Origin of the sequence: Streptomyces sp. BBFR51 (assembly GCF_044591655.1) — a bacterium.
Taxonomy (GTDB): Bacteria; Actinomycetota; Actinomycetes; order Streptomycetales; family Streptomycetaceae; genus Streptomyces.
Map to the genome: position 1 here is coordinate 1,974,225 of NZ_CP172448.1, position 56,834 is coordinate 2,031,058.

General features: G+C 70.8%; 51 protein-coding genes and 3 rRNA genes (2 of these 54 cut by a window edge). 20 read left to right on the forward strand and 34 right to left on the reverse strand.

The window, feature by feature from the left end:
- Positions 1-832: the 3' end of a glycoside hydrolase family 15 protein gene (locus tag ACGH7X_RS08905; RefSeq protein ID WP_399896867.1), read on the forward strand. The gene continues 971 nt to the left of window position 1, outside the view; the window shows 832 of its 1,803 coding nt (coding positions 972-1,803); its start codon lies beyond the left edge, outside the window; the stop codon is at positions 830-832.
- Between the two features lie 84 nt (positions 833-916).
- Here the strand turns inward: ACGH7X_RS08905 and ACGH7X_RS08910 are convergent, their stop codons facing one another.
- Positions 917-1,870, reverse strand: coding sequence for an LLM class F420-dependent oxidoreductase (locus tag ACGH7X_RS08910; RefSeq protein ID WP_399896870.1), 954 nt, complete (start codon positions 1,868-1,870; stop codon positions 917-919).
- Positions 1,871-1,963: 93 nt separating this feature from the next.
- On the opposite strand from ACGH7X_RS08910, the gene ACGH7X_RS08915 reads away from it, so the two are divergent.
- Entirely contained in the window at positions 1,964-3,610 is a 1,647-nt protein-coding gene (locus tag ACGH7X_RS08915; RefSeq protein ID WP_399883340.1) for a PucR family transcriptional regulator, read from the forward strand.
- Between the two features lie 24 nt (positions 3,611-3,634).
- Here the strand turns inward: ACGH7X_RS08915 and ACGH7X_RS08920 are convergent, their stop codons facing one another.
- From ACGH7X_RS08920 to ACGH7X_RS08940, 5 genes are all read right to left on the reverse strand, one after another.
- On the reverse strand, positions 3,635-4,783 hold the full coding sequence (locus ACGH7X_RS08920) for a glycosyltransferase family 4 protein (RefSeq protein ID WP_399883342.1): 1,149 nt from the start codon (positions 4,781-4,783) through the stop codon (positions 3,635-3,637).
- A gap of 259 nt (positions 4,784-5,042) precedes the next feature.
- On the reverse strand, positions 5,043-6,785 hold the full coding sequence (gene recN, locus ACGH7X_RS08925; RefSeq protein ID WP_399883344.1) for a DNA repair protein RecN: 1,743 nt from the start codon (positions 6,783-6,785) through the stop codon (positions 5,043-5,045).
- Between the two features lie 171 nt (positions 6,786-6,956).
- On the reverse strand, positions 6,957-7,862 hold the full coding sequence (locus tag ACGH7X_RS08930) for an NAD kinase (protein WP_399883346.1): 906 nt from the start codon (positions 7,860-7,862) through the stop codon (positions 6,957-6,959).
- On the reverse strand, positions 7,859-8,674 hold the full coding sequence (locus ACGH7X_RS08935) for a hemolysin (RefSeq protein ID WP_399883348.1): 816 nt from the start codon (positions 8,672-8,674) through the stop codon (positions 7,859-7,861). The genes ACGH7X_RS08930 and ACGH7X_RS08935 overlap by 4 nt, the downstream gene beginning before the upstream one ends.
- Positions 8,675-8,681: 7 nt before the next feature.
- Positions 8,682-9,011: a hypothetical protein gene (locus ACGH7X_RS08940; protein ID WP_399883350.1), complete on the reverse strand. Its 330-nt coding sequence runs from the start codon at positions 9,009-9,011 to the stop codon at positions 8,682-8,684.
- 42 nt (positions 9,012-9,053) lie between these two features.
- On the opposite strand from ACGH7X_RS08940, the gene ACGH7X_RS08945 reads away from it, so the two are divergent.
- Positions 9,054-9,401, forward strand: a complete 348-nt coding sequence (locus ACGH7X_RS08945; RefSeq protein ID WP_399883352.1) for an SCP2 sterol-binding domain-containing protein — start codon at positions 9,054-9,056, stop codon at positions 9,399-9,401.
- Here the strand turns inward: ACGH7X_RS08945 and ACGH7X_RS08950 are convergent.
- The 4 genes from ACGH7X_RS08950 to ACGH7X_RS08965 form a co-directional block, all read right to left on the reverse strand.
- Positions 9,385-10,233, reverse strand: coding sequence for an ABC transporter ATP-binding protein (locus ACGH7X_RS08950; protein WP_399883354.1), 849 nt, complete (start codon positions 10,231-10,233; stop codon positions 9,385-9,387). The two genes, ACGH7X_RS08945 and ACGH7X_RS08950, sit on opposite strands and share 17 nt — an antisense overlap.
- Before the next feature lie 47 nt (positions 10,234-10,280).
- Complete coding sequence (locus ACGH7X_RS08955) at positions 10,281-11,345, reverse strand: FecCD family ABC transporter permease (protein ID WP_399883356.1); 1,065 nt, start codon at positions 11,343-11,345, stop codon at positions 10,281-10,283.
- The gene (locus tag ACGH7X_RS08960) at positions 11,342-12,388 is read right to left on the reverse strand and encodes a FecCD family ABC transporter permease (RefSeq protein ID WP_399883358.1); all 1,047 of its coding nucleotides are present in this window, start codon (positions 12,386-12,388) and stop codon (positions 11,342-11,344) included. The genes ACGH7X_RS08955 and ACGH7X_RS08960 overlap by 4 nt, the downstream gene beginning before the upstream one ends.
- Before the next feature lie 124 nt (positions 12,389-12,512).
- A complete protein-coding gene (locus tag ACGH7X_RS08965; RefSeq protein WP_399883360.1) occupies positions 12,513-13,544 on the reverse strand; it encodes an HAD hydrolase-like protein in 1,032 nt (343 codons plus the stop codon).
- Positions 13,545-13,616: 72 nt separating this feature from the next.
- On the opposite strand from ACGH7X_RS08965, the gene ACGH7X_RS08970 reads away from it, so the two are divergent.
- Positions 13,617-14,909: a DUF1015 domain-containing protein gene (locus ACGH7X_RS08970; RefSeq protein WP_399883362.1), complete on the forward strand. Its 1,293-nt coding sequence runs from the start codon at positions 13,617-13,619 to the stop codon at positions 14,907-14,909.
- Between the two features lie 109 nt (positions 14,910-15,018).
- Here ACGH7X_RS08970 and ACGH7X_RS08975 read toward each other — a convergent pair whose 3' ends face one another.
- The 6 genes from ACGH7X_RS08975 to ACGH7X_RS09000 all read right to left on the reverse strand — a co-directional run bounded on the left by ACGH7X_RS08975 (position 15,019) and on the right by ACGH7X_RS09000 (position 23,405).
- Positions 15,019-15,762, reverse strand: a complete 744-nt coding sequence (locus ACGH7X_RS08975) for a hypothetical protein (protein WP_399896872.1) — start codon at positions 15,760-15,762, stop codon at positions 15,019-15,021.
- Positions 15,654-16,910, reverse strand: a complete 1,257-nt coding sequence (locus ACGH7X_RS08980) for a hypothetical protein (protein ID WP_399896875.1) — start codon at positions 16,908-16,910, stop codon at positions 15,654-15,656. The genes ACGH7X_RS08975 and ACGH7X_RS08980 overlap by 109 nt, the downstream gene beginning before the upstream one ends.
- 161 nt (positions 16,911-17,071) lie before the next feature.
- Positions 17,072-17,188, reverse strand: a 5S ribosomal RNA gene (gene rrf / locus ACGH7X_RS08985).
- Between the two features lie 108 nt (positions 17,189-17,296).
- A 23S ribosomal RNA gene (locus ACGH7X_RS08990) occupies positions 17,297-20,419 on the reverse strand.
- A gap of 305 nt (positions 20,420-20,724) precedes the next feature.
- Positions 20,725-22,251, reverse strand: a 16S ribosomal RNA gene (locus tag ACGH7X_RS08995).
- The 16S, 23S and 5S rRNA genes sit together here, the layout of an rRNA operon.
- A gap of 512 nt (positions 22,252-22,763) precedes the next feature.
- Entirely contained in the window at positions 22,764-23,405 is a 642-nt protein-coding gene (locus ACGH7X_RS09000) for a DNA-3-methyladenine glycosylase (protein ID WP_399883364.1), read from the reverse strand.
- A 147-nt stretch (positions 23,406-23,552) separates the two neighbouring features.
- Between ACGH7X_RS09000 and ACGH7X_RS09005 the strand changes: the two genes are divergently transcribed.
- The 3 genes from ACGH7X_RS09005 to ACGH7X_RS09015 all read left to right on the forward strand — a co-directional run bounded on the left by ACGH7X_RS09005 (position 23,553) and on the right by ACGH7X_RS09015 (position 25,588).
- The gene (locus ACGH7X_RS09005) at positions 23,553-24,335 is read left to right on the forward strand and encodes a sporulation protein (protein WP_399883366.1); all 783 of its coding nucleotides are present in this window, start codon (positions 23,553-23,555) and stop codon (positions 24,333-24,335) included.
- Between the two features lie 50 nt (positions 24,336-24,385).
- On the forward strand, positions 24,386-24,925 hold the full coding sequence (locus ACGH7X_RS09010) for a YbhB/YbcL family Raf kinase inhibitor-like protein (RefSeq protein WP_399883368.1): 540 nt from the start codon (positions 24,386-24,388) through the stop codon (positions 24,923-24,925).
- Between the two features lie 156 nt (positions 24,926-25,081).
- Positions 25,082-25,588 (forward strand): HNH endonuclease, encoded by a 507-nt coding sequence (locus ACGH7X_RS09015; protein WP_356487720.1) that lies wholly within the window; start codon positions 25,082-25,084, stop codon positions 25,586-25,588.
- 139 nt (positions 25,589-25,727) lie between these two features.
- On the opposite strand, the gene ACGH7X_RS09020 is transcribed toward ACGH7X_RS09015, so the two are convergent.
- The 3 genes from ACGH7X_RS09020 to ACGH7X_RS09030 form a co-directional block, all read right to left on the reverse strand.
- The gene (locus tag ACGH7X_RS09020; RefSeq protein ID WP_399883371.1) at positions 25,728-26,687 is read right to left on the reverse strand and encodes an SPFH domain-containing protein; all 960 of its coding nucleotides are present in this window, start codon (positions 26,685-26,687) and stop codon (positions 25,728-25,730) included.
- 178 nt (positions 26,688-26,865) lie between these two features.
- The gene (locus ACGH7X_RS09025; protein WP_399883373.1) at positions 26,866-27,297 is read right to left on the reverse strand and encodes an NfeD family protein; all 432 of its coding nucleotides are present in this window, start codon (positions 27,295-27,297) and stop codon (positions 26,866-26,868) included.
- 54 nt (positions 27,298-27,351) lie between these two features.
- A complete protein-coding gene (locus ACGH7X_RS09030; RefSeq protein WP_399883375.1) occupies positions 27,352-28,149 on the reverse strand; it encodes an ABC transporter ATP-binding protein in 798 nt (265 codons plus the stop codon).
- A gap of 152 nt (positions 28,150-28,301) precedes the next feature.
- Here ACGH7X_RS09030 and ACGH7X_RS09035 point away from each other — a divergent pair, with 152 nt between their 5' ends.
- Complete coding sequence (locus ACGH7X_RS09035; RefSeq protein WP_399883377.1) at positions 28,302-29,081, forward strand: hypothetical protein; 780 nt, start codon at positions 28,302-28,304, stop codon at positions 29,079-29,081.
- Between the two features lie 194 nt (positions 29,082-29,275).
- Here the strand turns inward: ACGH7X_RS09035 and chpE are convergent, their stop codons facing one another.
- The 3 genes from chpE to ACGH7X_RS09050 form a co-directional block, all read right to left on the reverse strand.
- Positions 29,276-29,524, reverse strand: coding sequence for a chaplin ChpE (chpE, locus tag ACGH7X_RS09040; RefSeq protein WP_007388332.1), 249 nt, complete (start codon positions 29,522-29,524; stop codon positions 29,276-29,278).
- 174 nt (positions 29,525-29,698) lie between these two features.
- Positions 29,699-30,340, reverse strand: a complete 642-nt coding sequence (locus ACGH7X_RS09045; protein WP_399883379.1) for a response regulator — start codon at positions 30,338-30,340, stop codon at positions 29,699-29,701.
- Positions 30,333-31,502 carry a GAF domain-containing sensor histidine kinase gene (locus tag ACGH7X_RS09050; protein WP_399883381.1) on the reverse strand — a complete coding sequence of 390 codons (1,170 nt, stop codon included), beginning with the start codon at positions 31,500-31,502 and terminating at the stop codon, positions 30,333-30,335. Before ACGH7X_RS09050 ends, ACGH7X_RS09045 begins: the two co-directional genes overlap by 8 nt.
- Positions 31,503-31,733: 231 nt before the next feature.
- On the opposite strand from ACGH7X_RS09050, the gene ACGH7X_RS09055 reads away from it, so the two are divergent.
- The 3 genes from ACGH7X_RS09055 (at position 31,734) to ACGH7X_RS09065 (ending at position 34,584) form a co-directional block, all read left to right on the forward strand.
- Positions 31,734-32,429, forward strand: coding sequence for an SDR family NAD(P)-dependent oxidoreductase (locus ACGH7X_RS09055; RefSeq protein WP_399883383.1), 696 nt, complete (start codon positions 31,734-31,736; stop codon positions 32,427-32,429).
- Positions 32,429-33,520, forward strand: coding sequence for an S-adenosylmethionine:tRNA ribosyltransferase-isomerase (locus ACGH7X_RS09060; RefSeq protein ID WP_399883385.1), 1,092 nt, complete (start codon positions 32,429-32,431; stop codon positions 33,518-33,520). Before ACGH7X_RS09055 ends, ACGH7X_RS09060 begins: the two co-directional genes overlap by 1 nt.
- 353 nt (positions 33,521-33,873) lie before the next feature.
- Positions 33,874-34,584 (forward strand): transglycosylase SLT domain-containing protein, encoded by a 711-nt coding sequence (locus tag ACGH7X_RS09065; protein ID WP_399883387.1) that lies wholly within the window; start codon positions 33,874-33,876, stop codon positions 34,582-34,584.
- Positions 34,585-34,710: 126 nt separating this feature from the next.
- Here ACGH7X_RS09065 and ACGH7X_RS09070 read toward each other — a convergent pair whose 3' ends face one another.
- A complete protein-coding gene (locus ACGH7X_RS09070) occupies positions 34,711-37,287 on the reverse strand; it encodes an FHA domain-containing protein (protein WP_399883389.1) in 2,577 nt (858 codons plus the stop codon).
- A gap of 240 nt (positions 37,288-37,527) precedes the next feature.
- Here ACGH7X_RS09070 and ACGH7X_RS09075 point away from each other — a divergent pair, with 240 nt between their 5' ends.
- Both ACGH7X_RS09075 and serB read left to right on the forward strand, forming a co-directional pair.
- A complete protein-coding gene (locus ACGH7X_RS09075) occupies positions 37,528-39,570 on the forward strand; it encodes a streptophobe family protein (protein WP_399883391.1) in 2,043 nt (680 codons plus the stop codon).
- Between the two features lie 734 nt (positions 39,571-40,304).
- Entirely contained in the window at positions 40,305-41,549 is a 1,245-nt protein-coding gene (gene serB, locus ACGH7X_RS09080; protein WP_399883393.1) for a phosphoserine phosphatase SerB, read from the forward strand.
- 105 nt (positions 41,550-41,654) lie between these two features.
- On the opposite strand, the gene ACGH7X_RS09085 is transcribed toward serB, so the two are convergent.
- The 4 genes from ACGH7X_RS09085 to ACGH7X_RS09100 all read right to left on the reverse strand — a co-directional run bounded on the left by ACGH7X_RS09085 (position 41,655) and on the right by ACGH7X_RS09100 (position 44,148).
- Entirely contained in the window at positions 41,655-42,173 is a 519-nt protein-coding gene (locus ACGH7X_RS09085; RefSeq protein ID WP_399883395.1) for a SixA phosphatase family protein, read from the reverse strand.
- 91 nt (positions 42,174-42,264) lie between these two features.
- Positions 42,265-42,471: a hypothetical protein gene (locus ACGH7X_RS09090; RefSeq protein WP_399883397.1), complete on the reverse strand. Its 207-nt coding sequence runs from the start codon at positions 42,469-42,471 to the stop codon at positions 42,265-42,267.
- A gap of 183 nt (positions 42,472-42,654) precedes the next feature.
- Positions 42,655-42,771, reverse strand: a complete 117-nt coding sequence (locus ACGH7X_RS09095) for an SGM_5486 family transporter-associated protein (protein WP_384962596.1) — start codon at positions 42,769-42,771, stop codon at positions 42,655-42,657.
- Between the two features lie 57 nt (positions 42,772-42,828).
- A complete protein-coding gene (locus ACGH7X_RS09100; protein WP_399883399.1) occupies positions 42,829-44,148 on the reverse strand; it encodes a CynX/NimT family MFS transporter in 1,320 nt (439 codons plus the stop codon).
- Positions 44,149-44,206: 58 nt separating this feature from the next.
- On the opposite strand from ACGH7X_RS09100, the gene ACGH7X_RS09105 reads away from it, so the two are divergent.
- Entirely contained in the window at positions 44,207-44,899 is a 693-nt protein-coding gene (locus tag ACGH7X_RS09105; RefSeq protein WP_399883401.1) for a FadR/GntR family transcriptional regulator, read from the forward strand.
- Here ACGH7X_RS09105 and ACGH7X_RS09110 read toward each other — a convergent pair.
- From ACGH7X_RS09110 to fabG, 3 genes are all read right to left on the reverse strand, one after another.
- Complete coding sequence (locus ACGH7X_RS09110) at positions 44,877-45,227, reverse strand: hypothetical protein (RefSeq protein WP_399883403.1); 351 nt, start codon at positions 45,225-45,227, stop codon at positions 44,877-44,879. The genes ACGH7X_RS09105 and ACGH7X_RS09110 overlap by 23 nt on opposite strands.
- Positions 45,228-45,392: 165 nt before the next feature.
- On the reverse strand, positions 45,393-46,160 hold the full coding sequence (fabI, locus tag ACGH7X_RS09115; protein WP_399883405.1) for an enoyl-ACP reductase FabI: 768 nt from the start codon (positions 46,158-46,160) through the stop codon (positions 45,393-45,395).
- A gap of 5 nt (positions 46,161-46,165) precedes the next feature.
- Entirely contained in the window at positions 46,166-46,870 is a 705-nt protein-coding gene (gene fabG, locus ACGH7X_RS09120; RefSeq protein WP_399883407.1) for a 3-oxoacyl-[acyl-carrier-protein] reductase, read from the reverse strand.
- 290 nt (positions 46,871-47,160) lie between these two features.
- Between fabG and ACGH7X_RS09125 the strand changes: the two genes are divergently transcribed.
- From ACGH7X_RS09125 to tyrS, 3 genes are all read left to right on the forward strand, one after another.
- The gene (locus ACGH7X_RS09125) at positions 47,161-48,684 is read left to right on the forward strand and encodes a TldD/PmbA family protein (protein ID WP_399883409.1); all 1,524 of its coding nucleotides are present in this window, start codon (positions 47,161-47,163) and stop codon (positions 48,682-48,684) included.
- Positions 48,681-50,084: a metallopeptidase TldD-related protein gene (locus ACGH7X_RS09130; protein WP_399883411.1), complete on the forward strand. Its 1,404-nt coding sequence runs from the start codon at positions 48,681-48,683 to the stop codon at positions 50,082-50,084. The genes ACGH7X_RS09125 and ACGH7X_RS09130 overlap by 4 nt, the downstream gene beginning before the upstream one ends.
- A gap of 69 nt (positions 50,085-50,153) precedes the next feature.
- Positions 50,154-51,422 (forward strand): tyrosine--tRNA ligase, encoded by a 1,269-nt coding sequence (gene tyrS, locus ACGH7X_RS09135; protein WP_399896878.1) that lies wholly within the window; start codon positions 50,154-50,156, stop codon positions 51,420-51,422.
- A gap of 84 nt (positions 51,423-51,506) precedes the next feature.
- On the opposite strand, the gene ACGH7X_RS09140 is transcribed toward tyrS, so the two are convergent.
- A complete protein-coding gene (locus ACGH7X_RS09140; protein WP_399883413.1) occupies positions 51,507-51,788 on the reverse strand; it encodes a GlsB/YeaQ/YmgE family stress response membrane protein in 282 nt (93 codons plus the stop codon).
- A gap of 262 nt (positions 51,789-52,050) precedes the next feature.
- Between ACGH7X_RS09140 and ACGH7X_RS09145 the strand changes: the two genes are divergently transcribed.
- Together ACGH7X_RS09145 and ACGH7X_RS09150 are read left to right on the forward strand one after the other, a co-directional pair.
- Positions 52,051-52,449 carry a DUF3099 domain-containing protein gene (locus ACGH7X_RS09145; RefSeq protein WP_399883415.1) on the forward strand — a complete coding sequence of 133 codons (399 nt, stop codon included), beginning with the start codon at positions 52,051-52,053 and terminating at the stop codon, positions 52,447-52,449.
- Positions 52,450-52,662: 213 nt separating this feature from the next.
- On the forward strand, positions 52,663-52,890 hold the full coding sequence (locus tag ACGH7X_RS09150) for a hypothetical protein (protein ID WP_399883417.1): 228 nt from the start codon (positions 52,663-52,665) through the stop codon (positions 52,888-52,890).
- 9 nt (positions 52,891-52,899) lie between these two features.
- On the opposite strand, the gene moaA is transcribed toward ACGH7X_RS09150, so the two are convergent.
- The 3 genes from moaA to ACGH7X_RS09165 form a co-directional block, all read right to left on the reverse strand.
- Positions 52,900-53,889, reverse strand: coding sequence for a GTP 3',8-cyclase MoaA (moaA, locus tag ACGH7X_RS09155; protein ID WP_399883419.1), 990 nt, complete (start codon positions 53,887-53,889; stop codon positions 52,900-52,902).
- A 157-nt stretch (positions 53,890-54,046) separates the two neighbouring features.
- Positions 54,047-55,681 carry a cation acetate symporter gene (locus ACGH7X_RS09160; protein ID WP_399883421.1) on the reverse strand — a complete coding sequence of 545 codons (1,635 nt, stop codon included), beginning with the start codon at positions 55,679-55,681 and terminating at the stop codon, positions 54,047-54,049.
- Complete coding sequence (locus tag ACGH7X_RS09165; RefSeq protein WP_399883423.1) at positions 55,678-56,034, reverse strand: DUF485 domain-containing protein; 357 nt, start codon at positions 56,032-56,034, stop codon at positions 55,678-55,680. Before ACGH7X_RS09165 ends, ACGH7X_RS09160 begins: the two co-directional genes overlap by 4 nt.
- Before the next feature lie 265 nt (positions 56,035-56,299).
- On the opposite strand from ACGH7X_RS09165, the gene ACGH7X_RS09170 reads away from it, so the two are divergent.
- Positions 56,300-56,834: the start of a S8 family peptidase gene (locus ACGH7X_RS09170; protein WP_399883425.1), read on the forward strand. Its footprint extends 1,013 nt past the window's final position; only the first 535 of its 1,548 coding nucleotides appear in the window; the start codon lies at positions 56,300-56,302; its stop codon lies off the right edge, out of view.

Sequence of the window (56,834 nt, forward strand, 5' to 3'; positions counted from 1 at the left end):
GCTGCCGGGCTACGAGAACTCCACCCCGGTCCGGGTCGGCAACGGCGCGGCCCACCAGCTCCAGCTGGACGTCTACGGCGAGGTGACCGAGGCCCTGCACCTGGGCCACATGACGGGCCTGGCCCGCAACGACTACGCCTCGGTGCTCCAGCTCAAGCTGATCCGCTACCTGGAGTCCCACTGGCACGAGCCGGACGAGGGCATCTGGGAGGTCCGCGGCCCGCGCCGGCACTTCGTGCACTCCAAGGTGATGGCCTGGGTCGCCGTCGACCGCACGATCAAGCTGATCGAGTCCGGCGACGCCGACGGCCCGCTGGAGCGCTGGAAGCAGCTGCGCGAGGACATCCACCGGGACGTGTGCGAGAAGGGCTACGACAAGGAACGCAACACCTTCACACAGTCCTACGGCTCCCGAGAGCTGGACGCCTCCCTGCTGCTGATCCCGCAGATGGGCTTCCTGCCGCCGGACGACAAGCGGGTCATCGGCACCATCGAGGCCATCCAGCGTGAGCTGTCCACGTCGGACGGCTTCATCCTGCGCTATCCGACGGACGGCAAGGACGAGGGCGTGGACGGCCTGCCGGGCGACGAGGGCGCCTTCCTGGCCTGCTCGTTCTGGATGGCCGACGACCTCGCGATGATCGGCCGGGTGGACGAGGCCCGCAAGCTCTTCGAGAAGCTGCTCTCCCTGCGCAACGACCTCGGCCTCCTGGCCGAGGAATGGGACCCGCACCTCCAGCGCCAGGTCGGCAACTTCCCCCAGGCCTTCAGCCACGTCCCCCTCATCGACACGGCACTGCGCCTGACGGCGAGCGGGGCGTACGGGGGCTGAACCCACGCGGGGACGGGCGCCGACCTCGCGCAGGGCCGACGCCTCGGCCCGCGCAGGTCCTCAGGACGGCACCCGCGCGGCCGGTCAGCTCGCCAGTGCCGTCAGGGTCCGTTCTCCGCCGGGGTCCCCGGCGGTGGCGGGCACCAGGGCGATCTCGTCCAGGCCGGCCTCGGCATAGGCGTCCATCCGGGCCCGTACGGTGTCGAGGTCGCCGATCAGACCGACCGTGGCCGCGGCCTCCGGGGGCAGCGCCCGCAGCAGCGTGTCCGGGTCGGCGCCGCCACGGGCCAGCCCGACCGCCTCGCCGAATCCGGCGGCCTCGAACATCTCGCGGTAGCCGGGCACCGTGAGGTAGCCCACGACGCTGCGCATGACCTGGGTGAGCGAGGCGGGGTCGGGGTCCACTGCGGCGGGCACCCACGCGGCCAGCGTCGGCGGGGTCCGCCCGGCCTCGTGGGCCGCCGCGAGGAGCTTGCCGCGCAGGGCGCGGACCTGCTCGGGCGAGACCACGTCCAGCAGCATGCGGTCGGCGTACCGGGCCGCGACGGAGATCGCACGGTCGCCGAAGGCCGCCACGGTGAGCGGACCTCCCGGTGGCCGCTGCCGTCGCAGGAAGCCGCTGCCGGGCACGACGGGCTCCCCCGGCTGCCCGTGCAGCAGTTCCCGCAGTGCCGCGGCCGTCTCCGCCAGGGCCGCCGCGGGCCGCTCGCGGGGCCGGCCGTGCACACCCTCGACCACCCGCTTGCTCGAGGTGCCCAGCGCCACCCCGACCGGGCGCCCGGTGACCGCGGCGACCGAGGCGGCGCCCCGGGCGATGCCGTGCGGGTCGCGCACCGACACCGCGACCGGCCCGGCGGTGAGCGCGATCCGCGCGGTGCCCGCCCCGACGGCCGCGGCCAGCACGAACGCGTCCCAGGTCGGTCCCTCGCCCAGCCACACCTCGGGGTAACCCAGCCGGTCGGCCCGCACCGCCACCCGCAGGGGCTCGTCGAGCGAGCTGTCGTCCTCACGTGCGGCGGCCACCACGGTGATGTTCATGGTCATGGGCCGTCGACTACCCCGTCGGCACGGCGCCAACCGGCGTCCCGTCCGGGATGTCCCGGCCGGGGGCGCACGGGTAGCGTCCGGCTCATGGACAGCGGCAGGAACAGCGGATTCGACACCCAGGGCGCCGGAATCACCGTGCAGCGGGCGCTGGAGCTGCCCGGGCTGCGCAGTGGCCTGCCGGAGATCCTGGCCGGCGCCGACCGCCTGCAGCGGACCGTGCGCTGGGTGCACGCCGGTGAGGTGCCCAACATCGCCTCGCTCCTCAAGGGCGGCGAACTGCTGCTGACCACGGGGTACGGCCTGGGCACCCGCCCCGCCGAGCAGCGGGCGTTCGTCCGCACGCTGGCCGAGCGCGGCATCGCTGCCCTCGTCGTGGAGCTGGGTCCGCGCTTCGCCCGGCTGCCCGCGGCCCTGGTCGACACGGCCCGCGCGGCCGGGCTGCCGCTGGTGCAGCTGCACCGCGAGGTGCCGTTCGTGACGGTCACCGAGGAGATCCACACCGAGATCGTCAACGGCCACTACGCGCTGCTCCAGCGGGCCGAGGAGGTGCACCGCCGCTGCACCGAGGCGCTGCTGGGCGGCGGTGGAGTGCCCCAGGTCCTTGCCATCCTGGCCGACTTCGCCGGCAACCCCGTCTTCCTGGAGACGACCGACGGCCGCCTGCTGTACGCCGCCGGCTCCGGCCCCGAGGGCGCCGACCCCCTCCAGGTCTGGGAAGGGCTGCGCGGCCCGCACAAGGAGGCACCGCCGCCGGCGGGCTCGGTCCTGGTGGACGTGCCCGGCGGCGGACCCGGCGCCGGGTCGGTCCGGGCTCGGATGGTCCTGCTGCCGGTACGGTCCCCGCTGGCGCCGGTGCACCGGATGGCGGCGGAGCGGGCGGCCGGCATCCTCGCCGTGGTGCTGATGCAGGCACGGCAGGAGGAGGAGCTGGCGGCGCGCGGGCGGGGCGACTTCCTCACCGACCTCGCCGAGGGCCGGATCGCGGCGGAGGACGCCCCGGCCCAGGCGCGCGTCCTGGGCTTCAAGCCGGGCGCCGGCCCGCTGCTGCCGGTGGTGATGCGGCTCGGTGACGCCCTGTCGCCCGAGGGCGGCGGCTGGGCGGTGCTGGCGCGCGCGGTCGCCGAGGAGCTGGCGTCGGTGGGGGTGCCGGTGCTGCTGGGCGTACGGCCGGTGGAGGGCCGGGTGCCGCTGCTGCTGGGGCTGCGCTCGGAGTCGGAGCGCGCGGCGGTCGCGGACCGGGTCGCGGCGGCGCTGCGGGCGGGCGTGGAGCGGGCCGGGATGCAGCGGCCGGGGGCGCAGCCGCCCGTCGTGGTCGCCGGGGCGGCCGGCGGCTGGGCGGCGGCGTCGGCGGGCCTGCGGCACGCGGTGGAGACGGCGACCGCGGCGCAGGGCCTCACCGACCGGCCCTGGTACGACGCCCGGCGCCTCGACATCGACCTGCTGCTGTGGCGGCTGCGCGACCATCCCGACCTCGCGGCGTTCGTGGACCGGGCGATCGGCCCGCTGCGCGAGCACGACGACCGCTCGAAGCCGCCCCTGCTGCCCACCCTCCAGACGTACCTGGCGCACGCCGGCCGCAAGGCGGAGACGGCGCGCGAACTCCACCTCAACCGGCAGACGCTCTACAACCGGCTGGCGAGGATCGGGGAGTTGCTGGGCACCGACCTCGACGACCCGCAGACCGTCCTGGCGTTGAGCCTGGCCCTGCGCGCCCGCCGGCACGTGTCCTGAGGGCCGGCCCGCGAGGCGAGCGGCCTAGAGCAACGGTGTGGGCTGGGTCAACTCGTCGTAGACGCTGAGGACCTGGGCGACGGTCTCGTCCTCGGTCGGCCAGGTGGCCGCCTGCCGTACCCCCCGCTCCCGCAGCTCGCCCCGCCGCCCGGGGTTCTCCAGGAGGCGGACGACGGCGTCGGCGAGCGCTTCCGCGTCGCCGGGCGGGACGAGTTCGGCGGCGTCGCCGACCAGTTCGGGGATGCCGCCCACGTCGCCCGCGACGAGCGGCACGCGCGCGTGGAGCGCCTCCTGGGCGAGAACGGAACGCCCCGTCTCCCGGCGGCTCGGCAGCAGCGCGACGTCGGCCGCCGCCAGCAGCTCGGGGACGTCGTCGCGGCTGCCGACGAGCACCACCGGCAGTCCCTCGCCCTCGATCCGCCGCTGCAACTCCCCGCGCAGCGGCCCCTCCCCGGCGACGACGACCAGCGGCGCCGGGTCGAGGCGGCGCCACACGCGCGCGGCGTCGAGCAGGACGTCGTAGCCCCGGTGCCGCTCCAGGGAGCCGACCGCGACCAGCAACGGGCGGCCGATGGCACCGAGTTCGGCCCTGACCTTGGGGCGCAGCCGGTCGGGGTCCTCGGGCCCGGCGGGCCGGACCGGCCGGGCGGGGAGCGCCACGGGGCCGAGGCGGGCGTCGCGCGCGCCCGTCCGCCGCGCCCCGTCGACCAGCTCCGAGGTGGCGCCGAGGACCACGGTGGCGGCTTTCATCACCCGCCGTTCCAGCACGCGCAGCAGCTGGGCGCGCGCGCCCTCGGCGTGCACCCGGTCGTGCCAGGTGACGACGAGCGGGGTGCGCACGCGCCGTCCGCCGAGGGCCAGGACGGCCCGGAAGGAGGCGTGCAGCCCGTGCGCGTGCACCAGGTCGGCGTCCGCGCACACCGTACGCAGCGCGGCGACCGAGACGGGGTCGCTGCTGCGCGGGACGTGCACGTGGTCGGCTCCGGCGCCCGTGAAGTCGTAGGTGCACTCCGCATCGGAGGGGGCGCACACCGTCACCTTCACGCCCCGCGCGACGAGCCCCGCGGCCAGCGAGCGCACGTGCGCGCTGCTGCCGGCGTTGCCGCCGCCCAGCACCTGCACGGTGCGCAGTGGCTGCTGGCCGTGCGGTGAGGGGCTGCTCACGGGGGTCACCTGGCCGGGGCTCCTGGTTCGGCGGGGGACGGTCACGAAGAACGTACAGAAGGATGGTGGGGACGGGGCACGCCGCGCGGTTTCCTGTGCGCCGCTCCGTCAAGGATGCCAGGCCGCACGGGTGTTCCGGGAACGACGACCACCGCGACGGGACGACCCGCAACCCACCGACTGACCACCGGCAAACCACCGACCCGGAACCACCTCACTCGTACGAGTGAACGTGTCGCGGCCTGCCCGTCCCTCTCCCCCGCCTGCGCTACGCGTCCGCCCGGGCCGCCGCGAGCAGCTCCTCCGCGTGGGCGCGGGCCGTCTCGGAGTCCTCCTGGCCGGCGAGCATGCGGGAGAGTTCCCGGACGCGGTCCTCGCCCTCGAGGACCTTGACGCCGGAGCGGGTCACCGAACCGTCGTTCGTCTTCTCCACCAGCAGCTGCCGGTCGGCGAACGCGGCCACCTGCGGAAGATGCGTGACGACCACGACCTGCGCGCTCCTCGCCAGCCGCGCGAGGCGCCGGCCGATCTCCACCGCCGCCTTGCCGCCGACCCCGGCGTCGACCTCGTCGAAGAGGTACGTCGGCACCGGATCGGTCCCGGCGAAGACGACCTCCACGGCCAGCATCACGCGGGACAGCTCACCGCCCGAGGCACCCTTGGCGATCGGCCGCGGCGGCGCACCCGGGTGCGGGGCGAGCAGCAGCTCCACCTCGTCGGCGCCCGACGGCCCGTACGCGACCGGCCGGCCGCCGACCTCCACGCCCTCCGGGTCCTCGGTCTGCCGGATCGCGAAGGACACGCGCGCGTGGGGCATGGCGAGCGAGGCCAGTTCGGCGGTCACCGCGGCGGCGAACCGCTCGGCGGCCTCGGTACGCGCGTCGGTCAGTGCCTGGGCCAGCCCGCCCAGTTCCGCCCGCAGCGCGTCCCGCTCGGCGGTCAGCTCACCGATGCGCTCGTCGTCGCCGTCCAGCTCGGTCAGCCGCGTGGCACTCTGCTCGGCCCAGGTCAGCACGGCGGTGACGTCCTCGCCGTACTTCCGCGTCAGCGCGGTCAGCGCGGCCCGGCGCTCCTCGACCGCCGCCAGCCGCAGCGGGTCGGCGTCCAGGTCGTCGGCGTATCCGGCGAGTTCCCCGGCCACGTCGCGCAGCAGGATGCCGACCTCGCCGATCCGCTCGGCGAGCCCGGCCAGCGCCGGGTCGTGGGACCGTACGGCGTCCAGGGCCCGCTGCGCGCCCGCGACGAGCGTCGCCGCGTCCACGCCCTCTGGGTCCTCCGGGTTGCCCGCCAGGGCGGCGTGGGCGGCCGTGGCGGCCGACGCGAGCGCCTCGGCGTGGCCCAGCCGCTCCGCCTCCTGGGCCAGCTCCACGTCCTCGCCCGCGCGCGGCTCGACGGCCGACACCTCGTCTAGGCCGTAGCGCAGCAGGTCGGCCTCCTGGGCGCGCTCACGCGCGCGCGTGGTGATCTCGTCCAGCTCGGTGGCGACGGCCCGCAGCCGCCGGTAGGCCTCGGCGTACTTGGCGAGCGGTCCGGCGACCGCGTCGCCCGCGTACCGGTCCAGGGCCTGCCGCTGCCGGGACAGTTTGAGCAGCCCCTGCTGGTCGGTCTGCCCGTGCACGGCCACCAGCTCGTCGGCCAGCTCGGCCAGCACCCCCACCGGCACCGACCGCCCGCCCAGATGCGCGCGCGAGCGCCCCTCGGCGGAAACCGTACGGCTGATCAGCAGCGCACCGTCGTCCAGCTCGGCCCCGGCCTCCTCGGCCCGGACGGCGACCGCGGCGCCACCGGGCACGGCGATCCGTCCCTCGACGACCGCGTTCTTCGCCCCGATCCGCACGAGCGCCGCGTCCGCGCGTCCGCCCAGCAGCAACCCCAGGCTGGTGACCACCATGGTCTTGCCGGCACCCGTCTCACCGGTGACAGCGGTGAACCCGGGCGACAGCTCGACCACGGCGTCGTCGATGACTCCGAGCGACCGTATCCGCATCTCCTCAAGCACGGACACGACCATACGAGGTCGGGGGCGGAAAGCGCACACAGGCCGCCCTTGTCACGCCGGGAAGGCGCATGCCGCCAGGGGCGCGGGACCGTGCTGACAGCGGCTGCGCGGCGGGGCGCGACCAGCCACAACGCACCCGCGGCCCGCGGCCCGCGACGCACCGGAACCACCCCTTCGAGAGCGCTAGTGCGGCGCCCCGCGCCACCCGGACACCGGCAGCGCGAACTTCGCGACCAACCGGTCCGTGAACGACGCATGGTGCAGCCGGGCCAACCGCACCGGCACCGCCCCCCGCCGCACCTCCACCCGCGCCCCCGGCGGCAGCTCCACCGTCCGCCGCCCGTCGCACCACAGCACCCCCGGCGGGACGTGCGGCAGCACCTCCACCGCCAGCACCGAGTCCGGCGAGGTCACCAGCGGCTTCGCGAACAGCGCGTGCGCGCTGATCGGCACCATCAGCAGCGCCTCCACCTCGGGCCACACCACAGGACCGCCGGCCGAGAAGGCGTACGCCGTCGACCCGGTCGGCGTGGACAGCACGATCCCGTCGCAGCCGAAGCCCGTCACCGGCCGGCCGTCGATCTCCAGCACGACCTCGAGCAGCTTCTCGGCGCCGGCCTTCTGCACGGCCGCCTCGTTCAGCGCCCAGTCGGTGTGCACGATGTCGCCGTTGCGGTGCACGACGACGTCGACGGTCATCCGCTCCTCGACCTCGTAGGCCCGGTTCACCACCCGGTCGACGACCTTGTCGAGGTCGTCGCGCTCGGCCTCCGCGAGGAAGCCGACCCGACCGAGGTTGACGCCGAGCATCGGCACCCCGGAGGCGCGGGCGAACTCGGCGCCCCGCAGCAGCGTCCCGTCACCGCCCAGCACGATCAGCAGCTCGCACCCGTCCAGGCACTGCGGGGTGGCCTCACCGACCAGCTCCACCTCACTCGGCAGCGGCAGGTCACGCGCCTCGGCCTCCAGGACCCGTACGCCGATCCCGGCCCGCAGCAGCCCCTTGACCACCAGCTCCGCGCTGCGGATGGCAGCGGGGCGCCCGGTGTGGGCGAGCAGGAAAACAGTACGCGCTCGGTTCTGTGTCAACGCGGCCCCTCCGCCACTGCACGGTCAACGTCGGCCGGGTCCAGTTCACCGGCCCCGGCCCGCAGCCACAGAAAATACTCGACGTTGCCGGAGGGACCCGGCAGCGGGCTGGCGGTGACCCCCTTCACTCCGAGTCCCAGCTCCCAGGCCTTCCGCGCGACTCCCCGCACGGCCTCGGCCCGCAGCTGCGCGCTGCGTACCACTCCCCCGCTGCCGAGCCGCTCCTTCCCCACCTCGAACTGCGGCTTCACCATCATCACCAGGTCGGCGTCCGGCCGTGTGCACCGCACCAGTGCGGGCAGTACCAGTCCGAGCGGGATGAAGGACAGATCCCCCACGACAAGGTCCACGGGCTCCCCATCGATCGCTTCCAACGTCAACTCGCGTACGTTCGTACGGTCCTTGACGGTGACGCGTTCATCCTGCCGAAGGCTCCAGGCGAGTTGTCCGTATCCGACGTCCACGGCGACGACGTGCGCGGCGCCCGCCCGCAGCAGTACGTCGGTGAAGCCGCCGGTGGAGGCGCCGGCGTCCAGGGCCCGCCGCCCCTCGACGACGAGGCCCTGCGGCAGGAACGCCGACAGCGCCCCGGCGAGCTTGTGGCCGCCGCGCGAGACGTAGTCGGGGTCGCCGTCGTCGGCGGTCACCACGATCGCGGCGGCGGTCTCCACCTGCGTGGCGGGCTTGGTCGCGACGGTCTTGCCGACGGTGACCCGCCCGGCGGCGATCAGCTGGCTCGCGTGCTCGCGCGAACGCGCGAGTCTGCGGCGGACCAGCTCCGCGTCGAGACGGCGGCGTGCGACTCCTGCCACGTTCGGTTCAGCTCCTGTTTTCGTACGGCGATGGCGGGACCGGAGGCCCCGGGCGGGCGTCGAGCGCGGTCAGCGCGTCGCGCAGCCCCCGGTGTACATCCTCGTACACCTCGACGTGCCCGTCCGTGGCCAGGTGGTCGGCGTCGGCCAGCCGCGCCAGCCGCGCGTCCACCTCGGCGTTGCCGGTGGGATCCCGGGGGACGTCCAGCGGGGCGGGGGCGGCGGGCTCGTACCCGGGGTCCTCGTGCGCCTCGCGCTCGGTCTCCTGGGGCTCCGGCCCGGCCCCGGTCTCCTGGGCCGCCGAAGGGGCCACCGGCTCCGGTACTGCGTCGCTCATGCCCCGACGCTACCGCGTGCGGCTGGGGTACGGTCGGTCCCGATGGCGACGACTGAGGAGTGCCGTGCCGCACTCGACAAGCTCTCGGACCACATGCGGGGCGCCGAAGGGGACGTGCGGTCGGCCACGGAGCTGGACCGCTCGGTGAGCTGCCACATCACCGACCTGGACGTCACCTTCGCCGGACGCATGGCGGACGGCCGCATCGACGTGCGGGAGACCCTGGAAGGGCCACCGCGGGAGAAGGCCGAGATCAGGCTGGCGATGACCGGCGACGACCTGGTGGCCCTGGTGGCCGGCGAACTGAACTTCGCCAAGGCCTGGGGCTCGGGCCGGGTGAAGCTGGAGGCGGGGCTGCGCGATCTGTTCCGCCTCAGGAAGCTTCTGTAGCCGCCACCTTCTCTGCTTCCTTGCCGAGGTCCGCACCGGCCGCGCCCCGCGCCTTGCGCGCGGCCGGCACCACCAGCGGCGTGCCCGTCTCCGGGTCGTCGATGACCTGGCAGCGCAGCCCGAAGACCCGCTCGACCAGGTCGGCGGTGACGATGTCCTTCGGCGCGCCCTGGGCGATGATCTCCCCTTCACGCAGGGCGATGAGGTGGGTGGCGTAGCGGGCGGCGTGGTTGAGGTCGTGCAGGACGGCCACGAGCGTGCGGCCCTGCTCCTCGTGGAGTTCGGCGCACAGGTCGAGGACGTCGATCTGGTGCTGGATGTCCAGGTACGTCGTCGGCTCGTCGAGCAGCAGCAGCGGGGTCTGCTGGGCGAGCGCCATGGCGATCCACACGCGCTGGCGCTGTCCGCCGGAGAGTTCGTCGACGTATCGGTCGGCCAGCTCGGAGATGCCCGTCTGCGCCATCGCCTCCTGCACGACCCGCTCGTCCTCGGTCGACCACTGGCGCAGGATGCCCTGGTGCGGGTAACGGCCCCGCCCGACGAGGTCGCCGACGGTGATGCCGTCGGGCGCGATGGACGACTGCGGCAGCAGGCCGAGGGTCCGCGCGACCTGCTTGGCGGGCATCGACTGGATGACCGACCCGTCGAGCAGCACCCGGCCCGCGCTGGGCTTGAGCATCCGCGACAGGGCCCGCAGCAGGGTGGACTTGCCGCACGCGTTCGGACCGACGATCACGGTGAAGGAGTTGTCGGGTATCTCCACCGACAGCTGCTCCGCGATGACCCGCTGGTCGTAGGCGAGGGTGACGTTCTCGGCGGTCAGGCGGTTCACGTTGCTCCTTTGGTTCTTGGCCCCGCTGCGGATGTCGGCGCGGGCGCTCAAATCCGGCCCGCCTTGCGCTCGGTGACCAGCAGCCACAGCAGGTAGACACCGCCCAGTACGCCGGTGACGACGCCCACGGGCAACTGGTCGGCGCCGAAGGCCCGCTGCGAGATCCAGTCGGCGCTGACCAGCAGGGCGGCGCCCATGCACAGGGAGGGCAGCAGGTTGGGACCCGGCGAGCAGGTCAGGCGCCGGGCGAGCTGCGGCGCCGTGAGCGCGACGAAGCTGACCGGCCCCGCGGCGGCGGTGGCCGCGGCGGTGAGCAGTACGGCGGCCACCATCAGCAGCGCCCGCACCCGCTCGACGCGCACACCGAGCGCGTACGAGATGTCGTCGCCCATCTCCATCATCCGCAGCGCACGCCCGTTGGTGAGCACGAGCGGGACGAGCACGGCGCACAGCGCGAGCAGGGGCCAGACCTGGTCCCAGTCACGGCCGTTGAGGGAGCCGGTCATCCAGACGACGGCCCGGGAGGCGTCGACGATGTCGGCCCGGGTGAGCAGGTAGCCGTTGACCGCCGTGACCATCGCGGACACGCCGATGCCGACCAGGACCAGCCGGTAGCCGTGCACGCCCCGCTTCCAGGCGAGCAGGTAGATGGCGAGTCCGGTCACCAGGCCGCCGACGAGCGCGCCCACGGTGACCTGGGCCGAGCTGCCGGAGAACAGGACGATCATGATCAGCGCGCCGGCGGTCGCGCCCTGGCCGAGGCCGAGGACGTCCGGACTGCCGAGCGGGTTGCGCGAGATGGCCTGGAACAGCGCACCGCCCACCCCGAGCGCGCCGCCGACCAGCAGCCCGACCAGGACCCGCGGCAGCCGCAGCTCGTTGACGATGAACTCCTGGCCGGCGTTGCCCTGTCCGACCAGGGTCCTGAGCACGTCGGCGGCCGGTATCGGGAAGTCGCCGGTGCCGATCAGCAGCACGCTCGCGGCGAGCGCGACGAGCAGCAGCAGGACGACGACGCCCACGGCCCGGACGTCGAGGCGGAACGAGAGCCCGCCCCGGATGCGCACGGCCCGGTTGCTCTTCGCGGTCTTCACCGTCTTCGCGGTCTTCACAGCTGGGCCGTCCTCCGCCGTCGTACGAGAAAGATGAAGACCGGCCCGCCGAGGACGGCGGTGACGATGCCGACCTGAAGTTCCGCGGGCCGTGCGACGATCCGGCCGAGCACGTCCGCACCGAGCAGCAGCACGGGCGACAGGATCGCCGCGTACGGGAGGATCCAGCGCATGTCGGGCCCGGTGAAGGAGCGGACGATGTGCGGGACCATCAGCCCGACGAACACGATCGGCCCGCAGGCGGCCGTCGCGGCCCCGCACAGCACGGTCGCGGCGAGCATGGACAGCGCCCGGGTGCGGTTCAGGTTGGCGCCGAGCGCCCTGGCGGTGTCGTCGCCCATCTCCATGGCGTTCAGCGGCCGGGACAGCGCGAGGGCGAGGACCGTGCCCACCACGAAGAACGGCAGCACCTCCCGGATGGTCCCGGTCGTCGCCGAGGCGAGCGAACCGACCGTCCAGAAGCGCATCCTGCCCAACGCCGCGTCATCCATGATCATCACGGCCTGGAGGTAGCCGAAGAGCGCGGCACTGATCGCGGTGCCGGCCAGTACGAGTCGCACCGGCGTGGCCCCCCGGCTGCCGCCCAGGAACCAGACCAGCGCGCCGACCCCCGCCGCACCGGCGAAGGCGAACCAGACGTACCCGGTCAGCGAGGTGACGCCGAAGAAGGTGATGGCCGTGACGACGGCGGCGGAGGCGCCCGCGTTGATGCCGAGCAGCCCGGGGTCTGCCAGCGGATTGCGGGTCAGCGCCTGCAGTACGGCTCCCGCGAGGCCGAGCGCGGCACCGGCCAGCAGACCGAGCACGGTCCGCGACACGCGCTCGCCCACCACGACGTCGCCGTACGTGCCCGAGTCGTGGAAGAGGCCGTGCCAGACCTGCGCCAGAGACAGGTCCTTCGCGCCGATCGCGATGCTCGCCAACGCGATGAACACCAGGACCGCCGCGGCGACGGGCAGCCCTGCTGCACGCAGGACACGGCGCTTGGCGGGCGGCGCGGGAGCGGTCTCCGCGCGCTGTTCGGGGGGACTGTCGACCAACACGTGGTTAGGCTAGCCTACCCTGCCAAGCGATCACGATCCCGTGGCCGCTCCCGGGCCCCTCCCGCGGACCGGCGTACCGGCTCCTCCCGCGACCGGCGTACCGGCTCCTTCCCCTTGCGCCGGCTCACCACCCCAGCCGCGCCAACGCCTTCCCCGAGTCCAGCCCGCACCCTTCCTCCCCGCCGGCCGTCCAGGCCGCCGCGCACAGCGCCCGCAGCCCGTCCGGCGCCGCGCCGTCGCCCTCCAGCTCCAGCCGCTCCGCTGCGGCCCTCGCCGTCCAGCCGCCGCAGCGGAAGCCGCCGTCCGCGTCCCCGGTGACTTCGGGCTGCCCGGTGAGCAGCCCCCGCAGATCGGCGTCGACGTAGGTCGGCCGGTGCCGCGGCGGCGCCGCCAGCAACTGCGCCCCGTCGGTCACGCCGGTCAGGACGAGCAGCGAGTCCACCTCGCCGTTGAACGCCCCCTCGATGTCCGTGTCGAGCCGGTCGCCCACCACCAACGGGCGCTGCGCGCCGGTCCGCAGGATCGTCTCGCGGTGCATGGGAGGCAACGGCTTCCCCGCGACCTGCGGCTCCGCGCCGGTGGCGATGCGTACGACCTCCACCGCCGCGCCGTTGCCCGGGGCGATCCCGCGGGCGCCCGGGATCGTCAGGTCGGTGTTGGAGGCGTACCAGGGCACGCCGCGCGCGATGGCGTAGCAGGCCTCCGCGAAGCGCCCCCACGGCAGGTCCGGGCCGCCGAACCCCTGCACCACGGCCGCCGGATCGTCCTCGGCCGACTCCACGGGCTCGAGGCCGCGCTCGCGCAGCGCCACGCGCAGCCCCTCACCGCCGATCACCAGCACCCGCGCCCCCGAGGGCACCTGCTCGGCGATCAGCCGGGCCACCGCCTGTGCCGAGGTGATCACGTCGGCGGCACCCGTCGCTATACCCAGCTCGGTCAGGTGCAGGGCCACCGCGTCGGGAGTCCGCAGCGCGTTGTTGGTGACGTACGCCAGGCGCATGCCGCCGTCGCGGGCCTTGGCAAGGGACTCGACGGCGTGAGCGATCGCGTTCCCCCCGGCGTACACCACGCCGTCCAGGTCGAGCAGCGCCGTGTCGTAGGCCTCGCTCAGGTCCCGCCCACTGCCCTCGGGCCTCGTCCTGACGCTCCGGCTCATTGCGCATCGCTCCTCGTTCGTCGCGTTTCCCCCGATCATCCCCCATGCCACTGACACACGTACGATGCCGGGATGAACTCTGCAGGTCACCCGGAAGCAACGGCGCCCCGGGGCCTGGAACTCACCCCGTTCCGAGGCCTTCGCTACGACCCCGACCGGGTCGGCAGCCTGGCCGCCGTGACGTCCCCGCCCTACGACGTCGTGGTCCGCCCCGACGGCCTGCTCCACCTTGAGTCCGCCGACCCGCACAACATCGTCCGGCTGATCCTGCCCCAGGCCGCCACCCCCGAGACGCGCAACGAGCAGGCCGCGCGCACCCTGCGGCGCTGGACGGCGGAGGGCGTCCTGACCACCGACCCCGAACCGGGCCTGTACGTCTACGAACAACGCGACGGCGAAGGCATGCTGCAGCGCGGCATCATCGGCGCCCTGCGCGTGTCGGACCCCTCCGAGCAGGTGGTCCTGCCGCACGAGGACGTCATGCCCCACGTCGTCGCCGACCGTGCGGGTCTCATGCGAGCCACCTGGGCGAACCTCGAGCCCCTGCTCCTGACCTACCGCGGCGACGACGACACTCCGGTCACCACGGCGCTGGTGGAACGCACCGCCGAACGGCCGCCGCTGCTCTCCACGACCACGGAGGACGGCTTCTGTCACCGCCTGTGGTCGGTCACCGACCCCGACACCGTGTCCCGCGTCCAGTCAGAGCTGGCACGGCACCAGGCCCTCATCGCCGACGGCCACCACCGCTGGGCGACCTACCGCACACTCCGCGCGGAACACCCCTCCCCCAGCCCCTGGGACCACGGGCTCGTCCTCCTGGTCGACACGGCCCGCTATCCGCTCCGCGTCCGCGCGATCCACCGCCTGCTGCACGGCATCCCGGTGCACGAGGCCGTGGCCGCCCTGGACGGCCACTTCCGCGTCCGCCGCCTGGACACCCCCCTGGCCGAGTCTCTCGACACCCTGGCGAAGGCGGCGGTCGCGGGCAACGCCTTCCTGCTCGCCGGCGACGGCGCCTTCCACCTCGTCGACCTGCCGGACCCCGGCCTGCTGGCCCGCACGGTCCCCACCGACCGCCCCGAGGCCTGGCGCACCCTGGACGCCACCGTCCTGCACGCCACGCTCCTCGCCCACGTCTGGCACGTCCCCGACGACTCGGCCGCCCACATCTCCTACATCCACGACACGGCGGCCACCGTCGAGAAGGCGGAACGCGACGGCGGTACGGCGGTGCTGATGCACCCGGTCCGCGAGGAGGTCGTCCGCGACCTGGCCCGACAGGGCGTCACGATGCCCCGCAAGTCGACGTCCTTCGGCCCGAAGCCGGCCTCGGGCCTGGTACTGCGCGCTCTCGACCGCTGACCCGGGCGACGGCGAAGGACGGAGGGGGCGAGACCGTGTACCGGCCCCGCCCCCTCCGTCCTTCGTCGTCATGCCCTTCCACGCCACGGCCCAGGCCACGGCATGGACGTCAGTCCTTGTCCCCGTCCTCGGCGCCAGGGCTCTCCACGTCGCCCTCGGGCTCACCCTCGCGCTCGTCGAGAGCGTCCACGAACTCCACACCGTCCAACTCGGCGAGCCGGTCGGAGGCGTCCGTGCTGCCGTCCCGGTCCGACTCCACGGCCTTCGCGAACCACTCCCGCGCCTCCCGGTCCCGGCCGGCGGCCAGCAGCGCGTCGGCATAGGCGTACCGCAGCCGCGCGGTCCACGGCTGTACGGAGTTGGAGGCCAGCTCGGGGCTCTGCAGCGTCACGATGGCCGCGTCCAGCTGCCCCATGTCACGCCGGGCACCGGCCGCCACGAGGCGCATCTCGACCTGACCGGCCTTGTCCAGCTTGTGCACCTCGGGGGCGCCGGCCATGTCCAGCGCCTTCTCCGGCCGGCCGAGCCCGCGCTCGCAGTCGGCCATGACCGGCCACAGCTCCACGGACCCGGTCATCCGCCGCGCGGCCCGGAACTCCGCCAGCGCCTCGCTGTACTTCTGGCTGGCGTACGCCGCGAACCCGGCCGCCTCCCGCACGGCGGCGACACGGGACGCCAGACGCAGGGCCACCCTGGAGTAGCCGTACGCCGCCTCCGGGTCCTCGTCCAGCAGCCGGGCGACCATCACCAGGTTCCTGGCGACGTCCTCCGCGAGCGTCTTGGGCAGGCTCTGCAGCTCCTGCCGTACGTCCTTGTCGATCTCGTCGCCCGTGACCTCCTCGGGGATCGGCAGACGCTTGATCGGCTCGCGGTCACGGTCCCGCTCCTCACGGAAACGGCCCCCGCCGCCGCCCTGCCGGTCGTCACGCCGGAACCCACCGGGCCGCCCGCCACGGTCGTCGCGCCGGGGCCCACGTCCCCCGCGGTCGTCCCGCCCACGGAACCCACCGCGGTCGCCGCCGCGGTCACCACCCCGACCGTCGTCACGACGGCCGAAGCCGCCACGCTCGCCACGGTTGTCGTCCCGACGGAAGCCGCCCCGATCTCCGCGATCGTCACGACGGAACGGGGGCCGGTCGCCACCCCGGTCGTCCCGGCGGTCGTCACGACGGTACGAGGGCCGGTCGCCACCCCGGTCATCGCGACGGTCGTCACGACGGAACGGAGGCCGGTCCCCGCCACGGTCGTCCCGGCGGTCGTCACGACGGTACGGGGGCCGGTCGCCACCCCGGTCATCGCGACGGTCGTCACGACGGAACGAGGGACGGTCCCCACCCCGGTCGTCCCGGCGGTCGTCACGACGGAACGGGGGCCGGTCGCCACCCCGGTCGTCCCGGCGGTCGTCACGACGGAACGAGGGACGGTCCCCACCCCGGTCATCGCGACGGTCGTCACGACGGAACGAGGGACGGTCCCCACCCCGGTCATCGCGACGGAAGTTGGGACGGTCGCCGCCACGATCGCGGTCGTCACGACGCGGCCCACGGTCACGGTCGTCACGACGCGCGTAACCGCCACCGCGGTTGTCGTCGCGCCGATCGTCACGGCGCTCATCGCGGCGGTCGTCACGACGGAAGCCACCACGCTGCCCACCACGGTCGTCACGACGACTGTCGTCGCGCCGGCCGAAGCCGCCTCGATCTCCGCCTCCGCGGTCGTCGCGACGGAACGGCGGACGGTCGCCACCCCGGTCATCACGGCGATCGTCACGACGGAACGAGGGACGGTCCCCACCCCGGTCATCGCGACGGAAGTTGGGACGGTCGCCGCCACGATCGCGGTCGTCACGACGCGGCCCACGGTCACGGTCGTCACGGCGGAAGCCTCCGCGCTGCCCGCCGCGGTCATCACCCCGACGGTCGTCACGGCGGAAACCGCCGCGGTCCCCACGCTGACCGCTACGGTCACCGCGGTCACCACTGTCCCGTCGGCGCTGGTCACGCTCCGGTCGGTCGTCGGGAGAGTTGGTGGACATCGGTGACTCCTGTCTTCGGTACCGCAAGTCATTCTCGCGCAGCCGGGTACCCGGTGCGCCCTGGAAAAACGAAAGGACCCCTGGTCCCCAGCTGAACGCTGGGGACCAGGGGTCCTTTCCAAAGATTGTTCGGCGGCGTCCTACTCTCCCACAGGGTCCCCCCTGCAGTACCATCGGCGCTGTAAGGCTTAGCTTCCGGGTTCGAAATGTAACCGGGCGTTTCCCCTACGCTATGGCCACCGAAACCCTAATGGTTTCGAGCGAACAAGCACACTCTTCAATTGTTCTGTTCAAGCTCGAAAGCCGACAACTGTTCGTTGTCTCAGAACTAACACAGTGGACGCGAGCAACTGAGGACAAGCCCTCGGCCTATTAGTACCGGTCACCTCCACACCTCACGGTGCTTCCAGATCCGGCCTATCAACCCAGTCGTCTACTGGGAGCCTTAACCCCTCAAAGGGGGTGGGAGTCCTCATCTCGAAGCAGGCTTCCCGCTTAGATGCTTTCAGCGGTTATCCCTCCCGAACGTAGCCAACCAGCCATGCCCTTGGCAGGACAACTGGCACACCAGAGGTTCGTCCGTCCCGGTCCTCTCGTACTAGGGACAGCCCTTCTCAAGACTCCTACGCGCACAGCGGATAGGGACCGAACTGTCTCACGACGTTCTAAACCCAGCTCGCGTACCGCTTTAATGGGCGAACAGCCCAACCCTTGGGACCGACTCCAGCCCCAGGATGCGACGAGCCGACATCGAGGTGCCAAACCATCCCGTCGATATGGACTCTTGGGGAAGATCAGCCTGTTATCCCCGGGGTACCTTTTATCCGTTGAGCGACGGCGCTTCCACAAGCCACCGCCGGATCACTAGTCCCGACTTTCGTCCCTGCTCGACCCGTCGGTCTCACAGTCAAGCTCCCTTGTGCACTTACACTCAACACCTGATTGCCAACCAGGCTGAGGGAACCTTTGGGCGCCTCCGTTACTCTTTAGGAGGCAACCGCCCCAGTTAAACTACCCATCAGACACTGTCCCTGATCCGGATCACGGACCCAGGTTAGACATCCAGCACGACCAGACTGGTATTTCAACGACGACTCCACCCACACTGGCGTGCGAGCTTCAAAGTCTCCCAGCTATCCTACACAAGCCGAACCGAACACCAATATCAAACTGTAGTAAAGGTCCCGGGGTCTTTCCGTCCTGCTGCGCGAAACGAGCATCTTTACTCGTAGTGCAATTTCACCGGGCCTATGGTTGAGACAGTCGAGAAGTCGTTACGCCATTCGTGCAGGTCGGAACTTACCCGACAAGGAATTTCGCTACCTTAGGATGGTTATAGTTACCACCGCCGTTTACTGGCGCTTAAGTTCTCAGCTTCGCCACACCGAAATGTGACTAACCGGTCCCCTTAACGTTCCAGCACCGGGCAGGCGTCAGTCCGTATACATCGCCTTACGGCTTCGCACGGACCTGTGTTTTTAGTAAACAGTCGCTTCTCGCTGGTCTCTGCGGCCACCCCCAGCTCAGAGTGTAAAACTCGTCACCGAGTGTGGCCCCCCTTCTCCCGAAGTTACGGGGGCATTTTGCCGAGTTCCTTAACCATAGTTCACCCGAACGCCTCGGTATTCTCTACCTGACCACCTGAGTCGGTTTAGGGTACGGGCCGCCATGAAACTCGCTAGAGGCTTTTCTCGACAGCATAGGATCATCCACTTCACCACAATCGGCTCGGCATCAGGTCTCACCCACATGCCATCCGGATTTACCTGGATGACGGGCTACACCCTTACCCCGGGACAACCACCGCCCGGGATGGACTACCTTCCTGCGTCACCCCATCACTCACCTACTGCAAGTCTGGTTCGCCGGCTCCACCACTTTCCTTTCCCCGAAGGGTCCGGAACGGCTTCACGGACTTAGCATCGCCTGGTTCGATGTTTGACGCTTCACAGCGGGTACCGGAATATCAACCGGTTATCCATCGACTACGCCTGTCGGCCTCGCCTTAGGTCCCGACTTACCCTGGGCAGATCAGCTTGACCCAGGAACCCTTAGTCAATCGGCGCAAACGTTTCTCACGTTTGTATCGCTACTCATGCCTGCATTCTCACTCGTGAACCGTCCACAACTCGCTTCCGCGGCTGCTTCACCCGGCACACGACGCTCCCCTACCCATCACAGCCGGCGTTGGCCGTATTGCTGCAATGACACGACTTCGGCGGTACGCTTGAGCCCCGCTACATTGTCGGCGCGGAATCACTAGACCAGTGAGCTATTACGCACTCTTTCAAGGGTGGCTGCTTCTAAGCCAACCTCCTGGTTGTCTGTGCGACTCCACATCCTTTCCCACTTAGCGTACGCTTAGGGGCCTTAGTCGATGCTCTGGGCTGTTTCCCTCTCGACCATGGAGCTTATCCCCCACAGTCTCACTGCCGCGCTCTCACTTACCGGCATTCGGAGTTTGGCTAAGGTCAGTAACCCGGTAGGGCCCATCGCCTATCCAGTGCTCTACCTCCGGCAAGAAACACACGACGCTGCACCTAAATGCATTTCGGGGAGAACCAGCTATCACGGAGTTTGATTGGCCTTTCACCCCTAACCACAGGTCATCCCCCAGGTTTTCAACCCTGGTGGGTTCGGTCCTCCACGACCTCTTACAGCCGCTTCAACCTGCCCATGGCTAGATCACTCCGCTTCGGGTCTTGAGCGTGCTACTCAAACGCCCTATTAGGACTCGCTTTCGCTACGGCTTCCCCACCCGGGTTAACCTCGCAACACACCGCAAACTCGCAGGCTCATTCTTCAAAAGGCACGCAGTCACGAGACACCAAGCAAGCTTGATGTCCGACGCTCCCACGGCTTGTAGGCACACGGTTTCAGGTACTATTTCACTCCGCTCCCGCGGTACTTTTCACCATTCCCTCACGGTACTATCCGCTATCGGTCACCAGGGAATATTTAGGCTTAGCGGGTGGTCCCGCCAGATTCACACGGGATTTCTCGGGCCCCGTGCTACTTGGGTGTCTCTCAAACGAGCCGCTGATGTTTCGACTACGGGGGTCTTACCCTCTACGCCGGACCTTTCGCATGTCCTTCGCCTACATCAACGGTTTCTGACTCGCCTCACAGCCGGCAGACTGTGAAAGAGAGATCCCACAACCCCGCACACGCAACCCCTGCCGGGTCTCACACGTATACGGTTTGGCCTCATCCGGTTTCGCTCGCCACTACTCCCGGAATCACGGTTGTTTTCTCTTCCTGCGGGTACTGAGATGTTTCACTTCCCCGCGTTCCCTCCACACTGCCTATGTGTTCAGCAGCGGGTGACAGCCCATGACGACTGCCGGGTTTCCCCATTCGGAAACCCCCGGATCAAAGCCTGGTTGACGACTCCCCGGGGACTATCGTGGCCTCCCACGTCCTTCATCGGTTCCTGGTGCCAAGGCATCCACCGTGCGCCCTTAAAAACTTGGCCACAGATGCTCGCGTCCACTGTGCAGTTCTCAAACAACGACCAACCACCCATCACCCTGCCCTCACAGGCAAGTTCACTGGGGCCGGCAACTGAAGACAAGGCCTTACGGCCGTACCCTCAGACACCCAACAGCGTGCCCGACCCGATCCCTCTCAGAAATCACGTTCCACGCCGAAGCAGTACTAGTGATCCTTCAAGTCGATCGTGCCGAGTAGTCAACGTTCCACCCATGAGCAACCAGCATCAGACATGCGCTGATGTACTGGCCTCTGACCAGCCGAAGGCTGGTGAGAAGTGCTCCTTAGAAAGGAGGTGATCCAGCCGCACCTTCCGGTACGGCTACCTTGTTACGACTTCGTCCCAATCGCCAGTCCCACCTTCGACAGCTCCCTCCCACAAGGGGTTGGGCCACCGGCTTCGGGTGTTACCGACTTTCGTGACGTGACGGGCGGTGTGTACAAGGCCCGGGAACGTATTCACCGCAGCAATGCTGATCTGCGATTACTAGCGACTCCGACTTCATGGGGTCGAGTTGCAGACCCCAATCCGAACTGAGACCGGCTTTTTGAGATTCGCTCCACCTTGCGGTATCGCAGCTCATTGTACCGGCCATTGTAGCACGTGTGCAGCCCAAGACATAAGGGGCATGATGACTTGACGTCGTCCCCACCTTCCTCCGAGTTGACCCCGGCGGTCTCCCGTGAGTCCCCAACACCCCGAAGGGCTTGCTGGCAACACGGGACAAGGGTTGCGCTCGTTGCGGGACTTAACCCAACATCTCACGACACGAGCTGACGACAGCCATGCACCACCTGTACACCGACCACAAGGGGGCGCCTGTCTCCAGACGTTTCCGGTGTATGTCAAGCCTTGGTAAGGTTCTTCGCGTTGCGTCGAATTAAGCCACATGCTCCGCCGCTTGTGCGGGCCCCCGTCAATTCCTTTGAGTTTTAGCCTTGCGGCCGTACTCCCCAGGCGGGGCACTTAATGCGTTAGCTGCGGCACGGACAACGTGGAATGTTGCCCACACCTAGTGCCCACCGTTTACGGCGTGGACTACCAGGGTATCTAATCCTGTTCGCTCCCCACGCTTTCGCTCCTCAGCGTCAGTATCGGCCCAGAGATCCGCCTTCGCCACCGGTGTTCCTCCTGATATCTGCGCATTTCACCGCTACACCAGGAATTCCGATCTCCCCTACCGAACTCTAGCCTGCCCGTATCGACTGCAGACCCGGGGTTAAGCCCCGGGCTTTCACAACCGACGTGACAAGCCGCCTACGAGCTCTTTACGCCCAATAATTCCGGACAACGCTTGCGCCCTACGTATTACCGCGGCTGCTGGCACGTAGTTAGCCGGCGCTTCTTCTGCAGGTACCGTCACTTTCGCTTCTTCCCTGCTGAAAGAGGTTTACAACCCGAAGGCCGTCATCCCTCACGCGGCGTCGCTGCATCAGGCTTTCGCCCATTGTGCAATATTCCCCACTGCTGCCTCCCGTAGGAGTCTGGGCCGTGTCTCAGTCCCAGTGTGGCCGGTCGCCCTCTCAGGCCGGCTACCCGTCGTCGCCTTGGTGAGCCATTACCTCACCAACAAGCTGATAGGCCGCGGGCTCATCCTGCACCGCCGGAGCTTTCGAACCTCGCAGATGCCCACGAGGGTCAGTATCCGGTATTAGACCCCGTTTCCAGGGCTTGTCCCAGAGTGCAGGGCAGATTGCCCACGTGTTACTCACCCGTTCGCCACTAATCCCCACCGAAGTGGTTCATCGTTCGACTTGCATGTGTTAAGCACGCCGCCAGCGTTCGTCCTGAGCCAGGATCAAACTCTCCGTGAATGCTTTACATCACGGGAGCGGAACAGTCGGAGGAATAATCCGACCGTTCACAGCGTCCTCGCTGTTGTGTTACTTCAAAGGAACCTCAACCCGATCAGAAGAACCGATCAGGTCGGGGTATCAACATATCTGGCGTTGACTTTTGGCACGCTGTTGAGTTCTCAAGGAACGGACGCTTCCTTTGTACTCACCCTCTCGGGCTTTCCTCCGGGCGCTTCCCTTCGGTCTTACGTTTCCGACTCTATCAGATCCTTTTCGATCCGATTCCCTGTCGGCGGGATTTGTCGTAGCCCCGGGCTTTCGCCTGTCGGCCTTTCGACATTCACTACGTTAGCCGATCTCCCCGTGGACTCATAATCGAGTCCCGCGAGTTGAATTCAGGCATGCGAGCACGCCGAATTCGCTCCCGCTGAGGGAAGTCGTAGGTAGTGGGTTGGCCGCTTCCGGCTGCAGGCGATTGCCGTACCCGGGTCAAGCGGCTCGGGCCACGTTACGCGTCTACCAAAGGGGAGTCAACTTCGGCGCCGTCTCGGGACATGCGCACGATATGGGCTGACCGTCGGGTCGTCGGCGACCCAGTAACGCCACGGGGGGACGCCGCCCTCGCCGGCCACGCCGGTGCGCGGTCCGTTGCGTACCCGGTCACCGGGGACGGGGGTGCCGGTCAGGATGCGCAGCGGGGTCTCCTGGGACGTGCAGGCGTCCGTGCCGTTGAGGGCGCGGTCGACGCCCAGGGCGGTGGCGAGGCGGGCCGGTCCTTTGGCCAGTTCCTTGTCATTGCGGGCGGAGAGCCGGCGAGTCCGGGCCAACTCGGTGCCCTCGATGATCTCGCCGGCCCGGAGCAGCACGGCGCTCGCCCTCCCCTCGGGGCCACACACCAGGTTCATGCAGAACCACATGCCGTACGTGAAGTAGACGTACACGTGTCCGGGGGGACCGAACATCACGTCGTTGCGGGGGGTGCGACCGCGATAGGCGTGGGAGCCGGGGTCGTTCTGACCGTCGTAGGCCTCGACCTCCGTCAGGCGGAGGGCGATCGGACCGTCCGGGGTGGTGCGCACCAGGATGCGGCCCAGGAGGTCGGGAGCCACCTCGAGGATGGGGCGGTCGAAGAAATCCCTGGGCAGGGGCGTACGGTCGGGGCTCGCGATCATGCCGTCCGAGCGTAACGCAGCGGGGTCCGCGCGCGGGGGTGGTCAGGGAACGTCCGCCTTGCCAGGGTGTGGGGCGCGGAACCGGCCACGGTCGGATCGCGTTTGTATGGGTCGAGGATCCACACGTAAGCCTGGAGAGGGAGAGACATGGCGTTCAAGAAGCTGCTCGCGAGCCTGGGGGCCGGCGGGGCTTCGGTAGAGACCGTGCTGAGTGAGGTCAACGTCGTTCCGGGGGGTGTCGTCCAGGGCGAGGTGCGGATCCAGGGAGGGTCCGTCGACCAGGAGATCGAGGGGCTGTCGGTCGGGCTCCAGGCCAAGGTCGAGGTGGAGAGCGGTGACCAGGAGTACAAGCAGGACATCGAGTTCACCAAGGTGCGGCTCGGTGGTGCCTTCGAGCTGAAGGCCGGTGTCGTGCACGCGGTGCCCTTCGGGCTGGAGATCCCGTGGGAGACGCCGATCACCACGATCGACGGGCAGTCGCTGCGCGGGATGAACATCGGCGTCACCACGGAGCTGGAGATCGCGCGCGCCGTGGACTCCGGTGACCTGGACGCGATCAGCGTGCACCCGCTGCCGGCGCAGAAGGCGATCCTGGACGCGTTCATCCAGCTGGGCTTCCGCTTCAAGAACGCGGACATGGAGCGCGGTCACATCCGGGGTACGCGGCAGAAGCTGCCCTTCTACCAGGAGATCGAGTTCTACCCGCCGCAGCAGTACCGCGGGCTGAACCAGGTCGAGCTGAGCTTCGTGGCCGACGCGCAGGCGATGGACGTCATCCTGGAGATGGACAAGAAGCCGGGGCTGTTCAGCGAGGGCAGCGACACGTTCCGCTCCTTCAAGGTGGGGCTGAACGACTACCAGGGCACCGACTGGACGGCGTACCTCAACCAGTGGCTGTCGGAGGTCGGCAGCAAGCGCAACTGGTTCTAGGGGATCTAGGCTCGGTCATCTCTGCACCAGACCATTCAGGAGGTACCGAGGTGACCGAGCTGAAGCGGCGTCCGCTCCCCCATGACTTCCACCCGCCCGTGCCGTCGTTCACCGTCACGAGTGACGACATCCCGGAGGGCGGCACGCTCAAGGACGCTCAGGTCCACGCGGCCGGCAACACCTCTCCGCACCTGCGGTGGGAGGGCGCTCCCGCCGAGACCAAGAGCTTCGCCGTGACGTGCTACGACCCGGACGCCCCGACGGGCAGCGGGTTCTGGCACTGGGTGGTGTTCGACATCCCGGCCTCGGTGACCGAGCTGCCGGCGGGCGCGGGCAGCGGCACGTTCGAGGGGTTGCCGAAGGGTGCCGTACAGGCGCGCAACGATTACGGCACCAAGGACTTCGGCGGTGCCGCGCCGCCGGCCGGGGACGGCCCGCACCGGTATGTGTTCACGGTGTACGCCGTGGACCAGGAAAAGCTCGGTCCTGATGCGGACGGCACCCCCGCGTTCGTCGGTTTCAACCTGCGGTTCCACACGATCGGGCGGGCCCAGCTGATCGGTGAGTACGAGGTGCCCGCCGACAGCTGACTCGGCTGAGCGTTCATGGAACGTTTGCCCGCCCCTGGTCTTGGAATGGATCAGGGGCGGGCATCTTTATATTGCGTTGTCCATCTCGGCGTGCCCGGCCAGAGTTGATCCCAGCCCGCCAGGGGGTGGGCCGGTGCGCACGGGAGGTGGGCTGGTATGCGGGACACGCTGGTGCTGAACGCGAGCTTCGAGCCGTTGTCGACGGTGACGTTGAATCGAGCCGTCGTTCTGGTGCTTCAGGACAAAGCCGTCGTCGAGCAGGCCCACCCCTCGCTGCGGATGCGTGGAGCCGCGCTCGACATACCCGCGCCCCGGGTGATCAGGCTGTGCCAATACGTACGGGTGCCGTTTCGAAGACGCGCCCCGTGGTCGAGGCGGGGGGTGCTCGTCCGGGACCGGCACCGGTGCGCGTACTGCGGGCGGCGGGCGACGACCGTCGACCACGTGGTGCCGCGCTCGCACGGCGGTCAGGACACCTGGCTGAACACGGTGGCCTCGTGTGCTCAGGACAATCACCGCAAGGCGAACCGGACGCCGGAGCAGGCGGGGATGCCGTTGCTGCGGGAGCCGTTCGAGCCGACTCCTGCCGATGCGATGTTGCTGGCGCTGGCCCGGGACGACTTCGCCGCGTTGCCGGAGTGGTTGGTGTTGGACGCGGCGTGAATGTGCGCCGTCGAGGTTGAGGTGCGTCGCTGACTGCGGGTGCGCTGTGGCTTGTCGCGCCCACGCGGCGGAGCCGCATGTCGATACAGCCCCGCGCCCTTTTCGGGCGCGGGGGTTCCCCGGCGTCGACAAGTACTCGCTAGTCGATCGACGGCTTCTCGCGGCGTTCCTGGGCGGGGACGCCGGCGCCGCCGTTGCCGCCGCCGCTGCCCGAACCGCCGCCCATGCCGCCGAAGTTGCCCATGGCGCCGGAGAGGCCCTTGAGGGCGTCGCCGATTTCGCTGGGGACGATCCAGAGCTTGTTGGCATCGCCCTCGGCGATCTTCGGGAGCATCTGGAGGTACTGGTAGGAGAGCAGCTTCTGGTCCGGGTCGCCGGCGTGGATGGCCTCGAAGACCGTGCGGACGGCCTGGGCCTCGCCCTCGGCGCGCAGGGCGGCGGCCTTGGCCTCACCTTCGGCGCGCAGGATCTGGGACTGCTTCTCGCCCTCGGCGCGCAGGATCTCGGACTGCCGGACACCCTCGGCCTGGAGGATCGCGGCGCGCTTGTCGCGGTCGGCGCGCATCTGCTTCTCCATCGAGTCCTGGATGGAGGTGGGCGGTTCGATGGCCTTGAGCTCGACGCGGTTGACGCGGATGCCCCACTTGCCGGTGGCCTCGTCGAGGACGCCGCGCAGGGCCGCGTTGATCTCCTCGCGGGAGGTCAGGGTCCGCTCCAGGTCCATGCCGCCGATGATGTTGCGCAGGGTGGTGACGGTGAGCTGCTCGATGGCCTGGATGTAGCTGGCGACCTCGTAGGTCGCGGCGCGTGCGTCGGTCACCTGGTAGTAGATGACGGTGTCGATGTTGACGACCAGGTTGTCCTGGGTGATGACCGGCTGCGGCGGGAAGGGGACGACCTGTTCGCGCAGGTCGATGCGGTTGCGGATGGTGTCGATGAACGGGACCACGATGTTGAGGCCCGCGTTGAGTGTCCGCGTGTAGCGGCCGAAGCGCTCGACGATGGCGGCGCTGGCCTGTGGGATGACCTGGATGGTCTTGATCAGGGCGATGAAGACCAACACCACCAGGATGATCAAGACGATGATGACCGGTTCCATCGTGGTTGTCCGTCCCCTTCTCCGCCTCGGCGCTCCGGCAGATCCTATTGGCCAGGTCCTGTTGACCTGACTGACCCTGACTACTGCTGATCTTACGGCTGTTGAGGATCTTGCTGGTCGAGTCTGACAGACCGTCGCACGACTCGGGGGGCCTTCGGGCCACTTGTGCACGGCGAGGTCACATGACGATCGCCGTGGCCCCCTCGATGTCCACGACGTCGACTTCCTCGCCCGCCTCGAAGGCACGCCCGGTGTCCAGGGCGCGTGCCGACCAGGTCTCCCCGGCGAGTTTGATCCGGCCGCCCGAGCCGTCCACCCGCTCCAGGACGACGGCCTGTCTGCCCTTCAGGGCGTCCACGCCCGTGGCCAGTTGAGGCTGTTGGGAGCGGTGCCGGGCGGCGATGGGCCGCACGACGGCGATGAGGGCGACCGAGACGATGACGAAGACGAGGACCTGGACGACGAGGTTCGCGCCCAGCCCGGAGGCGACGGCGGCGGCGACCGCGCCGACGGCGAACATCCCGAACTCCGGCATCGCGGTCACGACGAGCGGGATTCCGAGCGCTGCCGCGGCGACGAGCCACCACACCCATGCGTCGATGTCGTTCACATGGTCATGGTAGGTCCGCGGGGCATGCCGGGGACAGGGCGCACGGGGGGCGGCTCAGGACAGTGGGAGCCCCTGGGCGGTCCAACGGTCGCCGTTCTGCTCGACGACGAGCGGGAGTCCGAAGCAGAGGGACAGGTTGCGGGAGGTGAGTTCGAGCTCCAGCGGGCCCGCGGCCATGACCTTGCCCTGACGGATCATCAGGACGTGGGTGAAGCCGGGGGCGATCTCCTCGACGTGGTGGGTGACCATGATCATGGAGGGTGCGATCGGGTCGCGGGCGAGCCGGCCGAGACGGCGGACGAGGTCCTCGCGGCCGCCGAGGTCGAGTCCCGCGGCCGGCTCGTCGAGGAGCAGCAGCTCGGGGTCGGTCATCAGGGCGCGGGCGATCAGCGTGCGCTTGCGCTCGCCCTCGGAGAGGGTGCCGAACCTGCGGTCCAGGAACTCGGTCATGCCGAGGCGGTCGAGGAAGGCGCGGGCGCGCTGCTCGTCGACGGCCTCGTACTCCTCCTGCCAGCCGGCGGTCATGCCGTACGCGGCGGTCAGCACGGTCTGCAGGACGGTCTGGCGCTTGGGCAGCTTGTCGGCCATGGCGATGCCCGCGACGCCGATGCGCGGGCGCAGCTCGAAGACGTCGGTGCCGGGCCTGCCGAGCGTCTCGCCGAGGATGGTGGCGGTGCCGTTGCTGGGGTAGAGGTAGCTGGACGCGACATTGAGGAGGGTGGTCTTGCCGGCGCCGTTGGGGCCGAGGATGACCCAGCGCTCGCCCTCCTTGACCGACCAGGAGACCTGGTCCACGAGAGCCCGGCCCTCACGGATCACGGATACGTCCTGAAGTTCCAGAACATCGCTCATGAGCGCGTTGTCTCCCCTTGCATTGTGGCCGGTCTCGGCTGTCGCGTACGCCTGTGGCTCGGGCCGCCGCGCCGGTGGGCGCAGGCCCTCCAGGAAATCTACGCCACCGGTCGGCTTCACCGTTCCATCGGTCCGGTCCTTAGGGTGTAGGCATGCTCTCGGAACCACGCGCAGGGCGCCTTGCCGCCTGGGGAAATGCCCTTATTGCCGGAATGGTCTCGCCGGATGACGCCGCGGTCGCGATCGTCGGCGAGGACGCCGTGCACCGGGTGGAGGGGCTGCCCGGCGAATCGACGCCGGTCGGTCTCACGCTGGCGCTGGGGCGGCTGCGGGCGCTCGGGGCGAGTGGGCTACGGGTCGCGCTGCCCGCGCCGGGGCATCCGCTGGGGCTGAGCGGGCCGCCGGACTTCAACGCGCGGGCGCTGGAGGCCGAGGAGGCGGTGATCTGCCACGGTGCCGCGCTCGGGCTGGTGCCGGAGGTGCACGAGGCGGGGCCCGAGGGTGATGTGCATGTCGAGGTCGTCTGGCGCTGCCTGCCGGTGCGGGAGGCTCCGCCGGCGGATGTGCCCTCGCTCGGGGAGGCGGAGCGGGAGTTGGCGGAGGCGTTGCGGGACGCGACGGAGGTGCTGACGCGGCTCGACGTCGCCGGGTCGGGGTCGGTGGCGGAGGCGGCGGTCGCGGCGTACCGGGCGCGGGCGGAGCGTGGGCGGGAGGTGCTCGCGCCGGGGTATCCGCCGCGGGCGGTGCGGGTGCTGGAGCTGGCGCAGCGGGTGGGGGTGTTGGTGACGCTGGCGTCCGAGAACGGGCACGGGGGTGCGGTGAGCGCGTCGGAGATGGTGGCGCGGGGGGATGCGTTGCGGCCGGTGGAGCGGACGGCTCGGCGGGCGCTGGTAGCGGCGTACAACTCCGTTGTGGTGGAGCGGGGGCGGTGACGGTGCCGTCTCTTGGAGTCTGCCCGGAGTGGGTGCGGGGGCGGGCGGGGGGCACTGCTCGGCGCTGACGAGGTGCCTCCCCCAGTGCCTGAACGGCCTGGGAGGTACCCCCATCGCCCACCCGTGCCGCCCCAGCGGCACGACTGCCCGCTGCTGGGGCGAGACCGAGGGGGCGGCGTTGGGGGCGGCCTGCGTCAGTGGTTGACGCCCAGGTTGCCGAAGGCCGGGTTCAGGACGCCGATGACGTTGACGCTGTTGCCGACGGCGTTGACCGGGATGTGGATCGGCGCCTGGACCAGGTTGCCGGAGACGACGCCCGGGGAGCCGATGGCCTCGCCGTGGGCGTGGGAGCCGCCGTCAGTGGCCGAGGCCATGCCCGCGCCGGCGGCGATCAGTCCGCCGGCCACCATCGTCACGGCCGCTGCCTTCTTCAGGTTCTTCACTTACAAGCCCTCCTTGCGATCGCCGCGGCAGTCGCCGCGGCACGCACTGGAGAACGGCCGTGCCCCTCGAAGGATGCGCCATTTGGGGGACATTCCCACGACGGTATGAATCTCCGACCGGAAGGGAACCCTCCGAGTTGCCGTCGCGTACCGGCCCTTGGAGGCCGTCCGCCGTCAGCCGGCCACTCCGTGGCGTACGGCCCACAGCGCGGCCTGGGTGCGGTCCGCGAGGTCGAGTTTCATGAGGATGTTCGAGACGTGGGTCTTCACGGTCTTCTCGGAGAGCACCAGGGCACGGGCGATCTCCCGGTTGGAGCGGCCGTCGGCTATCAGGCCCAGCACTTCCCGCTCCCGCTCCGTGAGGGATCCCGCCCTGCCGGGACCGGAGTTGCTCTCCTCCTGGCTCAGCAGGGCGCCCGCGACCTCGGGCTGGAGCAGGATGTGGCCGGCGTGGACGGAGCGGATGGCGCCCGCCAGCGCGTCGGGGTCGACGTCCTTGTAGACGTAACCGGCCGCGCCCGCCCGGAGGGCCGGGACCACGGTGCGCTGCTCGGTGAAGCTGGTGACGATCAGCACGCGCGCGTGGTTGTCCAGCTCGCGGAGCCTGCGCAGCGCGTCGACGCCGTCCATGCCCGGCATCTTGACGTCCATGAGGATCACGTCGGGTTTCAGTTCCTCCGCGCGGTCGACGCCCTCGGCTCCGTCGGCCGCCTCCCCCACCACCTCGATGTCCTCCTGGACCTCCAGGAATGTGCGCAGGCCCCGGCGGACCACTTGGTGGTCGTCGACGAGCAGCACCCTGATTGCGTCAGCCACCGGGGACCTCCATCTCGATCGTGGTGCCCTTGCCGGGCTCGGACCGCACGTGCAGCCTGCCCCCGGTGCCGTTGGCCCGGTCACGCATCGAGACCAGGCCCAGATGACGTCCCGCACGGCGCACCGTGCGCGGGTCGAAGCCGCTGCCGTCGTCGGTGACGCGCAGGACGGTCGCGGTGCCGTGCCGGTGCAGGGTCACGTCGACGTGTTCCGCCGCGGAGTGGCGCAGGGCGTTGTGCAGGGCCTCCTGGGCGACGCGCAACATCGCCTCCTCCTGGGCGGCGGGCAGGGCCTTGACCCCGTGGCCGGCGAAGGTCACGCGCGCGGCGTGGGCGCGGTCGAGGACCTGGATCTGGGTGCGCAGGGTGGCGACGAGGCCGTCCTCCTCCAGGGCGGCGGGGCGCAGCTCCACGACCGCTGCGCGCAGCTCGTCGGCGGCCTCCGCGGCGAGCGTGGCGACCTGGTGCAGCTCGCCCTTGGCGCGGCCCGGGTCGCGGTCGACCAGGGCGGTGGCGGCCTGGGCGGTCAGGCGCAGGGAGAACAGCTTCTGGCTGACCGCGTCGTGCAGCTCGTGGGCGAGGCGGGAACGCTCCTCGGCGATGGTCAGCTCGCGGCTGCGTTCGTACAGGCGCGCGTTGGTGAGGGCGATCGCGGCGTGCTGGGCGAGGATGCCGAGCAGTTCCTCGTCGTCCTGTGTGAAGCCGCAGGTGCCCTCGGGCTTGGGGCACGGGGGGTGTCCCCCCACAGGGCGCAGTTTGTTCGCCAGGAAGAGGGCGCCGATGACCTCGTCGCCGTCGCGGATCGGCAGGCCCAGGAAGTCGACGAGGTCCGGGTGGGCGGAGGGCCAGCCGCCGAAGCGGGGGTCCGTGCGGACGTCGGCGAGGCGCTCGGGGGTGGCCTCGTGGAGCATCGCGGCGAGGATGCCGTGCTGGCGCGGCAGGGGGCCGATGGCCTTCCACTGCTCGTCGCTGACGCCGTCGACCACGAACTGGGCGAAGCCGCCGTGGTCGTCGGGGACGCCGAGTGCCGCGTACTGCGCGTCGAGCAGCTCGCGGGCCGAGGCGACGATCGTCTTGAGGACGTCGCGCACCTCGAGGTGCCTGCTCATGGCCAGCAGCGCGGAACTCACCGCGGCGAGGCCGGACCGGGGGCCGTGACTCATGTCCTCACGGTACCGGCGGGGGGTGACAGCGGGGATCGGGCCTGTGGCCGCCGTCGCCTAGGGCGGTGGGACTAGGACCGAGGTCTAGGACCGGGGTCCCGCCCGTCGGGCCTAGGGCGAAGGGCCCTGCCCGGTTGGGGCCCGTGCCCGAGGCGACCGCTGGGGCCCGGTTCCTACGTTGAGGATCACGCCGGACCGATCGGGCGGCGGGGACGACGAAGGGGACGTGTCATGCCGGTTGCGATCATCACTGGGGCGTCGAAGGGGCTGGGCCGGGCGCTCGCCGAGGCCCTGGCGGCACGGGGCTGGGACCTGGTGCTGGACGCCAGGAACCCCGAGGTGCTCAAGGAGACGGCGGCGGCGCTGGAGGCGTACGGCACGCGGGTGGCGGCGTTGCCGGGGGATGTCACCGACTCCTGGCACCGGACGGGGCTGGTGACGGAGGCCAGGCGCCTGGGCGGGGTGGACCTGCTGGTCAGCAACGCGAGCGCGCTGGGCGCCGAGCCGCTGGTGCGGCTCGAGGAGCTGCCCCTGGACGGGCTGCGGCGGGCCCTGGAGGTGAATCTCGTGGCCGCGCTGGGTCTGGTCCAGGAGGCGCTGCCGTCGCTGCGGGTGGCGCCCGCGGGCGCCGTGGTGACGGTCAGCTCGGACGCGGCCGCCGAGGCGTACGAGACGTGGGGCGGCTACGGGGCGTCCAAGGCGGCCCTGGACCAGTTGGCGGCGGTGCTGGGCGCCGAGGAGCCGGGACTGCGGGTGTGGGCGGTCGATCCGGGTGACATGGCGACGGATCTGTACGCCGCGGCCGTACCGGACGACGACGATCCGCGGCCGGATCCGGTGAGTGTCGTGCCGGCGCTCCTGCGGCTGCTGGACGAACGGCCGGCGAGCGGGCGCTACGGGGCGCCGGCGCTGCTGGAGGCGCGCTGATGTCGCTGGCGCTGAGGGTTCCGGAGGAGTTGTCGGCCCGGGTGCCGGCCGAGCAGCGGGGGCCGGACCTGGACCGGGACGACGTACGGCTGCTGGTGTCGCGCGGTACCGAGGTGTCGCACCACGGTTTCCGGGAGCTGCCGGGGCTGCTGCGGGCCGGTGATCTGCTGGTGGTCAACACGTCCGCCACGCTGGCCGCCGCCGTCGACGGCCGGGTCGGGCACGCGCGCGTGGTGGTGCACTTCTCCACGCGGGGGGACGACGGCCGGTGGGCGGTGGAGCTGCGGGAACCGGACGGGAGGGGCACCACGCGCGCGCGTGCGGGAGTAGAGGGCGACGGGCTTGCGCCGGGGCGTGGTGGGAGGCGGGCGGCCGGGCCGGAGGGGACGGAGGTGTGGCTGCCGGGCGGTGCGCGGCTGGTGCTGGAGGAGCCGTTGAGCTCGCGCGGGCAGCGGTTGTGGTGGGCGCGGGTGTCGGGGGCGGAGGTGCCCGAGGTGCTCCGCGAGCACGGGCGGCCCATTCGCTACTCCTATACGGAGCGGGATCAGCCGCTGTCCGTCTACCAGACGGTGTTCGCGCTGCCGTCGGGGGACGGGACGGGCAGCGCGGAGATGCCGAGCGCGGCGCGGCCCTTCACGGCGCGGCTGGTGGCGGAGCTGGTGAGCCGTGGGGTGCAGTTCGCTCCGGTGACGCTGCACACGGGGGTGGCTTCGGCGGAGTCGCACGAGCCGCCCTATCCGGAGCGGTTCGCCGTGCCGGAGACGTCGGCGCGGCTGATCAACGCGGTCGGTGCCGGTGACGGGCGGGTGGTGGCGGTGGGGACGACGGCCGTGCGGGCGGTGGAGTCGGCGGCCGGTGCCGACGGGGTCGTACGGGCTCGGGCGGGGTGGACCGATCTGGTCGTGACCCCGGAGCGCGGGGTGCGGGTGGTGGACGGGCTGCTGACGGGGCTGCACGAGCCCGAGGCCTCGCATCTGCTGATGCTGGAGGCGGTGGCGGGACCGGCGGCGATCGACCGCGGGTACGACGCGGCGGTGCGCGGGCGCTACCTGTGGCACGAGTTCGGGGACGTCCATCTCCTCCTGCCGTAGGAGAGGGGCGCGCAGGCCCTCACACACTGCATTGCTCCAGCAACCAACTGTGAGAAACGTGGGGGGTTGATGTGAGCCCGCGCATAGGGCGCACGTCACGTACGAAGGGGAGTAGGAGAACGACTCGTCCGTTTTGAGCGGGGCAGATGGTCCAGTCTGCCCCGTTTCGCCCTTCCCTGATCCACTACCTCGGATCGTACGTCACACCTTTGCCTCCGGATTTTGCGGCCGCTAACAATGGCTCTCGTCGCTCAGCGCCGTGGATTTCCCTCCGCGGCGTTTGTGCCGGAAGCACCAACTGTCCCCACCGGACGAGAGCGACCTCCGCGCTATCCGAAGAGGTCTATCCCGCCATGCTCAAGAACATCCTTACCCGTGGTCGCAGTCGTTCCCTGAACCGCACCCAGAAGGCCGCGATAGCCGGTGTCGGCACGCTCGGCGCCGCCGCCGTCGCCCTCACCGCCGTCCCGGCCAGCGGCCAGACGACCACGAGCGAGGCCGCTCCCACGGCCAAGGTGGCGTACAGCGCCAAGCAGATCCAGGACGTGCACGCCGGCGTGACCGGCCAGCTCGCCGGTGCCAGCCAGAAGGTCGCCGCCATCGAGGCGAAGAAGGAGGCGGCCACCAAGACCGCCGACAAGAAGTCCGCCGCCGAGAAGGCCACGGCCAAGCGCGCGGCCGAGAAGACCACGAGCCGCTCGACGGAGCGCACCGAGGTCAAGAAGGCCGCGAAGAAGAGCTACTCCAACAACCTCGACGGCTGGATCCGCGAGGCCCGGGACATCATGAAGAAGCACGACATCCCGGGTACCTACGACGGCATCCACCGCAACATCATTCGGGAGTCCTCCGGCAACCCGAAGGCCATCAACGACTGGGACATCAACGCCATCAACGGCATCCCGTCGAAGGGCCTGCTCCAGGTCATCCCGCCGACGTTCAAGGCCTACCACGTGCCCGGTACGTCCTGGAACATCTACGACCCGGTCGCCAACATCGCCGCCGCGTGCAACTACGCCGCGGACAAGTACGGCACCATGGACAACGTCGACAGCGCGTACTGAGGTCGGCGCGGACCTCTTCACGCCGACGCCGAAGCGGGCGCCGACGCCCAGCCGAACGCCGAAGGGCGGCACCATCCTGACGGGGTGCCGCCCTTCGGTGGCCTTCGGTGGCCTTCGGGTCACGGGCTACTTGCGCATGACCTCGGGCTCGTGGCGGCGCAGGAAGCGGGCCACGAAGAAGCCGCAGATCACGCCGAGGACGATCAGCGCGGCCATGTCCATGCCCCAGGCGCCGACGGTGTGCTCCCACAGCGGGTCCGTCTCGGCGCCCTTCTCGGGCGGGCTGATCTTGTTGAAGTCCAGCGTGGCACCCGCCGCGGCGACCGCCCAGCGCGAGGGCATCAGGTACGAGAACTGGTTGACGCCGACCGCGCCGTTCAGCGCGAAGAGGCAGCCGGTGAAGACGACCTGGATGATCGCGAACATCACCAGCAGCGGCATGGTCTTCTCGGCGGTCTTCACCAGCGACGAGATGACCAGGCCGAACATCATCGAGGTGAAGCCAAGGGCCATGATCGGCAGGGACAGCTCGACGAGCGTCATGCCCCCGAGGACCAGCCCCTCCTCCGGGATCTCCCGGGTGGCGAAGCCGATCACGCCGACCAGCAGGCCCTGGAACACCGTGATCAGGCCGAGCACGAAGACCTTGGACATCAGGTACGCGGACCGCGACAGGCCGGTCGCGCGCTCCCGCTCGTAGATCACCCGTTCCTTGATCAGCTCACGGACCGAGTTCGCGGCGCCGGCGAAGCAGGCGCCGACCGCGAGGATCAGCAGGACCGTGGTCGCGGTGCCGTTGGGGATGATCCGGCCGGTCTGCGGGTTCGCGGGGTTGGGCAGCAGGCCCTTGTCCGCGTCGATGAGCAGGCTCACCGCGCCCAGCACGGCCGGCAGGATCACCATCAGGGCCAGGAAGCCCTTGTCGGAGGCGATCACCGACGTGTAGCGCCGCACCAGCGTGACGAACTGGGACATCCAGCCCTGCGGTTTCGGCGGCCGCATCGCCTGCATCGGCGGTACCTGTACGGACTGCGGCGCGACGGCGTCGAGGTCCGCGGCGTACATCTGGTAGTGCTGCGAGCCCTTCCAGCGGCCCGCCCAGTCGTAGTCGCGGTAGTTCTCGAAGGCGGAGAAGACGTCGGCCCAGGTGTCGTAGCCGAAGAAGTTCAGCGCCTCCTCCGGCGGGCCGAAGTAGGCCACCGAACCGCCCGGCGCCATCACCAGCAGCTTGTCGCAGGTCGCCAGCTCGGCCACCGAGTGGGTGACGACGAGGACGGTGCGGCCGTCGTCGGCGAGGCCGCGCAGCAGCTGCATGACGTCACGGTCCATGCCCGGGTCGAGACCGGAGGTCGGCTCGTCCAGGAAGATCAGCGACGGCTTGGTGAGCAGCTCCAGCGCCACGGACACGCGCTTGCGCTGGCCGCCGGACAGGGACGTGACCTTCTTGTCCTTGTGGATGTCCAGCTTCAGCTCGCGCAGCACCTCGTCGATGCGGGCGTCGCGCTCGGCGGCCGTGGTGTCGGCCGGGAAGCGGAGCTTCGCCGCGTACTTGAGCGCCTTCTTTACGGTCAGCTCCTTGTGCAGGATGTCGTCCTGCGGGACCAGACCGATGCGCTGGCGCAGCTCGGCGAACTGCTTGTACAGGTTCCGGTTGTCGTAGAGGACCTCGCCCTGGTCGGCGGGCCGGTAGCCGGTGAGCGCCTTGAGCAGGGTCGACTTGCCGGAACCGGACGGGCCGATGACCGCGATCAGCGACTTCTCGGGGACGCCGAAGGAGACGTCCTTGAGGATCTGCTTGCCGCCGTCGACCGTGACGGTCAGGTGCCGGGCGGAGAAGGAGACCTCACCGGTGTCGACGAACTCCTCGAGCCGGTCGCCGACGATCCGGAACGTCGAGTGGCCGACGCCCACGATGTCGGTCGGGCCGAGCAGCTGGGAGCCGCCCTTGGCGATCGGCTGACCGTTGACGTACGTGCCGTTGTGCGAGCCCAGGTCGCGGATCTCCATGCGCCCGTCGGGCGTGGAGTGGAACTCCGCGTGGTTGCGGGAGACCTGGAGGTCGGAGACGACCAGCTCGTTCTCCAGCGCACGGCCGATGCGCATCACCCGGCCGAGCGAGAACTGGTGGAACGTGGTCGGGCTGCGGTCCCCGTAGACCGGTGGCGCCCCCGCCGCGCCGCCGGGTCCCTGCTGCTGGGGGAAGTGCGGCGCGGCCTGCTGCGGCTGCTGCTGCTGCTGCCAGCCGGCCTGCTGGGCCTGGTGCTGCTGCCCGTACTGCCCAGCCTGCTGCGGCGGGGCCTGTTGCTGCGGCGGCTCCTGCGCCGGCGCCTGCTGGGCCCAGCCCGCGTTCGCGCTCTGCGCGGCGTACGGCTGCTGCTGCGGCTGGGCCTGCGGCGTGCCGACGGCGGCCTGGGCCGCGGTCAGGTTCACGCGCGGTCCGTCGGTCGCGTTGCCGAGGTTCAGCACCGTGCCGGCGCCGAGCTCCATCTGCTGGACGCGCTGTCCGTGCACGAACGTGCCGTTGGTGCTGCCGTGATCCTCGACGACCCAACTGCGGCCGTTGAAACTGATCGTGGCATGCCGCCAGGAGACCCTGGCGTCGTCGTAAACAAGCTCCCCCTGCGGATCGCGTCCGAGCGCGTATGACCGGGACGGATCGAGCGTCCAGGTCCGTCCATTGGATTCCAGTACGAGTTCCGGCACTCCATGCCCCACTGAGTTGTCCCCCGATGTACCCCCGTCGCGGGGAGTCTAGGGATGTCGAACATCGGGGGGAACTATTTCAGGCTCGGGCCCCTGACCGAAAGTCGGGCCTTGTGAAAAGTGCGTAGGCACCCACCGGCCGTTCCCGTTGACGGGGTTGAAACCTGCCCGGAGAGTGGTATTCCACGCGAGGGGGACATGCGCGGCAACCTGGCCGCGCAGCGGATCGGGGGGTCTGCCATGAGCGCGTCCACGAGCGTCGGATCCGAGGGGTACGGCACCAGGGTGCCGTGGGGTGACGTACTGCTGTCCGCGATCGCCTCCGTGAGCTGGGCGTTGATCGGCATGGCGGGTACGGCGGCGCTCGGCCTGCATCTGCTGGGCGCGGACGCGGCGGGCTCGCTCGGGCCGATGACCGCGGCGGTAGTGGCGCTCGGGGCGGGTGGTTCGGTCACGCCGGCCGGGGATGTGTCCGCGTTCGGGCTGGAAGAGGCGCAGGCGCATACCGCCATCGAGATCACGCCACTGGGGGTGGGCCTGGTCGGTGCGCTGCTCCTGTCCTTCTTCTTCCTGCGTTCCCTGCGGGCGGCCGGAGTTGTCGTCTCCCCCGCCGAACTCCTCGCGCGCGCGGGCGCGGTGGTCGCCCTGTTCGTGGCGATGACGGGCGGCCTGGCGTGGGCGGGTCACGACGTCATCACGATCGACGGCGGTGCCCTCGGGCTCGACGACCTGCCCGGCGGGGGTGGCGGCGGCGGTCTGGAGATTCCGGGGCTCGGTGACGTGGGCGACATCGGCGGGCTGCTGCCCGACCGGGTCGGTGACCTCGTCGACGCACGGGCCGCCGTCGGGTTCACCGTCGACACCGCGCCGACGCTGCTGGGCGGGCTGGCCTGGTCCGCCGGGGTGCTGCTGATCGCGCTGCTGGCCTCGCGCCGCACGCCGCTGCCGCGCGGGTGCGAGGCCGTGCACCGGGTGGTGCGGCCGGCCGTGTCCGCCCTCGTCACGGTGGCGCTGACGGCGGTCGTGGCCGGACTCGCGGCGGCGGCCTACGCGGCGATCGGCGACGACCACCCCCGGCGTATCGCGGGGGCGGCGCTGCTGGGCGCGCCGAACGGGGTGTGGCTCGGCGTGCCGATCGGTCTGTTCGTGCCGTGGGACGGGCGCGCCACCGGTGAGCTGGTGCGGGTGCTCCCGGCTCCGCTGGACGACCTGCTGAGCGCGGGCGCCGAGGAGCCGGTCACGCTGGGGCGGCTCGCGGAGCTGGACGGGCGGGTGTGGCTGCTGGGGGTGGCCGCGGCGCTGATGATGCTGCTGGCCGGGGTGCTGACGGCGGTACGGACGCCCGTGGCGCCCGGTGAGGCGCGTTCCCTCGCCTTCGCCGGGCGCTGTGCGCTGCGGCTGGGCGTGGCCACCGCGCTGTTGCTGCCGCTGCTGGCCCGGCTCACGGAGGTGTCCGTGGACGCCTCCCTGTCCGTGCTCGGCATCGACGCCTTCGGCGCGGGCATCGACCTGCGCGGACACCTCGGCGCGGCTCTGCTGCTGGGTGCCGTCTGGGGCGCGGGTGCGGGGGCCGCGGGGGCGCTGCTGGCGCGGGCGAGTGGGGCGGCGGGGGTGCGGGCGACGGGGGTGGCACGGGGTGCCGGGACGGCGGAGGTGAGGCTGGGTGCGGGTGAGGTGGGCCGGGGCGACGCGGGTGCGGGCGACCCGCCGGTCGCGGGGCCGCCGCCCTCGGGCCCCTACTGGCCGGGCACCCCGCACCGGCCGGCCAACCCGGACACCAATCCCTACCTGAGGCTGCGGGAGGGGCCGGAGTCGGAGTCGGGTCCAGGTCCGGCGCCCGCTCCGGGGGAACCCGAGGATGCGCGGCCCGCGGGGGCGCACACCCCGCCCGCGCGCGATGCCGGGTGGCTGTCGGGAGGCGGGCGTACGGCGTCAGGGACGCGGCCGCCCGGCGGCGCGGGGCAGGGACAGGGGCAAGGGCAAGAGCAACGGCAGAAGCCCGACGGATCAACGCAGCGGGAAGAGGGCGGCGCGGGCCGTTGGGACCGTGGTCCCGGGCAGCAAGGCGACGAGGCAGGTCAGGAGGGCGACGGGGCGGATCGCCCGCCCGACGACGACGTGTACGGCGCCCCCACGGTAGCCGGGCCGCTCGTGCCGCCGGGAGGCCCGCGCCGGCCTCCTCGGCCGGGGGAACGGCCGCCGTCCCGTCGCTGGGACGAGGGCCCACCGCCGCCGCCTCCCCCACCTCCCGCGCCGCCTCGGCGGCCCAGGGACGGGCAGTGAAGGACTCCGGCGCCTGAGGACGTACTCCGCAACCACCACACCCGGAGGACGAACGCCAACACCACACCACACGGACACGAGCCGGGGCGACCCAATGAACCACCCACCCCCGCCTCCCGCACCACCACGGCGCCCAGGGACACGCAGCGAAAAGCTCCGGCCCCCTAGGACGCACCCCGCAACCACCACACCCGGAGGACGAACGCCGACACCACACACACGGACACGAGCCGGGGACTGCCCGATGGCCGGCCGATGACCGGCTCCGGGCGCCCCGGGCTGGTGCGACGACCACGGAGACTCCCACCGGAACGACGACCGCTCCGGGCCCCGCTGCGGGCAGCCTGCCGCACCATGTGGCGCACGGCCTAACGGGCGGTGCGGCCAGGGCCCGCAACCGGGCCCCTGGCGGGCAGCGCCGCGGCCGACCACTCCCGCGCCCTCAACCGTCACCGCGCGTGCCCTGCACCCCGGAACCCTGTCCCACCGCCCGCCCGGGCGATGCAGCCAAGGCCAGCAACCGAACCCCTGGCCGGCAGCACAGCGGGCGCCCCGGGCCCTCGGCCGTCCCCGCGCGCGTGCCCTGCGCCCCCGAGCCCTGTCCCCCGCCCGCCATCGCCCGCCCGGGCGCGGAGTCCCCGGCCCCGCCCCACTCCCCCGCCTCCCGTGCGTCGTGTCCGTCAGGCGGACCTCAGGGGCGGGAGGCACCGGGTGCCGGATACGGTTGGAGCACCATGAGCGCTTCGCAGACCTCTGACGTTCCCACGCTTCTCGTCAAGATCTTCGGCAAGGACCGACCGGGCATCACGGCCGGCCTGTTCGACACCCTCGCCGCCTACTCCGTCGACGTCGTCGACATCGAGCAGGTCGTCACCCGTGGCCGGATCGTGCTGTGCGCGCTCGTGACCGAGCCGCCCCGTGGTCTGGAGGGCGATCTGCGGGCGACCGTCCACAGCTGGGCGGAGTCCCTGAAGCTGCAGGCGGAGATCATCTCCGGCATCGGCGACAACCGGCCGCGCGGTTTCGGCCGCTCCCTGGTCACGGTGCTCGGGCACCCGCTCACCGCGGAGGCGACCGCCGCCATAGCGGCCCGGATCACCGAGTCCGGCAGCAACATCGACCGCATTTTCCGGCTGGCCAAGTACCCGGTGACCGCCGTCGAGTTCGCGGTGTCCGGCGTGGAGACCGAACCGCTGCGCACGACGCTGGCCACCGAGGCCGCGGCGCTCGGCGTGGACATCGCGGTCGTCGCGGCGGGGCTGCACCGGCGGGCGCAGCGCCTGGTCGTGATGGACGTGGACTCCACGCTGATCCAGGACGAGGTCATCGAGCTGTTCGCCGCGCACGCCGGCTGCGAGGACAAGGTCGCCGAGGTGACGGCGGCCGCGATGCGCGGGGAGCTGGACTTCGAGCAGTCGCTGCACGCGCGCGTGGCGCTGCTGGCGGGGCTGGACGCGTCGGTGGTGGAGAAGGTGCGCGCCGAGGTGCGGCTGACGCCGGGTGCCCGCACCCTGATCCGCACGCTGAAGCGGCTCGGCTACCAGGTGGGGGTCGTCTCCGGCGGCTTCACCCAGGTCACCGACGCGCTGCAGGAGCGGCTGGGGCTGGACTTCGCCCAGGCCAACACACTGGAGATCGTCGACGGCAGGCTGACCGGCCGGGTCACCGGGGAGATCGTGGACCGGGCGGGCAAGGCGCGGCTGCTGCGCCGGTTCGCCGCCGAGGCGGGCGTACCGCTGTCGCAGACGGTGGCGATCGGCGACGGCGCCAACGACCTGGACATGCTGAACGCGGCCGGGCTCGGTGTCGCCTTCAACGCCAAGCCGGTGGTGCGCGAGGCCGCGCACACCGCGGTGAACGTGCCCTTCCTCGACACGGTGCTGTATCTGCTGGGCATCACCCGCGAGGAGGTCGAGGCCGCGGACACCCTGGAAGAGGGTCTCGGCGAGAGCCTCGGCCTGCCCCTCGACCGGCTCTGATCCGGCGGGCGAGCCTCCGGCGGGCGGGCGGGCATTCGGCGCGGCGGGCCCCGCACGAGGAGGGCCCGGACCGCGAGGGTGCCGGGCCCTGTCACGTGGGGACGGTCAGTCGGTCGGCGCCCAGTAGTCGACCAGGGAGGCCCTGCCGGGCTCCACGTCCTTCCAGGCGCCCGTGAAGGTCAGGACGGCGAAGGCGGCGGTCGGGAAGCCCCGGCCGCCCATCCGTTCGCGCGCCTCGTCCTCCGCCGAACCGGCCAGGATCTCGGTCAGTCCCTCCATGCCGGGGTTGTGGCCGATCACCAGCACGTTCCGCAGGTCGTCGGGGGTCTCGTTGAGCACGGCGATCAGCTCGCCGGGCGAGGCCTCGTAGATCCGCTCCTCATAGACGGTTTTCGGCCGGTGCGGGAACTCCTGGACGGCGAGCTTCCAGGTCTCACGGGTCCGGGTCGAGGTGGAGCACAGGGCCTGGTCGAAGGGCACGCCGGTATCCGCCAGCCGGCGTCCGGCCTCTGCGGCGTCCTTGCGGCCCCGGTCGGCGAGCGGCCGCTCGTGGTCGGTCACCTGTGGCCAGTCGGCTTTCGCATGCCGGAAGAGAACAATCCTGCGGGGTTCTGCGACGCTCATGGCATCCAGCTTCGCATGAAACAGGCCATGGGGCTCAGGGAGTTGACATGCGGATTCACGCGTGACGCGCGTCGTGGGCTCCGGTCCGGGCTCAGCGCGCGGTCAGCTGCTCCACGCGCTCCAGGAGGTGGGCGATCGCGGGCTGCTCCGCGGCCGCGTGGGCGTCGGCGGGATTGAGTATCAGCAGGAGCAGCGCGACGAAGGCGAGCACGGGCAGGGCGAGGGCCCACCAGGGGAGCCGGATGTCGACGCCGCCGTGGGTCGCCTGGGGAGGCCGGGTGTGGGAACTGGCCGACATGAGTGCCTCCGCTGGTCTTCGGGCGTCCCTGGTCCGTGCTGAGCGGCCCGCCTGTCGCGGGCACATCTCGAAGCTACGGAATCCGCGGGCTCCAACCCATCCGGAGGTCCACCCACTTCACCCTGACCCTCGCCCCCTAGGGGATGGGGGGTTAACCCCACCATCCGGCCGACGGGGAGGGTGTCACGGCGAGGCGATCGTCGCGATGACGCCGATGATCACGAAGATCACGAGGAAGGAGCCGAAGACGATCAGCATCTTCTTCTGGCCGTGCTGGGGATTCGGGTCGAGGACTGGCATACGGCAAGTCTCGCATCCGTCGTCCGGGCCGGGCCCGGCGGGCCGCCGACAGGGGGGTCAGCCGGCCGCTTCCTCCTCGACCGTGCGATCGCGCCCCGCCATGATGCCCACCACGATCTGCGGCACCATCAACGCGCTCATCAGTGCGATCGGCAGGCCCCAGCCGCCGCTGTGCTGGTAGAGCACGCCCACCAGCAGCGGGCCCGGGATGGAGATCAGGTAGCCGGTGCTCTGGGCGAAGGCGGAAAGCTGGGCGACGCCCGCTCCCGTCCTGGCCCGCATCCCGACCATGGTCAGCGCGAGCGGGAAGGCGCAGTTCGAGACGCCGAGCAGCAGGGCCCAGGCCCACGCGCCGCCGACCGGGGCGAAGTACAGACCGGCGTATCCGGCGAGTCCGCACAGGCCCAGGACCAGCACGATCGGGCCCTGGTGCGGCAGGCGGGTCGCCACCCGCGGGATGACGAAGGCGAGCGGCACGCCCATCACCATGATGACGGCGAGCAGCAGCCCGGCGGTGCCGGCGGACACGCCCGAGTCGCGGAAGATCTGCGCCATCCACCCCATCGTGATGTACGCGGCGGTGGCCTGGAGGCCGAAGAAGACGGCGAGCGCCCAGGCCGTACGGCTGCGGGTGATCCGCAGCGGGGGCTGTTCGGCGGTCCGCCCGGTGGTCTGCCCGGTCTGCTCGGCCTGCTGCCGCGGCGACGGCGTGGACGGTGCCTTCCGGTCCCGTACGAAGGGGATCCACGACACGATGGCCACGGCCGGCAGCACGGCCCAGACCGCGAGGCCCGGCTGCCAGTGGCCGCCCAGCGCGTTGGTCACGGGCACGGTCGCCGCGGCGGCGACGGAGGTGCCGAAGGCGAGGGCCATCGAGTACAGGCCGGTCATGGAGCCGACCCGGTCGGGGAAGTAGCGCTTGACGATGACCGGCATCAGGACGTTGCTGACCGCGATGCCCATCAGCGCGAGGGCGGTGGCGGCCAGGAAGCCGGCGGTGCCCCCGGCGTACGGGCGTATCAGCAGGCCGGCGGTGATGGCGACCATGCCCGCGCAGACCACCGCGCCGGGTCCGAAGCGGCGGGCCAGCCGGGGGGCGGTGACCCCGAAGACGGCGAAGCAGAGCGGGGGCACGGAGGTGAGCAGTCCTGCGATGCTGCCGCTCATGCCGAGCCCGTCGCGGACCTCTTCCAGGAGGGCGCCCAGGCTGGTGATGGCGGGGCGCAGGTTGACCGCGGCGAGGACGATCCCGAGCAGGAGCAGGCGGGTGGTCCACGTCGTCCACGCGCGCGTGCCGGGCGCCTCGCCGGGTGTCTCGCGCGTCCCGCTGTCCCCGCTGTCCGTACGTGTCTCCGTCCGGGTTTCGTCACTAGCCATGAGACCCATCATAGAATCATGGGATGATTGATTGTCCACTCGCGTGCGAAGGTGAGCCATGCCCCTGAGCCATCCCCGTCGTTCGGCGCTGTCCGAGCAGGTCATCGCGGCGTTGCGGCAGCAGATCGCCTCGGGCGAGTGGCCGGTCGGCTCCCGCATCCCCACCGAGCCCGAACTGGTCGAGCAGCTCGGCGTCGCGCGGAACACGGTCCGTGAGGCGGTCCGCGCGCTGGCGCACAACGGTCTGCTGGACATCCGGCAGGGCTCGGGCACGTACGTCGTGGCGACCAGCGAGCTGGCGGGCGTGATGCAGCGCCGTTTCGCCGACGCCGACCCCCGCCACGTCGCCGAGCTGCGTTCCACGCTGGAGTCGGCCGCCGCCCGGCTCGCCGCCGAGCGGCGCACGGAGAAGGACCTCAAGCAGCTGGACGCGCTGATGGTGCGCCGCGAGGAGGCCTGGCAGACGGGTGACACGGAGGCGTTCGTGACGGCGGACGCGACCTTCCACCTGGCCGTCGTGGCCGCTTCGCACAACGACGTGATGACCGCGATGTACGCGGACCTGGGCGAGGTGATGCGGGACTGGCTGCGCGGGGACGTCGGCAGCGAGCTGACGCCCGAGACCCACATGGACCACACCGGGCTGGTCGACGCGATCCGCGCGGGGGACGCCGAAACGGCGGGGTCGGAGGCCGCGGGCTACCCGTTCCTGTGCCGCCCCGGCCGGGTCAGCCGCCCCTCCGGTGGCTGACCCACGCCGCCCCGACCTCCTTCCAGCACCGGCCGTCCAGCCGTACGGTCTGCGCGGGCCCGGCCTCGACCGCCGTACCGTCGCTGTCGATGTCCCACCAGCGGACGCACTCGACGTGCAGGCGCACGTGGTCGGTCTCCGGGTACGGGTTGTGGCAGTACGCGCTCACGTCGGAGTCGTCGACGCGGACCCGGCACTCGGCGCCGAAGGGCTGTGCCGACGCGGCGTCCCCGGCGGGCACGCGCGCGTGGGACATCGCTTCGTACGGCAGGATCAGCACGCAGCCGAGGGCGAGGGTCGCTGAGGCCAGGCGGGCGAGGGGACGCACAAGGGGACCTCCTCGGCCGCGCTGGGAGGAAAAAAACGTGCACGCAGCACGCACCTCAGCCTGCGCCGCCGTCCGCCCCACCGCCCGGCCGGCTGAGCCGAACGGGTGACATGCCGAGGGCCCGCACCCCGAGGGGGACGCGGGCCCCGCGGACTCGGTCGTCGCTCAGGCGCCGATGGCGTGCAGACCGCCGTCGACGTGGACGATCTCACCGGTGGTCTTGGGGAACCAGTCGCTCAGCAGCGCGACGATGCCGCGGCCGGCCGGCTCGGGGTCCTTGAGGTCCCACTCCAGCGGGGAACGGCTGTCCCACACGGCGGCCAGGTCGCTGAAGCCCGGGATGGACTTCGCGGCCATGGAGCCGAGCGGGCCCGCCGAGACCAGGTTGCAGCGGATGTTCTGCTTGCCGAGGTCACGGGCCATGTAGCGGCTGGTGGCCTCCAGCGCGGCCTTGGCCGGGCCCATCCAGTCGTACTGCGGCCAGGCGTACTGCGCGTCGAAGGTGAGGCCGACGACCGAGCCGCCGTTCTGCATCAGCGGCAGGCAGGCTGTGGTCAGCGACTTCAGGGAGAACGCCGAGACGTGCATCGCGGTGGCGACGGACTCGAACGGCGTGTGCAGGAAGTTGCCGCCGAGCGCGTCCTGCGGCGCGAAGCCGATGGAGTGCACGACGCCGTCGAGGCCGCCCAGCTCCTCGCCCACGACGTCGGCGAGCCGGCCGAGGTGCTCGTCGTTGGTGACGTCCAGCTCGATGACCTTGGTGGGCTTGGGCAGCTTCTTGGCGATGCGCTCGGTCAGGGTGGGCCGCGGGAACGCGGTCAGGATGACCTCGGCACCCTGCTCCTGGGCCAGCTTGGCGGCGTGGAAGGCGATGGACGCCTCCGTCAGCACACCGGTGATCAGGACGCGCTTGCCCTCGAGAATTCCGCTCATGGTGATCAGTGACCCATTCCCAGTCCGCCGTCAACGGGGATGACGGCTCCAGTGATGTACGAGGCGTCGTCCGAGGCGAGGAACCGCACCGTCGCGGCGATCTCCTCGGTCCGCGCGTACCGGGCGAGCGGCACCTGGGCGAGGATCTTCGCCTGCTGCTCGTCGGTGAGCTCCCTGGTCATGTCGGTGTCGACGAAGCCGGGCGCGACGACGTTGAAGGTGATGTTGCGCGAGCCCAGCTCACGGGCGAGGGAACGCGCGAAGCCGACCAGCGCGGCCTTGGAGGCGGCGTAGTTCGCCTGCCCCGCGGACCCGAGGAGACCGACCACCGAGGAGATGAAGACGACGCGGCCCTTCCTGGCGCGCAGCATGGCGCGGTTGGCGCGCTTGACGACGCGGAAGGTGCCGGTGAGGTTGGTGTCGATGACGGACGTGAAGTCCTCCTCCGACATCCGCATCAGCAACTGGTCCTTGTTGACGCCGGCGTTGGCGATCAGGACCTCTACGGGACCGTGCGCTTCCTCGATCTCCTTGTAGGCCTGCTCCACCTGCTCCGTGTCGGTGATGTCGCACTTGACGGCGAGGAAGCCCTGGGGCGGCTCACCCGAGCGGTACGTGATCGCGACCTGGTCGCCGGCGTCGGCGAATGCGCGGGCGATGGCGAGGCCGATGCCCCGGTTGCCTCCGGTGACGAGAACCGAGCGGCTCAACGGATCACCCTTTCCCTAGCGGTCTGTTGTCCGCCCGAACACCCGGATGACAGGCGGTTATGACAGGCGGCTTCCTCGAAAATCTATCGGTCCCCGCCCGCCGGCGAAGACTCGGGCGCCCACAGTGGCTTACGGAGCTGACTGTCGGGTCCCTACAGAAGGGCCCCGGTCGCGGGGGACCCGCCCGCGGGCGCAAAGGTGTGGTCCGCGTCCGGCCCGACGCGACATGATGCGGCGCAGCCCCCGGTGTCGCGGCAGACGACCGGTCACGTCGACAGAAAGAGACGCAGGTGCCTCACAGCATCGACGAAGCCTTCACGGCACTCCCCCTACGCGCCCTCGCCGACGCCGCCCTCGCCCGCGCGCGTGCGCTCGGCGCCGAGCACGCGGACTTCCGCCTCGAGCGGGTGCGCAACGCGTCCTGGCGGCTGCGGGACGCCAGGCCCGCCGGGTCCTCGGACACCACCGACCTCGGGTACGCGGTACGGGTGGTGCACGGCGGTACGTGGGGTTTCGCGTCCGGCGTGGACCTCACCCTGGACGCCGCCGCCAAGGTCGCCTCGCAGGCGGTGGCGATGGCGCAGCTGTCCGCGCAGGTGATCAGGACCGCCGGGTCGGACGAGCGGGTGGAGCTCGCCGCCGAGCCGGTGCACGCCGACCGGGCGTGGGTCTCGGCGTACGAGACCGATCCCTTCACCGTGCCGGACGCGGAGAAGTCGGCGCTGCTGGCCGACTGGAGCGCGCGGCTGCTGGCGGCCGACGGGGTCGATCACGTGGACGCCTCGCTGCTCACCGTGCACGAGAACAAGTTCTATGCCGACACGGCCGGGACCGTGACCACGCAGCAGCGGGTCCGGCTGCACCCGGTGCTCACCGCGGTGTCGGTGGACGACTCCAGCGGCGAGTTCGACTCCATGCGCACCCTGGCACCGCCGGCCGGGCGCGGTTGGGAGTACCTGACCGGCACCGGCTGGGACTGGGACGCGGAGCTGGCGGAGATCCCGGAGCTGCTCGCCGAGAAGATGCGGGCGCCAAGCGTCGAGGCGGGGCTGTACGACCTGGTCGTCGACCCGTCGAACCTGTGGCTGACCATCCACGAGTCCATCGGACACGCGACCGAGCTGGACCGGGCCCTCGGTTACGAGGCGGCCTACGCCGGCACCTCCTTCGCCACCTTCGACCAGCTCGGCAAGCTGCGCTACGGCTCGGAGCTGATGAACGTCACCGGTGACCGCACCGCCGAGCACGGGCTCGCGACCGTCGGGTACGACGACGAGGGCGTCGAGGGCCAGTCCTGGGACCTGGTGAGGGACGGCACGCTGGTGGGCTACCAGCTCGACCGGCGGATCGCGAGGCTCACCGGCTTCGAGCGGTCCAACGGGTGCGCCTACGCCGACTCCCCCGCCCACGTGCCGGTGCAGCGCATGGCCAACGTGTCGCTGCGACCCGATCCCGGCGGGCTCTCGACCGAGGATCTGATCGGGGGCGTCGATCGCGGGATCTACGTCGTCGGGGACCGGTCCTGGTCCATCGACATGCAGCGCTACAACTTCCAGTTCACCGGTCAGCGGTTCTTCCGGATCGAGAACGGGCGGCTCGCCGGTCAGCTGCGGGACGTGGCGTACCAGGCGACGACCACCGACTTCTGGGGTTCCATGGCGGCCGTCGGCGGCCCGCAGACGTACGTCCTGGGCGGCGCCTTCAACTGCGGCAAGGCGCAGCCGGGGCAGGTCGCGGCCGTCTCGCACGGCTGCCCGTCCGCCCTCTTCAAGGGCGTCAACATCTTGAACACCACCCAGGAGGCGGGTCGATGAGCGCCGGTACCAACAAGCCGCACGAGATCGTCGAGCGGGCGCTGGAGCTGTCCCGGGCGGACGGCTGCGTCGTCATCGCCGACGAGGAGTCCACCGCCAACCTGCGCTGGGCGGGCAACGCGCTCACCACCAACGGTGTCACGCGCGGGCGCACGCTCACCGTCGTCGCCACCGTCGACGGGCAGGAGGGCACGGCGTCCGGGGTCGTGTCGCGCTCGGCCGTGACCGTGGACGAACTGGAGCCCTTGGTGCGTGCCGCGGAGGCCGCCGCGCGGGGTGCCGGACCGGCCGAGGACGCGCAGCCGCTGGTCGCGGGCGGGCCGGCCGCGCCCGACTTCACCGACGCGCCCGCCGAGACGTCGTCGGCCGTGTTCGCCGACTTCGCGCCGGCCCTCGGGGAGGCGTTCGCACGCGCGCGTGCGGGCGGCCGGGAGCTGTACGGCTTCGCCAACCACGAGATGACGTCGACGTACGTCGGTACGTCGACGGGGCTGCGGCTGCGGCACGACCAGCCCAACGGGACGCTGGAGCTGAACGCCAAGTCGCCCGACCGGACCCGGTCGGCGTGGGCGGGGCGGGCCACGCGGGACTTCAAGGACGTCGACCCGGCGGCGCTCGACGCCGAGCTGGCCGTACGCCTGGGCTGGGCCGAGCGACGGGTGGAGCTGCCCGCGGGGCGGTACGAGACGCTGCTGCCGCCGACCGCGGTCGCGGACCTGCTGATCTACCAGTACTGGTCGGGCTCCGGGCGGGACGCGGTCGAGGGGCGCACGGTGTTCTCCGAGCCGGGCGGCGGCACCCGGGTCGGCCAGCGGATCGGCGAGCTGCCGCTGACCCTGCGCAGTGATCCGCACGAGCCGGGTCTGGAGAGCGCGCCCTTCGTGGTCGCGCACTCCTCGGGCGGCGACCAGTCGGTGTTCGACAACGGGCTGCCGGTCGCGGCGACCGACTGGATCCGCGCGGGTGAGCTGCACCGGCTGACGACCACCCGGCACAGCGCGGGTCTGACCGGGCTGCCGGTGGCCCCGGCGATCGGCAATCTCGTCCTGGACGGTGGCGGCGACCGGTCCCTGGAGGAGATGGTCGCGGGCACGGACCATCGTGGGCCCTGCCTGCTGCTGACCTGCCTCTGGTACATCCGCGAGGTCGACCCGGCGACGCTGCTGCTGACGGGGCTGACCCGGGACGGCGTCTATCTCGTCGAGCACGGCGAGGTCGTCGGCGAGGTGAACAACTTCCGGTTCAACGAGTCGCCGGTGGATCTGCTGGGCCGGGCCGTGGAGGCGGGGCGCACGGAGAAGACGCTGCCCAGGGAGTGGGGCGACTGGTTCACCAGGGCCGCGATGCCCGCGCTGCGGGTACCGGATTTCAATATGAGCTCTGTCAGTCAGGGCGTATAACCTCGTAGTCGGCCGTCACCCGACTGCCGACCGCCCGAAGATCATGAGCATGTGGGAGACAAGAGAACCGTGACGGACATCGTCGACGAGCTGAAGTGGCGCGGGCTGTTCGCCCAGTCCACCGACGAGGACGCTTTGCGCAAGGCGCTCGCGGACGGTCCCGTCACGTTCTATTGCGGTTTCGACCCGACCGCGCCGTCCCTGCACGTGGGGCACCTGGTGCAGGTGCTGACCGTGCGCCGGCTCCAGCAGGCCGGTCACCGGCCGCTGGCGCTGGTCGGCGGGGCCACGGGTCAGATCGGCGACCCGCGCCCGACCGCGGAGCGCACGCTGAACTCGCCGGAGACCGTCGCGGGCTGGGTCCAGCGGCTGCGCGGCCAGATCGAGCCGTTCCTGTCCTTCGAGGGCGAGAACGCCGCGGTGATGGTCAACAACCTGGACTGGACCGAGGGCCTGTCGGCGATCGAGTTCCTGCGGGACATCGGCAAGCACTTCCGGGTCAACAAGATGCTGGCCAAGGACTCCGTCGCGCGCCGGCTGGAGTCCTCCGAGGGGATCAGCTACACGGAGTTCAGCTACCAGCTGCTCCAGGCGATGGACTTCCTCCAGCTCTACCGGAGGTACGGCTGCACGATGCAGCAGGGCGGCAGCGACCAGTGGGGCAACCTCACGGCCGGCCTCGACCTGCTGCACCGGCTGGAGCCGGACGCCGGCGTCCACGCCTACGCGACGCCGCTGATGACCAAGGCGGACGGCACCAAGTTCGGCAAGACCGAGGGCGGCGCGGTCTGGCTCGACCCGGAGATGACGACGCCGTACGCGTTCTACCAGTTCTGGCTGAACGTGGACGACCGGGACATCTCGACGTACCTGCGCATCCTGTCCTTCCGCTCCCGTGCGGAGCTGGAGGAGCTGGAGCGGCAGACCGAGGAGCGTCCGCAGGCCCGGGCCGCGCAGCGCGCGCTGGCCGAGGAGCTGACGACGCTGGTGCACGGCGCCGGCCAGACGGCCGCCGTGATCGCCGCGTCCAAGGCCCTCTTCGGCCAGGGCGACCTGACGGAGCTGGACGAGCGGACGCTGGCCGCGGCCCTCTCCGAGCTGCCGCACGTGAAGGTCGCCGAGCCGGCCCCGGTCGTCGACCTGTTCGCCGAGGTCGGCCTGGTGACCAGCAAGTCCGCCGCGCGCCGCACGGTGAAGGAGGGCGGCGCCTACGTGAACAACGCCAAGGTCACCGGCGAGGACGCGGTCCCCGCCCGGGAGGACCTGCTGCACGGACGCTGGCTGGTGCTGCGCCGCGGCAAGAAGAACCTGGCCGCGGTGGAGGTCACCGGCGCCTGAGCGGGCGCACGCGCGAGGGGCGCTCTCCGGTGCCACGCCGGCGCCGGAGAGCGCCCCTTCGCCGTACCCGGGTGTCCGGGACGGTCAGGCCCGTTCGCGGCGCTTTTTACCGCGTACCGCCGAGTAGGCCGCGTCGCCGAGGCCGACGACGATGATCGCCGCCACGAGCTGGAACAGGTGCCGCCACCAGTCGATGCCGGACGTCGCCTCGACACCGGCCGCGCGGGCGATCGCGTTGCCGATGATCGCGCCGATCATGCCGCAGATGGTGGTCAGCCACAGCGGCATGTGCTGCTTGCCGGGGATGATCGCCTTGGCGATCAGACCGAGCACGAATCCCACGATGATCGCCCACAACCAGCCCATGACTGCCTCCTCATACGGCTCTACGCGAGCATTGCCGCCAGTCTCGGGCCGTACCGCGTACGGCGCATGCCGGGTACGGCCGAACGGGGGACCGCCGCCTACGCGGTGCGGCGCACGCCGAGCGGGCGAACGGGCGGCGACCCGGTCTCGTGAGCGGCGCGGGTGCGGCGTACCGTGGAGAGTTGTCCGGGACCGGAGTCCCCGAGCGGCCGCGGACGAGAGCGCGCCGGGGACAGTCCGATGCGGGCGGATGGTGGACCAGATGCGGAAGCAGAGTGCCGGCGGCAGCGCCGAGGTGTTCCGGATCACCGGGGCCCGGACGGGCCTCCAGGAGGACGTGCGCGGGCGGCAGCGCCGGTACATCATCTCGATGTCCGTCCGTACGCTGTCGGTGATCCTCGCCGTCTGCCTGTGGAACGTGGAACGGCACGTCGCGATCGTGGCGCTGATCCTCGGGGCGGCCCTGCCGTACATCGCGGTGGTGATCGCCAACGCCGGGCGCGAGAACGCGCCATCCTTGCCGTCGACGTTCGTGACGGCGCCCACCCAGCCGATGATCATGCCGCCCCGGGCCGAGGACGGGGCCGCGCAATCCGTCCCGGAGGGCGCCACGGCAGATCCGACGGCCGGCGCGGCCGGTGAGTCGCGCGGCCGGCCGTGACCGCGAAGGCACCTGCCGGGGGCGGGCGTCGATTCCGCGCCAGGCCGAAGAAATGCTCAGATGAATCGTGTTGTTCCGGTGCCGGGCGATGGGTGAGCCGTGACATACTTCGTACGCGCTCCGCATCCCCCGTCGGAGCGACGGACCGACGCCGGGCAGCTCCCCCCGTGGCTGCTCGGCGTCGCCTTGTGTGTGGACCTGTGAGACGAACCTGTGAGTGACGAGACCACCCCGATCTGCTCCGCCAAGGGCTGCCGCACGCCCGCCGTGTGGGTGCTGGCGTGGAACAACCCGAAGATCCACACGCCGGAGCGCCGCAAGACGTGGATCGCGTGCGACGAGCACCGGGAGCATCTGTCCGAGTTCCTCGGGGTGCGGGGGTTCCTCAAGGACGTGGTTCCGCTGGCGGACTGGGAGTCCCAGTCCCAGGAGAACACCTAGAGGGCGGTGTCAGCCGCCGATCGCCGACATCGGCCGGTCGGGCTGCACGAACGTCGGGTCGTCCAGGCCCGCGCCGGCCTTCTTGCCCCACATGGCCAGGCGCCAGATGCGGGCGATCTCCTCGTCGGGGGCGTCGGAGCGCAGGGCCGCGCGCAGGTCGGTCTCCTCGGTGGCGAACAGGCAGGTGCGCACCTGTCCGTCGGCGGTCAGGCGGGTGCGGTCGCAGGCCGAGCAGAACGGGCGGGTGACCGAGGCGATGACGCCGACGCGGTGCGGGCCGCCGTCCACGAGCCAGCGTTCGGCGGGGGCCGAGCCGCGCTCCTCGGAGCCTTCGGCGGTCAGCTCGAAACGGGTGCGCAGGGAGGTCAGGATGTCACCGGCGGTGACCATGCCCTCGCGCTTCCAGCCGTGCTGGGCGTCCAGGGGCATCTGCTCGATGAAGCGCAGCTCGTAGTCGTGCTCGACGGCCCAGGCCAGCAGGTCGGGGGCCTCGTCGTCATTGAGCCCCGGCATCAGGACGCTGTTGACCTTGACGGGGGTGAGACCGGCCTCGCGGGCGGCTTCCAGGCCCTCGAGGACGTCCTTGTGGCGGTCCCTGCGGGTGAGGGTCTTGAAGACGTCGGGGCGCAGGGTGTCCAGGGAGACGTTGACCCGGTCCAGGCCCGCCGCCTTCAGGGCGGTCGCCGTGCGCCTCAGGCCGATGCCGTTGGTGGTGAGGGACATCTGCGGGCGCGGGGCCAGGGCGGCGACGCGCTCGACGATGCCGACCAGGCCGGGGCGCAGCAGCGGCTCCCCGCCGGTGAAGCGGACCTCCTCGATACCGAGGGAGGTGACCGCGATGCCGATGAGGCGGACGATCTCGTCGTCCGTGAGCAGATCGGGCTTGGCCAGCCACTGCAGGCCCTCTTCGGGCATGCAGTAGGTGCAGCGCAGATTGCAGCGGTCGGTGAGCGAGACCCTCAGGTCGGTGGCCACTCGGCCGTAGGTGTCGATGAGCACGTGGGCCCCCTCCCTCGACGCGGATCGGTGGAGCACTTCTCTCCTCCGATACCTGCGAGCCTACGTGACCGGTCCGACATCGACAGCCGCCCGATCCCACGACGCGGGACGCGGCCGCGTCGTAGGGATCTACGAGCGGCCGCGTCTCCCGGTGGCCTCAGTGCGCGCCGGTACCGGTCAGGGACCGGACCTCCAGCTCCGCGTACTTGGCCTCGTCGGGCTTCTCCTTGGACATGATCGTGCCCAGCCAGCCCATCAGGAAGCCGAACGGGATGGAGATGATGCCCGGGTTCTTCAGCGGGAACCAGGCGAAGTCGACGTCCGGGAACATCGCCTTCGGGTCGCCGGAGACCACGGGCGAGAACAGCACCAGGCCGACCGCGACGATCAGACCGCCGTAGATCGACCAGAGGGCCCCCTGGGTGGTGAACCTCTTCCAGAACAGGCTGTAGAGGATCGTCGGCAGGTTGGCGGACGCTGCGACCGCGAAGGCCAGGGCGACCAGACCGGCCACGTTCAGGTCGCGGGCGAGGGCGCCGAGCGCGATGGAGACGATGCCGATGAAGACGGTGGCCCAGCGGGCCGCCTTCATCTCCTCCTTCTCGGTGGCCTGCCCCTTGCGGATGACGTTGGCGTAGATGTCGTGCGCGAAGGACGAGGACGAGGCGAGGGTGAGACCCGCGACGACGGCGAGGATGGTCGCGAAGGCCACCGCCGAGATCGTGGCGAGCAGGATCGCGCCCCAGGCCGAGTCGACGCCGCCCACGTGCAGCGCGAGCAGGGGCGCGGCCGTGTTGCCGGACGGGTTGGACGCGATGATCTCGTCCTTCCCGACGAGCGCGGCGGCACCGAACCCGAGGGCGATGGTCATCAGGTAGAAGGCGCCGATGATGCCGATCGCCCAGTTGACGGACTTACGGGCGGCCTTGGCGTTGGGCACCGTGTAGAAGCGGATCAGGATGTGCGGCAGACCGGCGGTGCCGAGCACCAGGGCGATGCCCAGGGAGATGAAGTCGAGCTTGGAGGTGCCGTTCGCGCCGTACTGGAGGCCGGGCTCCAGGAAGGCGGAGCCGGCGCCGCTGTTCTCCGCGGCCTTGCCGAGCAGGTCGGAGATGTTGAAGTCGAACTTCAGCAGCACCAGGAAGGTGATCAGGATGGTGCCGCCGATCAGCAGCACCGCCTTGACCATCTGGACCCAGGTGGTGCCCTTCATGCCGCCGATGGTGACGTAGACGATCATCAGGACGCCGACGAGGGCGACGATGAGGATCTTGCCCGCGTCGGAGGTGATGCCGAGCAGCAGCGAGACGAGGATGCCCGCGCCCGCCATCTGGGCCAGCAGGTAGAAGATCGAGACGACGATCGTGGAGGTGCCGGCGGCGGTGCGCACGGGACGCTGGCGCATGCGGTAGGCGAGGACGTCGCCCATGGTGTAGCGGCCGGAGTTCCTGAGCGGCTCGGCGACCAGGAGCAGCGCGACCAGCCAGGCGACCAGGAAGCCGATGGAGTACAGGAAGCCGTCGTAGCCGAAGAGGGCGATGGCGCCGGCGATGCCGAGGAAGGACGCGGCCGACATGTAGTCGCCGGAGACGGCGAGGCCGTTCTGGAAGGCGCTGAACTGGCGGCCGCCCGCGTAGAAGTCGGCGGCGTCCTTGGTCTGGCGGCCCGCCCAGACCGTGATGCCGAGCGTGGCGAGGACGAAGACCGAGAAGAGCGTGATGATCAGCGGCCGGTGCTCGCTGGCCTCGTTGGCGGCAAGTTCGGCGGCGAAGACGGTCTGTGCGGGGCTCATGCGCCGCCCTCCATCCGGGTCTTGATGGCCTCGGCCTTGGGGTCGAGCTTCGTGGCGGCGTACCGCGAGTACCACCAGGCGATGAGGAACGTGGTGACGAACTGGGCGATGCCGAAGACGAAGGCGACGTTGATGTTGCCGAAGAGCTTGGTGCCCATGAAGCCGCCCGCGTAGTTCGACAGCAGCACGTACAGCAGGTACCAGGCCACGAAGGCGACGGTCAGCGGGAACGCGAAGGAGCGGAAGGAGCGGCGCAGTTCGGCGAACTCAGCGCTCTGCTGGACTTCGGAGAACTCCTCGGCGGAGGGAAGTGGGCGTTCCTCTTTCGAGGGGGGCGGTGCGTCGGTGGCCACTGAGTCTCCTCGTACGACGGACATGACGGCTTGGACCTCGCTGTTCTCGCAGGGAACTGATCGTGCTCGGGCTCCCTGACCAACGACACGGCGCACCGCGGGGACCGGTTCAACACCCTTGGCACTTTCCGAAGTCACCCTCGGTGGGTCATTGCTGGCCAGCGACTTCGGGAGATAGCTTCGCCCTGCACCGCTCCGTCATGTACCTGCCCGATCACCAACCGTGTCCCGGGCGGGTCCTGTCACCGGATGATGTGGAGACCCCATGGATCATCTGCGTTCCCCGCGTTCCAGACGCAGGCTCGCGCTCGCCGTGCCGGTCGTGCTGTCGCTCACCGCGTCGCTCGGCTTCCTGCCGGCGGCCGCGGCGGCCGCCCCGGACCCGGGAGCCGCAGCTCGGACCGGCCGGGCCGCGGACGCGCCCGGCCTGGCGTACGTCGTCAACACGAGGGCGGACCACCGCACGATCGCGTCGGTGAAGCGGGCGATAGCCAGGGCAGGCGGGGACGTCGTCACCGCGTACGAGAAGATCGGCGTGATCGTCGTCCACTCGGCCGACCCCGGCTTCGGCACCGAGATACGCAAGGCGCACGGCGTGCGGTCGGCGGGCGCGACCCGCACCGCGCCGCTGACCGCGGCCGGGACGACGGACCTGGGCGCCGCGGAGAGGCTCTCCGCCGAGCAGGCCGCGAGGACCGCCGAGGCCTCCGAGGCGGCGGGAGCGGGCGAGCCGCTCGAGGCCGACCAGTGGGACCTGCGCGCGATAGGCGCCGACAAGGCCGCGAGGATCAACCCGGGCA

Coding starts and splice junctions, on each gene's coding strand:
- ACGH7X_RS09105 (WP_399883401.1), top strand. CDS start 44,207: ATGCCCCTGAGCCATCCCCGTCGTTCGGCGCTGTCCGAGCAGGTCATC.
- fabI (WP_399883405.1), bottom strand. CDS start 46,160: ATGAGCGGAATTCTCGAGGGCAAGCGCGTCCTGATCACCGGTGTGCTG.
- ACGH7X_RS09065 (WP_399883387.1), top strand. CDS start 33,874: ATGCTCAAGAACATCCTTACCCGTGGTCGCAGTCGTTCCCTGAACCGC.
- ACGH7X_RS08940 (WP_399883350.1), bottom strand. CDS start 9,011: ATGAGCGACGCAGTACCGGAGCCGGTGGCCCCTTCGGCGGCCCAGGAG.
- recN (WP_399883344.1), bottom strand. CDS start 6,785: ATGGTCGTGTCCGTGCTTGAGGAGATGCGGATACGGTCGCTCGGAGTC.
- serB (WP_399883393.1), top strand. CDS start 40,305: ATGAGCGCTTCGCAGACCTCTGACGTTCCCACGCTTCTCGTCAAGATC.
- ACGH7X_RS08970 (WP_399883362.1), top strand. CDS start 13,617: ATGAACTCTGCAGGTCACCCGGAAGCAACGGCGCCCCGGGGCCTGGAA.
- ACGH7X_RS09090 (WP_399883397.1), bottom strand. CDS start 42,471: ATGTCGGCCAGTTCCCACACCCGGCCTCCCCAGGCGACCCACGGCGGC.
- ACGH7X_RS09130 (WP_399883411.1), top strand. CDS start 48,681: ATGAGCGCCGGTACCAACAAGCCGCACGAGATCGTCGAGCGGGCGCTG.
- ACGH7X_RS09140 (WP_399883413.1), bottom strand. CDS start 51,788: ATGGGCTGGTTGTGGGCGATCATCGTGGGATTCGTGCTCGGTCTGATC.
- ACGH7X_RS09020 (WP_399883371.1), bottom strand. CDS start 26,687: ATGGAACCGGTCATCATCGTCTTGATCATCCTGGTGGTGTTGGTCTTC.
- ACGH7X_RS09055 (WP_399883383.1), top strand. CDS start 31,734: ATGCCGGTTGCGATCATCACTGGGGCGTCGAAGGGGCTGGGCCGGGCG.
- ACGH7X_RS09000 (WP_399883364.1), bottom strand. CDS start 23,405: ATGATCGCGAGCCCCGACCGTACGCCCCTGCCCAGGGATTTCTTCGAC.
- ACGH7X_RS09030 (WP_399883375.1), bottom strand. CDS start 28,149: ATGAGCGATGTTCTGGAACTTCAGGACGTATCCGTGATCCGTGAGGGC.
- ACGH7X_RS09035 (WP_399883377.1), top strand. CDS start 28,302: ATGCTCTCGGAACCACGCGCAGGGCGCCTTGCCGCCTGGGGAAATGCC.
- ACGH7X_RS09160 (WP_399883421.1), bottom strand. CDS start 55,681: ATGAGCCCCGCACAGACCGTCTTCGCCGCCGAACTTGCCGCCAACGAG.
- ACGH7X_RS09060 (WP_399883385.1), top strand. CDS start 32,429: ATGTCGCTGGCGCTGAGGGTTCCGGAGGAGTTGTCGGCCCGGGTGCCG.
- ACGH7X_RS09005 (WP_399883366.1), top strand. CDS start 23,553: ATGGCGTTCAAGAAGCTGCTCGCGAGCCTGGGGGCCGGCGGGGCTTCG.
- ACGH7X_RS08965 (WP_399883360.1), bottom strand. CDS start 13,544: ATGAGCCGGAGCGTCAGGACGAGGCCCGAGGGCAGTGGGCGGGACCTG.
- ACGH7X_RS09100 (WP_399883399.1), bottom strand. CDS start 44,148: ATGGCTAGTGACGAAACCCGGACGGAGACACGTACGGACAGCGGGGAC.
- ACGH7X_RS08915 (WP_399883340.1), top strand. CDS start 1,964: ATGGACAGCGGCAGGAACAGCGGATTCGACACCCAGGGCGCCGGAATC.
- ACGH7X_RS08945 (WP_399883352.1), top strand. CDS start 9,054: ATGGCGACGACTGAGGAGTGCCGTGCCGCACTCGACAAGCTCTCGGAC.
- ACGH7X_RS09050 (WP_399883381.1), bottom strand. CDS start 31,502: ATGAGTCACGGCCCCCGGTCCGGCCTCGCCGCGGTGAGTTCCGCGCTG.
- ACGH7X_RS09095 (WP_384962596.1), bottom strand. CDS start 42,771: ATGCCAGTCCTCGACCCGAATCCCCAGCACGGCCAGAAGAAGATGCTG.
- ACGH7X_RS09145 (WP_399883415.1), top strand. CDS start 52,051: ATGCGGAAGCAGAGTGCCGGCGGCAGCGCCGAGGTGTTCCGGATCACC.
- ACGH7X_RS09075 (WP_399883391.1), top strand. CDS start 37,528: ATGAGCGCGTCCACGAGCGTCGGATCCGAGGGGTACGGCACCAGGGTG.
- ACGH7X_RS09015 (WP_356487720.1), top strand. CDS start 25,082: ATGCGGGACACGCTGGTGCTGAACGCGAGCTTCGAGCCGTTGTCGACG.
- ACGH7X_RS08910 (WP_399896870.1), bottom strand. CDS start 1,870: ATGAACATCACCGTGGTGGCCGCCGCACGTGAGGACGACAGCTCGCTC.
- ACGH7X_RS09085 (WP_399883395.1), bottom strand. CDS start 42,173: ATGAGCGTCGCAGAACCCCGCAGGATTGTTCTCTTCCGGCATGCGAAA.